Annotated in this window: 45 protein-coding genes and 2 pseudogenes (1 of these 47 running past the window's edge); 32 read left to right on the top strand and 15 right to left on the bottom strand. The window is 53.4% G+C overall.

The window, feature by feature from the left end; genetic code table 11:
• Window positions 1-294: 294 nt before the first annotated feature.
• Window positions 295-1,110 carry a hypothetical protein gene (locus C0039_RS10505; protein WP_101518033.1) on the top strand — a complete coding sequence of 272 codons (816 nt, stop codon included), beginning with the start codon at window positions 295-297 and terminating at the stop codon, window positions 1,108-1,110.
• Between the two features lie 87 nt (window positions 1,111-1,197).
• On the opposite strand, the gene mobA is transcribed toward C0039_RS10505, so the two are convergent.
• Complete coding sequence (gene mobA, locus C0039_RS10510; RefSeq protein ID WP_133125980.1) at window positions 1,198-1,797, bottom strand: molybdenum cofactor guanylyltransferase MobA; 600 nt, start codon at window positions 1,795-1,797, stop codon at window positions 1,198-1,200.
• 76 nt (window positions 1,798-1,873) lie between these two features.
• Between mobA and tsaB the strand changes: the two genes are divergently transcribed.
• The 20 genes and pseudogenes from tsaB (at window position 1,874) to C0039_RS10610 (ending at window position 25,150) form a co-directional block, all read left to right on the top strand.
• Window positions 1,874-2,584 (top strand): tRNA (adenosine(37)-N6)-threonylcarbamoyltransferase complex dimerization subunit type 1 TsaB, encoded by a 711-nt coding sequence (tsaB, locus tag C0039_RS10515; RefSeq protein ID WP_101518035.1) that lies wholly within the window; start codon window positions 1,874-1,876, stop codon window positions 2,582-2,584.
• Window positions 2,584-3,384, top strand: coding sequence for an undecaprenyl-diphosphate phosphatase (locus C0039_RS10520; protein ID WP_423810685.1), 801 nt, complete (start codon window positions 2,584-2,586; stop codon window positions 3,382-3,384). Before tsaB ends, C0039_RS10520 begins: the two co-directional genes overlap by 1 nt.
• 14 nt (window positions 3,385-3,398) lie before the next feature.
• Entirely contained in the window at window positions 3,399-4,280 is an 882-nt protein-coding gene (locus C0039_RS10525) for an NAD(P)-dependent oxidoreductase (protein WP_076001539.1), read from the top strand.
• A 14-nt stretch (window positions 4,281-4,294) separates the two neighbouring features.
• Window positions 4,295-5,605 carry a M18 family aminopeptidase gene (locus C0039_RS10530; RefSeq protein WP_076002434.1) on the top strand — a complete coding sequence of 437 codons (1,311 nt, stop codon included), beginning with the start codon at window positions 4,295-4,297 and terminating at the stop codon, window positions 5,603-5,605.
• Window positions 5,606-5,612: 7 nt separating this feature from the next.
• A complete protein-coding gene (locus C0039_RS10535; protein WP_101518037.1) occupies window positions 5,613-6,728 on the top strand; it encodes a tRNA-queuosine alpha-mannosyltransferase domain-containing protein in 1,116 nt (371 codons plus the stop codon).
• A gap of 37 nt (window positions 6,729-6,765) precedes the next feature.
• A pseudogene (locus tag C0039_RS10540) lies at window positions 6,766-6,915 on the top strand (tryptophan--tRNA ligase); the annotation flags it as partial.
• A 387-nt stretch (window positions 6,916-7,302) separates the two neighbouring features.
• Entirely contained in the window at window positions 7,303-8,109 is an 807-nt protein-coding gene (locus C0039_RS10545; protein ID WP_243391599.1) for an SDR family NAD(P)-dependent oxidoreductase, read from the top strand.
• A gap of 28 nt (window positions 8,110-8,137) precedes the next feature.
• Entirely contained in the window at window positions 8,138-8,308 is a 171-nt protein-coding gene (locus C0039_RS10550; protein ID WP_207796418.1) for an SDR family oxidoreductase, read from the top strand.
• A gap of 216 nt (window positions 8,309-8,524) precedes the next feature.
• Entirely contained in the window at window positions 8,525-10,114 is a 1,590-nt protein-coding gene (locus C0039_RS10555; RefSeq protein WP_076001536.1) for an AMP-binding protein, read from the top strand.
• A gap of 90 nt (window positions 10,115-10,204) precedes the next feature.
• Window positions 10,205-11,443: an acyl-CoA dehydrogenase family protein gene (locus C0039_RS10560; protein ID WP_101518039.1), complete on the top strand. Its 1,239-nt coding sequence runs from the start codon at window positions 10,205-10,207 to the stop codon at window positions 11,441-11,443.
• 148 nt (window positions 11,444-11,591) lie between these two features.
• Window positions 11,592-12,602: an AraC family transcriptional regulator gene (locus C0039_RS10565; RefSeq protein ID WP_084179893.1), complete on the top strand. Its 1,011-nt coding sequence runs from the start codon at window positions 11,592-11,594 to the stop codon at window positions 12,600-12,602.
• A gap of 172 nt (window positions 12,603-12,774) precedes the next feature.
• A complete protein-coding gene (locus C0039_RS10570) occupies window positions 12,775-14,013 on the top strand; it encodes a thiolase family protein (protein ID WP_101518040.1) in 1,239 nt (412 codons plus the stop codon).
• Between the two features lie 10 nt (window positions 14,014-14,023).
• Window positions 14,024-14,824, top strand: coding sequence for an SDR family NAD(P)-dependent oxidoreductase (locus tag C0039_RS10575; RefSeq protein ID WP_076001532.1), 801 nt, complete (start codon window positions 14,024-14,026; stop codon window positions 14,822-14,824).
• Between the two features lie 39 nt (window positions 14,825-14,863).
• Window positions 14,864-15,988 (top strand): saccharopine dehydrogenase family protein, encoded by a 1,125-nt coding sequence (locus C0039_RS10580; protein WP_076001531.1) that lies wholly within the window; start codon window positions 14,864-14,866, stop codon window positions 15,986-15,988.
• 43 nt (window positions 15,989-16,031) lie between these two features.
• A complete protein-coding gene (locus C0039_RS10585) occupies window positions 16,032-16,871 on the top strand; it encodes an enoyl-CoA hydratase/isomerase family protein (protein WP_165787093.1) in 840 nt (279 codons plus the stop codon).
• The gene (locus tag C0039_RS10590; protein WP_101518042.1) at window positions 16,868-18,277 is read left to right on the top strand and encodes a DUF1254 domain-containing protein; all 1,410 of its coding nucleotides are present in this window, start codon (window positions 16,868-16,870) and stop codon (window positions 18,275-18,277) included. Before C0039_RS10585 ends, C0039_RS10590 begins: the two co-directional genes overlap by 4 nt.
• A gap of 341 nt (window positions 18,278-18,618) precedes the next feature.
• Window positions 18,619-19,461 (top strand): transporter, encoded by an 843-nt coding sequence (locus C0039_RS10595; RefSeq protein WP_207796419.1) that lies wholly within the window; start codon window positions 18,619-18,621, stop codon window positions 19,459-19,461.
• Between the two features lie 39 nt (window positions 19,462-19,500).
• Window positions 19,501-20,526, top strand: coding sequence for a DUF1214 domain-containing protein (locus C0039_RS10600; RefSeq protein ID WP_207796420.1), 1,026 nt, complete (start codon window positions 19,501-19,503; stop codon window positions 20,524-20,526).
• A gap of 75 nt (window positions 20,527-20,601) precedes the next feature.
• On the top strand, window positions 20,602-22,416 hold the full coding sequence (locus tag C0039_RS10605; protein WP_165787094.1) for an alkyl sulfatase dimerization domain-containing protein: 1,815 nt from the start codon (window positions 20,602-20,604) through the stop codon (window positions 22,414-22,416).
• Window positions 22,417-22,783: 367 nt separating this feature from the next.
• Window positions 22,784-25,150 carry a TonB-dependent receptor gene (locus C0039_RS10610; protein WP_165787095.1) on the top strand — a complete coding sequence of 789 codons (2,367 nt, stop codon included), beginning with the start codon at window positions 22,784-22,786 and terminating at the stop codon, window positions 25,148-25,150.
• Window positions 25,151-25,262: 112 nt separating this feature from the next.
• Here the strand turns inward: C0039_RS10610 and C0039_RS10615 are convergent, their stop codons facing one another.
• On the bottom strand, window positions 25,263-26,465 hold the full coding sequence (locus C0039_RS10615) for an AraC family transcriptional regulator (protein ID WP_133125981.1): 1,203 nt from the start codon (window positions 26,463-26,465) through the stop codon (window positions 25,263-25,265).
• A gap of 71 nt (window positions 26,466-26,536) precedes the next feature.
• Here C0039_RS10615 and C0039_RS10620 point away from each other — a divergent pair, with 71 nt between their 5' ends.
• From C0039_RS10620 to C0039_RS10645, 6 genes are all read left to right on the top strand, one after another.
• Window positions 26,537-28,924, top strand: a complete 2,388-nt coding sequence (locus C0039_RS10620) for an arylsulfatase (protein WP_243391596.1) — start codon at window positions 26,537-26,539, stop codon at window positions 28,922-28,924.
• A gap of 40 nt (window positions 28,925-28,964) precedes the next feature.
• Window positions 28,965-31,340, top strand: a complete 2,376-nt coding sequence (locus C0039_RS10625) for an arylsulfatase (protein WP_101518047.1) — start codon at window positions 28,965-28,967, stop codon at window positions 31,338-31,340.
• A 313-nt stretch (window positions 31,341-31,653) separates the two neighbouring features.
• Window positions 31,654-33,114, top strand: a complete 1,461-nt coding sequence (locus C0039_RS10630) for a DUF1254 domain-containing protein (RefSeq protein ID WP_207796421.1) — start codon at window positions 31,654-31,656, stop codon at window positions 33,112-33,114.
• 3 nt (window positions 33,115-33,117) lie between these two features.
• Window positions 33,118-33,768: a DUF1254 domain-containing protein gene (locus C0039_RS10635; RefSeq protein ID WP_207796422.1), complete on the top strand. Its 651-nt coding sequence runs from the start codon at window positions 33,118-33,120 to the stop codon at window positions 33,766-33,768.
• A gap of 38 nt (window positions 33,769-33,806) precedes the next feature.
• Window positions 33,807-34,891 (top strand): IS3 family transposase gene (locus C0039_RS10640; RefSeq protein WP_101518048.1). Its coding sequence is split into 2 segments (ribosomal slippage): window positions 33,807-34,068 and window positions 34,068-34,891, totalling 1,086 coding nucleotides; the frame shifts between segments, so codons are not numbered across the junction.
• Between the two features lie 161 nt (window positions 34,892-35,052).
• A complete protein-coding gene (locus tag C0039_RS10645; RefSeq protein WP_207796423.1) occupies window positions 35,053-35,880 on the top strand; it encodes a DUF1214 domain-containing protein in 828 nt (275 codons plus the stop codon).
• A gap of 395 nt (window positions 35,881-36,275) precedes the next feature.
• Here the strand turns inward: C0039_RS10645 and C0039_RS21500 are convergent.
• From C0039_RS21500 to C0039_RS10665, 4 genes and pseudogenes are all read right to left on the bottom strand, one after another.
• Window positions 36,276-36,500: pseudogene (locus C0039_RS21500) on the bottom strand (IS3 family transposase); the annotation flags it as partial.
• A gap of 245 nt (window positions 36,501-36,745) precedes the next feature.
• A complete protein-coding gene (locus C0039_RS10655) occupies window positions 36,746-37,780 on the bottom strand; it encodes a helix-turn-helix transcriptional regulator (protein WP_076001522.1) in 1,035 nt (344 codons plus the stop codon).
• A gap of 162 nt (window positions 37,781-37,942) precedes the next feature.
• Window positions 37,943-39,544: a phospholipase D-like domain-containing protein gene (locus tag C0039_RS10660; RefSeq protein ID WP_076001521.1), complete on the bottom strand. Its 1,602-nt coding sequence runs from the start codon at window positions 39,542-39,544 to the stop codon at window positions 37,943-37,945.
• Between the two features lies 1 nt (window position 39,545).
• Entirely contained in the window at window positions 39,546-41,246 is a 1,701-nt protein-coding gene (locus tag C0039_RS10665) for a mechanosensitive ion channel family protein (RefSeq protein ID WP_207796424.1), read from the bottom strand.
• Between the two features lie 382 nt (window positions 41,247-41,628).
• Between C0039_RS10665 and C0039_RS10670 the strand changes: the two genes are divergently transcribed.
• Complete coding sequence (locus C0039_RS10670; RefSeq protein ID WP_076001519.1) at window positions 41,629-42,201, top strand: YSC84-related protein; 573 nt, start codon at window positions 41,629-41,631, stop codon at window positions 42,199-42,201.
• Window positions 42,202-42,588: 387 nt separating this feature from the next.
• Window positions 42,589-44,394, top strand: a complete 1,806-nt coding sequence (locus tag C0039_RS10675; protein ID WP_076001518.1) for an acyl-CoA dehydrogenase — start codon at window positions 42,589-42,591, stop codon at window positions 44,392-44,394.
• Window positions 44,395-44,493: 99 nt separating this feature from the next.
• Here C0039_RS10675 and C0039_RS10680 read toward each other — a convergent pair whose 3' ends face one another.
• Entirely contained in the window at window positions 44,494-46,119 is a 1,626-nt protein-coding gene (locus C0039_RS10680; RefSeq protein ID WP_101518085.1) for a long-chain-fatty-acid--CoA ligase, read from the bottom strand.
• A gap of 51 nt (window positions 46,120-46,170) precedes the next feature.
• Complete coding sequence (locus C0039_RS10685) at window positions 46,171-47,613, bottom strand: WS/DGAT/MGAT family O-acyltransferase (RefSeq protein ID WP_076001517.1); 1,443 nt, start codon at window positions 47,611-47,613, stop codon at window positions 46,171-46,173.
• Between the two features lie 289 nt (window positions 47,614-47,902).
• On the opposite strand from C0039_RS10685, the gene C0039_RS10690 reads away from it, so the two are divergent.
• Both C0039_RS10690 and C0039_RS10695 read left to right on the top strand, forming a co-directional pair.
• Entirely contained in the window at window positions 47,903-48,346 is a 444-nt protein-coding gene (locus C0039_RS10690) for an NUDIX hydrolase (protein WP_076001516.1), read from the top strand.
• A 349-nt stretch (window positions 48,347-48,695) separates the two neighbouring features.
• A complete protein-coding gene (locus tag C0039_RS10695) occupies window positions 48,696-49,709 on the top strand; it encodes an AraC family transcriptional regulator (RefSeq protein ID WP_076001515.1) in 1,014 nt (337 codons plus the stop codon).
• A 10-nt stretch (window positions 49,710-49,719) separates the two neighbouring features.
• Here C0039_RS10695 and C0039_RS10700 read toward each other — a convergent pair whose 3' ends face one another.
• Genes C0039_RS10700 through C0039_RS10715 form a run of 4 tightly spaced genes read right to left on the bottom strand, consistent with a single transcriptional unit; the run spans window position 49,720 to window position 52,777 of the window.
• On the bottom strand, window positions 49,720-50,454 hold the full coding sequence (locus C0039_RS10700; protein WP_076001514.1) for an SDR family oxidoreductase: 735 nt from the start codon (window positions 50,452-50,454) through the stop codon (window positions 49,720-49,722).
• A gap of 46 nt (window positions 50,455-50,500) precedes the next feature.
• Window positions 50,501-51,511 (bottom strand): zinc-dependent alcohol dehydrogenase, encoded by a 1,011-nt coding sequence (locus C0039_RS10705; RefSeq protein ID WP_076001513.1) that lies wholly within the window; start codon window positions 51,509-51,511, stop codon window positions 50,501-50,503.
• Between the two features lie 48 nt (window positions 51,512-51,559).
• Entirely contained in the window at window positions 51,560-51,766 is a 207-nt protein-coding gene (locus C0039_RS10710; protein WP_101518050.1) for an SRPBCC family protein, read from the bottom strand.
• A 15-nt stretch (window positions 51,767-51,781) separates the two neighbouring features.
• A complete protein-coding gene (locus tag C0039_RS10715) occupies window positions 51,782-52,777 on the bottom strand; it encodes a VOC family protein (RefSeq protein WP_101518051.1) in 996 nt (331 codons plus the stop codon).
• 322 nt (window positions 52,778-53,099) lie between these two features.
• Between C0039_RS10715 and C0039_RS10720 the strand changes: the two genes are divergently transcribed.
• The gene (locus tag C0039_RS10720; RefSeq protein ID WP_165787097.1) at window positions 53,100-54,065 is read left to right on the top strand and encodes an alpha/beta fold hydrolase; all 966 of its coding nucleotides are present in this window, start codon (window positions 53,100-53,102) and stop codon (window positions 54,063-54,065) included.
• A 71-nt stretch (window positions 54,066-54,136) separates the two neighbouring features.
• Here the strand turns inward: C0039_RS10720 and lpdA are convergent, their stop codons facing one another.
• From lpdA to C0039_RS10735, 3 genes are all read right to left on the bottom strand, one after another.
• Window positions 54,137-55,531 carry a dihydrolipoyl dehydrogenase gene (lpdA, locus tag C0039_RS10725; protein WP_076001511.1) on the bottom strand — a complete coding sequence of 465 codons (1,395 nt, stop codon included), beginning with the start codon at window positions 55,529-55,531 and terminating at the stop codon, window positions 54,137-54,139.
• 27 nt (window positions 55,532-55,558) lie between these two features.
• Entirely contained in the window at window positions 55,559-56,575 is a 1,017-nt protein-coding gene (locus tag C0039_RS10730; RefSeq protein WP_101518052.1) for an ATP-NAD kinase family protein, read from the bottom strand.
• 64 nt (window positions 56,576-56,639) lie between these two features.
• A protein-coding gene (locus C0039_RS10735; RefSeq protein WP_207796425.1) for a dihydrolipoamide acetyltransferase family protein crosses the window boundary here: on the bottom strand, window positions 56,640-57,671 show its 3' portion. It continues 231 nt past the right edge of the window; the window shows 1,032 of its 1,263 coding nt (coding positions 232-1,263); its start codon lies off the right edge, out of view — the gene reads right to left on this strand; it ends in the stop codon at window positions 56,640-56,642.

Consider the following 57,671-nt stretch of genomic DNA (forward strand, 5'->3'; position numbering starts at 1 on the left):
AATCATTATAACTACTGAGATTCAGGCTTTTCTATTTCGTCCCTAATTGTGGGACAGCAGTGAGCGATGCTCCCTTTTTTTGTGCCAGTAAAAACACTAAAAGCCTATAAAAGCAGGGTTATTTCGTTCGGGTTGTAAATACGGACTGCTAAAAAACGCACCGGAACAACGTTATCGATAGCCGTAATCCCTTGTTTTTAACTGACTTTTGTCCCTTCGATGTGTTGTAAGCCTTGTTTTTTGTTGTTACTTTTGAACTGCGTTACCTGACTAACTATTCTGGAGATAAGCGTAATGGCAACGGCAAAGAAGAAAGCAACTGCGAAAAAGTCGCCAGCTTCCCGTAAAAAGGCGCCAGCGAAAAAGAAATCAACCGCGAAAAAGGCCCCGGTTTCCCCAGCCGTAGCACGCGCGAATGAAGCGCTGGCCAAACTACAGAAGGGTCTCGAGGCAGAGAAGAAAGCGTTGGAAAATGCGCGTAAGAAGGTGGACGCTGCGCGTAAGCAAGCGAGCAAGAACGCCACGGCTGCCAATAAGCGTGCCGTCAAAGCGGCTCAAAAAGCTTCTGCAAAAACGGCCGAACGTATCAAAGCCATGCGCGGCAAGGTTGCTGATGCCAAAAACCGTGCGGGTGAGGCAGCTGAAGCTGCCAAGTTGAAAGCAATGAAGTTGGCTGCCGAAGAAAAGAAGCTTGCTCACAAGGCCGAGCTCGCTGCCAAGGCGGAAGTAGACAAAGCCAAGGCGGCTGCCAAGCACGCAGAAAATTGGGTTAAAGCGCGCGCCAAAGCAGACGCCAAAAAGCTGACCGCGCTGGAAAAACGCCTGGCCAAGAAAATTGTCGCTGCGGAGAAGAAAGCGTTGGCCAAAGCCAGGGCGGCAGAGAAGAAGGCTGAAGCCAAGGCGCGCGCGGTCGCCAAGAAAATCGAAGCGGCGTTAAAAGGCAAGAAGCCGGCGAAGAAGAAAACGGCGGCCAAGAAAGCGACTCCCAAAAAGAAAGCAACGCGTAAGGCTGCTCCCAAGAACAAGGTAAAGGCAAAGGCTAAGGCAAAGAAAGCGCCTGCCCGTAAGGCCAAATCCAAGGCTAAAGCTAAGTCTAAAGCCAAGAAGTAGGTCGTGACCGCCTGATCGAGCCCGCGACCACAACTGGCCGCGGGCTTTTCTGTTTCAGGCTGCGTCGAATTCCAGCAACGCGTCTGGTCAAGTCGTTAGCGCGCTTATCTCGTTAAGATTAAGAAACGCTGCCTGGTCTGCCGCAAAGTCCACCTCGATCGCGCCGATCTGCCCGTACCACTTGCGCACAGCGCGCTCACCGCTGTCCAGAAAGGGTGATAGCGAATGCAGAGCGCTGACCCGCAGCAAGGCACAGAGATACTGCCCGGCATTACCCGTGTGGGCATAGCTTACCTGCGCATGCAGGTTGGTGTGCAGGATAGAATGCAGGCGCACCGCAAGGTCGGTTGGTAATTGAGGTGTGTCGCAGGGTACCAGCAATACATACTTCCCGGACAGCACCGTACGCGCTGCCTCCAGACCCGCCAGTGGGCCTTGAAACCCTGGCCGCAGATCGGCGGGTGTCAGCGGCGCCAGTGCGCGATAGATTTGGCGATTGCGGTTGCAACTAATCATCAGGTCACACACTTGCGGCGCAATGCGATCGATTACGTGGTCAATGAGCCTTTTTCCTTGCCATAGCAGCAGACCCTTGTCTTCACCGCCCATACGACGGCCTGCGCCACCGGCAAGGATCAAGGCGGATATGTTGCTGGCTGGATGATGCTGAGTTGGTAAATCGCGCACTGAGAGGTTCTTACCTTAGTTCTGCTGTGGGATAATCCAAGCTTAACACCCACCTCTGGAATGAATCACGACCTCCATGAATAACATTCTGGCTATTGAGACCGCAACCGAGGCCTGCTCCGTTGCCTGGTCAAGCGGTGATCGTGTGCAGCAGCGCCACGAGATTACCCCGCGTCAGCATAGTCAGCGACTGTTTGGTATGTTGAATGAATTGCTTCCAGACGGGCGTCTCCGGGAACATGGAATAGAAGCCGTGGCTTATGGGTGCGGCCCGGGTTCTTTTACCGGTTTGCGGATTGCGGCAAGCGCTGTGCAAGGCTTGACCTATGCATCGGGCCTGCCCGCAGTACCTGTTTCCACGCTGGCAGTGCAGGCACAAACCGCGCTGCGCCATGGGCTTGTCGACGACGGGCAGTTGATACTGAGCAGCCTGGACGCGCGTATTAACGAAATCTACTGCGCATGGTTTCGCGCCGAAGCCGGGGGCGTACTGGCACTTACGGGGCCGCAAGCCTGCCATCCCGCGCAGGTTCGGTTGCCGACTGGGGCCGCGAATGCGGTTGGGATAGGCAGTGGTTGTCAGTTCATCGAAGACATGCCGCCGGCAGTGAAGGCGTCTCTTGGCGAGATGGCGGTAGACCTGCTTCCCGAGGCCCGTGACCTGATCCCATTTGCGATTGAGCAGTTGGCCAGGGGAGATGTCCAAACGCCTTTCCAGGTTCAGCCCGTTTATGTGCGCGACGAAATAAATTGGAAGAAGATTCCCCAGCAGGGTAAACGGGCATGATCGACTGGTTACAGGCGTTTATCCTGGCTGTTGTGCAGGGTCTGACTGAGTTTCTGCCCATCTCCAGTTCAGCGCACCTGGTAATACCGTCCCTGGTTCTGGATTGGCCTGACCAGGGCCTGGCTTTTGATGTGGCGGTGCATGTAGGCACTCTGGCCGCAGTAATTATCTACTACCGTCGTGACCTCGTGGCGATCACCCGCAATTGGTTCGCTTCCCTGGCGGGGGCCGCACCAACTGCAGACAGCCGTACCGCCTGGTATCTGTTAGTCGCGACACTACCCGTGGGTTTAATGGGCGTACTGGGAGGCGATGCCATAGAGGCCCATGCGCGCAACCTGCCAGTGATTGCGACCACGACGCTGGCTTTTGGCCTGTTGCTGGGACTGGCTGATCGCCACGCCCAGCGTACACCGGGAAGTCGCCCGTTGGGCCTGCGTGTTGCTCTGTTGATCGGCCTTGCCCAGGCACTCGCGCCCATTCCCGGCGTGTCCCGCTCCGGCATTACCATTACCGCGGCACTGCTCTTGAATATGAGTCGCCAGGAGGCCGCCCGGTTCTCCTTTCTGCTCTCCATCCCCGTGATAACAGGGGCCGGATTGTTAAAGGGCTGGGATTTGGCAAACGGGGCTGTGGCGGTGGACTGGGCGTTGATAGGGTCTGCGGCGCTGCTTTCCGGCGTGACCGCCTATCTGTGTATCGCCTTGTTCCTGCGCTTGCTGGACCGGGTCGGGCTGATGCCTTTTGTTTACTATCGGATTGCACTGGCGGCGCTACTGTATTTTCTGTGGCTGGGCTGACAAGGAGCGAGAGAGTGAAAGTGGCATTTGTGGGCCTGGGCGTAATGGGATTTCCCATGGCCGGTCATCTGCAGCAGGCGGGGCACGAGGTCACGGTGTATAACCGTACCGGGGAAAGAGCACAGGCCTGGAGTCGGGCCTACGATGGGGACTGCAAGACAACGCCGCGCGAGGCTGCTGTCGGTGCGGACCTTGTCATACTGTGCGTCGGTAATGATGAGGACGTGCGCAGTGTGTGCTACGGCGATGATGGCGTGCTTGGCGCAATGCACCGGGGCAGTGTGCTGGTTGATCACACTACCGCGTCAGCAGAGCTGGCAAGGGAGTTGTTTGACCGTGCCGCAGAGGTGGGAGTTGGTTTCCTGGATGCACCGGTTTCCGGTGGTCAGGTCGGCGCCGAAACGGGTGCGCTCACGGTGATGGTGGGGGGCGAACGAAGCGCCTTTGACGCAGCCGAAGCGGCTCTGCAGAGCTATGCCCGTTGCCTGCGCCTGCTGGGCCCGGCTGGTAGTGGTCAACTGGCAAAAATGGCTAACCAGATCTGCATTGCCGGTATTGTGCAGGGATTGTCTGAGGCACTGGCATTCTCTGAACAGGCAGGGCTGGATACAGCCGCTGTTATCGAGGTTATTTCGCGTGGCGCGGCACAGTCATGGCAAATGGAAAATCGTTACCAGACTATGCTGGCCGGCGACTACGAGCACGGCTTCGCCGTTGACTGGATGCGCAAGGACCTGGGTATGGTGCTGGCGCAGGCCTCTCTCATGGGCCTGCAATTACCCGTAACCGAGCTGGTAGACGGATACTACGCAGACGTACAGGCGATGGGTGGCGGCCGCTGGGATACATCAAGCCTCTACGCGCGTATGCGTGCTATCGCTGAAAAGGAGTCGTAAAAATGGAGTCCGTTATGTCTGAGCAAGAGCAGTTTAACCAGGAGCTCTGCGGCTTCCTGTCGCAGGCGGTGACGCCTTTTCACGCCGTGGCCGAGATGGCGGAGCAACTGCGCTCAGCAGGTTATTCGCAGCTGGTGGAGGATGAAAGCTGGACGCTGGAGGCGGGTGGCCGGTACTTTGTGACCCGCAATGGTAGTTCGATTATCGCCTTCGGATTGGGCCGTGAGTCTGGCCCCGCCGAGGGTCTGCGGATGGTCGGTGCGCATACAGACAGCCCGTGTCTGATGGTCAAGCCCGCCCCCGAAATCGTGAGGCAAGGCTATTTGCAACTCGGCGTCGAGGTTTATGGCGGCGCGCTGCTGAACCCCTGGTTTGACCGTGACCTGTCTATTGCAGGCAGGGTCAGCTACCAGTGCTCCCAGGGTCAGTTGCGGACAGCGCTGATTGATTTTCGCGAGCCTGTAGCCGTTATTCCAAGCCTGGCAATACACCTGGATCGCGAGGCTAACAGCAGCCGCAGCGTTAACCCGCAAAAAGACATTCCGCCGCTTCTGTGCCAATTGCCAGAAAACGAAAAGGCTGACTTTCGTGCCCTGTTGCGTGAGCGCCTGCTGGAAGAGCATGCCGATTGTGGCGTAGACAAAGTTCTGGACTATGAACTGTGCTGTTACGATACCCAGGCGCCAGCCGTGGTCGGATTACGTAGGGAGTTTATCGCATCAGCCCGGCTCGATAATCTGTTGAGCTGCTATAGCGCATTACGCGGCCTGCAAGACTGGGACGGCGCTGCCAGCGTACTGCTGGTCTGCAATGATCACGAGGAAGTTGGCTCACGGTCTGCAGCGGGCGCAAATGGTCCCTTCCTTGCGTCGGTGCTCAAGCGAATCGCGGTAGAGCGTGAAACCTACGCCGCCCTGACCGAGCGGTCAATGATGATTTCAGCTGACAATGCGCATGGTATTCACCCCAACTTTGCAGACCGTCACGATGAAAACCATGGCCCCAGGCTGAACGGCGGGCCGGTGTTAAAGGTCAATGCCAACCAACGCTATGCATCCAATAGCGAGACCACTGGACTGTTGCGCATGCTAGCGGAAAAAGCAGGCGTTCCGTTACAGTCTTTTGTGGCGCGTACTGATATGGGTTGCGGTAGCACCATTGGGCCGATAACCGCCGGTGAAGTGGGGGTCAAGACACTGGATATCGGTGTGCCCACCTTTGCCATGCACTCGATTCGGGAACTCGCGGGCAGTGCCGACGCGACTAACCTGGCGCGGCTGTTAACGCATTTCTACAATCTTCGGGGCAGCCTGGGGGCCAGTTGAGGCGATCGTGCGTGCGCTGTTGCTTTCCGCCTATGCGGCCCAGAGCCATCGCTACTGGCAGGCAGGTTTGCGGCAGATGTTTCCGCAGTGGTCATGGACGGAACTGGAACTGCCACCCCGACACTTTAGCTGGCGGATAAGGGGCAACCCGCTTTACTGGAGCATCGCCGAGCGGGAAGCCCTGCTGGCGCCACATGATGTGCTGATCGCGACTTCCATGGTAGATCTTGCCACCCTGCGTGGCCTGGTGCCCTCGTTGGCTGACATTCCTACATTGCTCTATTTCCATGAGAACCAGTTTGAGTATCCGCAGAACGACCAGCAGCACAGCCTGCTTGAGGCGCAGATGGTCAGTTTGTATGCAGCGCTAGCAGCGGACGGACTTGCGTTCAATTCTCGCTACAATCTGGAGTCCTTTCTCGCCGGGTGTGAGCGGCTCCTGGGGCGACTGCCAGATCGTGTCCCTCCGGGCATTGTTTCTCGTTTGCAATCAAAGGCTGTCGTATTACCTGTGCCTTTACTGCCGGCGCAACAGCATCCGCCTGAGGGCGGTAACTTTGCACAGTGGGAACCGGGGGCCTTGCGTTTGCTGTGGAGCGCCCGCTTTGAGCACGATAAGGGTGGCGAGGGATTGTACCGCCTGCTGCAGGCGCTGGAGCAGATGGGCACGCATTATCAGTTGGCTGTCACCGGGCAACAGTTTCGCAATTCCCCACCCGTTTTCGCGCAGATTCAGCAGCGATTCTCCGGGCGCCTGGTGCAGTTCGGTTTTGTAGCGCGCAGCGAGGACTATTCCACCCTGCAACACGAGGCCGATGTCGTGATATCCACGGCGCTGCATGAGTTTCAGGGGCTGGCAGTGATGCAGGCGGTCGCCGCGGGCTGTGTGCCGGTCGTGCCGGATCGGCTCGCTTACCGGGAAACCTATGCGCATGAATTTCGCTACCCATCCTGCCCTGATGACCCGGCTCTGGAAGCTACCGGTGCGGCGCAGCTGCTGTCGAATATAGCCACACAGTTGCCCGAGTCTCCCGACCTTTCAGCTTATACCCTCAGTCCGTTGCGGGTGCGCTACCAGCGTATTCTATGCAACCTGCAGGATAGCCAGCCTCAGCCAGGCTAGGTATCGTTGTCGGCTTTTTGCGGACACACCGATTGTCATGGCCAAACAACGCGTTCTAACCGGCATGACGATCAGCGCTACGCCCCACCTGGGCAACTGTGTCGGGGCCATCGGGCCCTCTATAGAAGCCTCCTGCGATGACTCGCTTCAATCGTTCTTCTTCCTTGCTGATTATCATGCCCTGATCTGACGGCCCCGGCCGATGTATACAAGGGAAGACGAAACGACATTCTGGATCAGCGAGCCCCGGTGAAAGTCAGAACCATGATTCAGAGGAAAGTACACCACCTTCGGGTAGCGGTCTAACCTGGAGTAGCAACTGGCAGAAAAGTCTCTCTTGGAGAACGACCAGATTGGTCCCATATCCTTTGCCGACGTACCCTACGGAGCGCCGACTGACCGAAATTAATTCAAAACTGTCTGGATAAGCTATCCAAACACGATATTCGTGAGACTACAGTCTGTACCAGAAATTTATGGTACAGGTGTCACTTATGTTGCCGACGTCAGGGCTGTCCACCCCGTCAACAGAAGCGCATTTTGATCTGTACTCGATCAGGAGAATGAACACGTGATGAATTTGCAAGATCGGGTAATCGTGATCACTGGGGCAGGCTCCGGGATTGGGCGACAGCTGGCTGTACAATTCGCTACGGAAAAGTGCCGCCTGGCACTGTCCGACATAAACCAGAAGGGTCTTGATGAGACCGTTGCGTTATTGAACATTGACCCCCACAAGGTAGCCTCATTCATAGTCGACGTGTCTGATCGTGAAGCTACTGTTGCGTTCGCACGCCTCGTGATGGAGAAGTTTGGTCAGGTCGATGTACTGATCAACAATGCGGGTCTGACCTCTGTCGGCTCGATTCACGCAGTGTCCTATGAGGCATTTGAACGCGTTATCAGCGTGAACATGTGGGGCGTGGTCTATGGCTGTCGAGCATTCCTGCCGTACCTGAAGGAGCGGCCGGAGTCCGTCCTGGCGAACGTATCCAGTATTAATGGCATGGTTCCATTCGCAGATAACGGCCCTTACAATATGTCTAAATATGCTGTTTACGGACTCAATGAAACGCTGATGATGGAATTACGGGATACATCAGTTCGGGTGCTCAGCATTCATCCCGGAGGAATCAGTACAAACATTGTCAATAATTCTATTGGTGCTGATACGAGAACCCGGGAGGGTTTTGCCAAACTCGCTAAAACCACACCAGAACAGGCAGCTGTCGCGATAGTGAACGCAGTGAAGAACAAGAAGCGCTACTTGTTTATTGGTCGGGATGCGAAATTTATGCAGTTAATGAAACGTTTTTCACCCCGCCTGGCCCTGGGCTTTTCCCTTTGGATGACTGCGCGTGTCCTGGCGAGTGAAAATTGATGATGGATAGAAAGTACGGGAGAAGGTCATGAGCAGTGACCAGGAAGCCCTTGAAGAGCAGTTGCAATCGACCCCCATGAAACGCTGGGGTGAAGCAACGGATATCGCCGGGGTTGCGATCATGTTGGCTTCTCAGGCAGGCGAATTTATCACCGGACAAATTATCCCTGTAGATGGCGGCACCACCTTAGTCAACTAAGCGATGATTCCAGAGACGCCAAGGCCCCGATGACCTCTCTCGTGAGCTGAAGTCAAAATTCCGCCTACTTCAGTGTCCTCAGAGTTGAAATTATAGAATTCGGAGGGCGCGGGTTACCGGCAAAATGGCTGATATTAATTCGCTGTTGTCCGATTCGAATATTCCTAAGAGTTAGTTCAAAAACTACCCTGAAAGCTGTACTAGAAGGACGCTTTTATGGAAGTTACAGCCAACCTTGGTATTCTCGCTCAGTTGATCGCGCAACGCAGCGCCGAGCTGCCTGATGTGGATATCACGACATTTGTCGACGAACGTAGTGGTGTCGTTGAGACGCGAAGCTACCGGCAGCTGAAAGAAAATTCTCACCGGCTGGCAGCTTACATGATAGAAAAGGGTATGCAGAAGGGTGACCGTTTCGCGGCGATCCTGTGCAACCACCCGGAGATGGTAGAGGCGCTAATTGCCGCGTCTGTTGCCGGTTGTGTGCTCGTTCCTATCGACCCAAGAACGAAAGGTGACAAGCTGGTTTTTATCCTGAAGGACTCCGGCTGTAAGGGTCTTATTTGCGCCGACTACAATGCCGAGGCGGTCGATCAAGTTCTTGAACGTACTGCTGTAAGCTGGGTGCTGCACAAGGGAGATGCGACCTTCTCTGACGGTGTTAGCGCCGAGCGCTATGACCTCGCCATCGCCGGACAACCATCGGATATTGAAATTCGTGCCACCTCCGAGCAGGATCCTATTCAGATTCTATACACCTCCGGAACAACGGGTGATCCAAAGGGCATCCTCAAGTCGAATCAGGAATTTGTCCAGGTCGGCCAGGTTTTTCCCATGATCTCCCCGATAGCCGAGGATGATATTTTTTATACAGGCTTATCTTTGACCCACGGTAACGCTCAGGGGCTTACGCTGGCCATTTCCCTGTTTACTGGCAGGCCTGGGGTCTATTCAGTGCGATTTACCAAGTCTCGATTGTGGGAAACTATTCGCAAGTACGGTTGCACCCGTTTCAATCTTCTTGGCGGTATGACCGCCGCAATTTATTCTGAGCCGGTTAAAGCTGATGATGCTGATAACCCGGTGCGGCAGGTGCTTTCCGCGGGCATGCCGGCGGCTATCTGGAGTGATTTTGAGAAACGCTTCGACCTGACACTGTTTGAGGCCTTCGGCGCTGCAGAGGGCGGGCTATTCTGGAATGATGGCAGCGGCCCTGTCGGCAGTCTGGGTAACATGCTCAATAATCCGTTGTATGAGGCTAGACTGGTGGATGATGAAGACCAGGATGTAGGCATCGGTGAACGGGGTGAACTTATCTGGCGCAATCGAAACGAAAACCCGGTTAGTGTCACCTACGTTAACAAACCAGAGGCATCGGCAGAAAAAGTGCGTGACGGCTGGTTCCGCACCGGCGATATCATGCATGCGGATGAGAACGGCTGGATGTTCTTTGACAGCCGCAAGGGTGGCGGAATACGCCGCAACGGTGATTTCATCAACACTGGGTTCGTCGAGAAGGTTCTCGCTGAGCACTCACAGGTTGACGATGTATTTGTATACGGCGTGCCCGCTGCTAATGGCACACCGGGAGAGAAAGACGTGGTGGCTGCCATCGTGCCGCATGACCGCGATGCCTTTGATCCCACCGACGTATTCGCCAAATGTAGGGCGGAACTAGAGGCAAACTTCGTTCCGACATACCTGCACCTGGTTTCCGCTATACCCAAGACGGCATCGGAGAAACCGCAAGAGCGTTTCCTGCTGGAGATGTTTTCCAAGGATAGCGAAGACGTGATTACCGAATAACACAGTCTTGTGCTCGGCAAGAGCGTGGAGTGCAAGCAATCAATTATTGATCGATACCCCCAGTATTAGCTAATAACACAGAGGCAAACAATGAGCGCTACTCAAAATCTTATAGAGGAACTCGGTTCCCGTACCGGCATTGAGGCCGGGCTGGGCGAAGAGGCGACAATGATCGCTGACATGGTACACAGATTCTCTGCTGATGTGCTGCGACCCATTGGCAAAAAATTGGATCGTATGTCGCCGGAAGAGGTTATCGCCAGTGACTCCCCTTTGTGGGACGTTCATCGACGTTTTGCCGAGTTGGGTATGAGCAGTGCCGCGTTGGCGGAGATGGATCCGGCCGAAGCAGCCATTTTGACCTCCCTGGTTTTTGAAGAGTTGGCCTGGGGCGACCCCGGGCTGGCTGTATCCCTGGGTGCCAGTATGGTTCCTTTGCGAATGGCATACGCCTTCAACAACAAGTTTCTGATTGAAAACATCCCCCCTGAGGCGATTGGTTGCTGGGCGATTTGCGAGCCGGACCACGGTAGTGACATGGCCGATTACGACGGTCAGGCATCGCTTCCCGGTGCACAATATAGCCGGCCCAATTGTATTGCCACCATCAGTGGCGATACGGTGACTATCAATGGTCAGAAAGCGGCGTGGGTATCCAATGGCACCATAGCTGAATATGCGGCACTGTTTTGTGCCTGTGATCGGGGTAACGGTTTGGAGAAAGTCGCTCTGGTTGTGCCGCTGGATCTGGAAGGCGTGAGCCGTGGCAAGCCACTGGACAAACTGGGACAGCGGGCATTACCCCAGGGGGAAATCTTCTTTGACAATGTCACCCTGTCCACTGACTGGCTGTTGGCACCCCCTGAAATGTACAACACCGTAGCGCGCGTCCAACTGACAGACGCTAATGCGGGTATGGGAATGATGTTCGCAGGGCTTGCGCGGGCAGCTTTCGAGCTGGCATTGGACTATGCCCACGAAAGGAAGCAGGGCGGTGGATACCTTGTACAGCACCCGGGTGTTCGCGCACGCTTGCTGGATATGTTCCGACAGGTTGAAGCATCGCGGGCCCTCGCACGCAGGGCGGGACTGTTCAATACCACAGAGAAACCCAAGGCGCTGGTGGGCGCGATCTCCGCCAAGATTACCTCTACGCAGGCGGCATTTGATGTGGCCAACGATGCCCTGCAGATGTTTGGTGGTAATGGCCTCACCAAGGAATATCCGGTTGAGAAACTGTTACGCGACGCGCGAGCCGCCCTGATCGAAGATGGCAGTAACGACGTGCTGGCCATCAAGGGTGGATCGATGCTCGTACAGGAGGAATGACATGCCCCGTCGATGTATCCGCAGTAAAGTTCCAGAAACGGACTGGTATTGACAGGCGAGATATATAGGAGGTAGTTTCGAGCACTCGAGATAACAGCATTAACTGCAAAGAGGGTAGTGCAGCCGGGCCGCGCCGGCAGGAATATTTATGGTCCAATCTTCCTCTCGCATATTCGCAATTACACTGAGAAAAGCCCATTCCTATATGAAGGGGCTGGGCGTCGAGCCTGAGGTTTTGCTAGCCAATACCGGCCTTAGCGCTGCCGATCTGGCGGATCCCTACAAGTTAATCAGCGAAGAACAGGCTCGCAACTACTACCTTAATCTGATCAACGCGACAAATTGCGAATCCGTGGGCCTTGAAATTGGCTGGAGAACATCCCTCTCCGACCTCGGTCCCCACGGTATGGCAATGTTGACTGAACGTACCGGAGGTGAGGCGCTACGCAAAACCTGGGAATTGCGCGATAACTATAACCTGCTCATCAACTGGCGATATTCAATTACCGATAACCTTGTCCTTCACACAATTCAGTCGGCTGAGGAGGATCCCAGATTGCGCTTGTTCCTCGTGGAGCGGGCGTTGGCGACGATCCAGGCCAATACCGAAGAAATGTTTGGGGAGGCCATGCAGCCTCTGCGGCTGACACTGGATTACCCGAGGCCTGAACATGTAGCGTCCTATCGCGAAAAATTTAACTGCCCGATACAGTTTTCTCAGGAATTGACACAACTGTATTATCCACAGGAGTGGGAGCATCGGCTTCTGGAGACATATGACCCGGAAGCCGTAGAAATACTCGGTACATTGCGAGCCAGTCTCCACAACAAGCTGTCTTCGGAAGTGGATGTTGTCGAGGAGGTAAGGCTGGCGCTGCGTCGTAAATCCGGTGAATTCCCCAGCCTGGAACGTATTGCGGAAGGCCTGGCTATGTCCTCCCGTACGCTGCACAGGAAACTGGGGCAACGGGATGTCCGGTACCAGGATCTGCTGGACGATGAGCGACGACGAATTGCCGAGGATCTTCTACTGAATACCGGCATGAATATCCAGCAGATTGCGGTGCAGTGCGGTTTTTCCGACGCACAGAACTTCTCACAAGCCTTCCGACGCTGGCGTGGCAAATCCCCAAGCGAGTTTCGCTCCTCTCAAGATTAGTCCGTTCAAGTTGGCTCTGCCGTAGCGTTATCGGCGCTTTCTCGTACTGTCTGAAATTAATACGATATTGACGGCATAGGCTATCCCTATTGTGCACGGCAACTTCTAGTATCTACTACCAATGAGGCTGTAGTCGGAACTGTAGTCGCGTAGCTTTTAACGGGGATTGAACATGAGTGATGTGTATATCGCAGGAATAGCGATGACCGTTTTTGGACGGCATCATGAGCGCACGCTTGCCGATCTTGCCGGAGAAGCGCTCAACGGAGCGGTATCGGATGCAAGCTGCCAGAAGTCTGATATAGGTTCAGCTTTTTACGCAGGTATGACCAATGGCCCCCTGCAAGGGCAGGTGGCTATCCCGGGTCAGGTAGTGTTCAGTAAGATCGGTTTGCTAGGCATTCCCATGTTCAATGTGGAAAATGCCTGCGCATCTGGCAGCTCGGCATTCAACCTGGCAGTGCAGAGCCTCAGGGCGGGCAGCACTGATGTCGCACTGGCAATCGGGGCCGAGAAAATGAATATCCCCGACAAGATGAAAGCCTTCGCCGTGTTTGATGGGGGCTGGGACATTACCCGGGCGGAAGAGAACTACGAGACCCTGATAACCATGGGCGAGGGCGTTGAGGTCCCAGACGGTAGTGAATCGGACAGGCCTTACAGCAAGTTTATGGCTATCTATGCGGCTATGTGTCGCTACCATATGAAAAACTATGGGACGACCCAGCGGCAAATCGCCGCAGTGTCGGCGAAAAACCACACGCATTCTGTGCACAATCCTTTCTCACAATTCCGTAAACCCTTTAGTGTCGATGAGGTGATGGGTGCACCCCCCATAACCTATCCTCTCACTCTGCCGATGTGTGCGCCCCTGTCCGACGGCGCAGCTGCCGCCATTCTCTGTACCGAGGATGGCCTTGTACGAATAGGCGCTGACAAGCGCAGGGCTATCAAGGTTGGCGCCAGTGTTATCCGGTCTTTTACAGACCGTCCAATGAACAAGCCGGAGCTTGGGGTAAGCCACCTGGCGGCAAAGGAGGCCTATGAGATCGCAGGGCTGGGCCCAGAAGATATGGATGTAGCCGAAGTGCACGATGCTACTGCCATGGGTGAAATTGTCCAGGCCGAGAATCTGGGTTTTGTGAAATTCGGTGAGGGCGGCCCTGCAGCTGAGCGAGGCGATTTTACCCTTGGCGGTCAAATTCCGATTAATACATCCGGCGGTCTGGAGTCCAAGGGCCATCCCCTGGGCGCTACCGGAATCGGCCAGCTCTATGAACTGGTAACCCAACTTCGCGAAGAGGCAGGTGCGCGTCAGGTAGCCGGTGCACGGCACGCGATACAGGAAAACGGTGGAGGCATGCAGGGCGTGGAAGAGGCCGTGGTGGCCATCCACATCCTGTCACGATAGATAGGTGGAGATGGAACCGTACAGGGGTAAGGGCGTTGTCATTACCGGGGCAGCTTCCGGCATTGGAAGAGCGCTTGCAATTGACCTGGCGGCGTCGGGTGCCAGGCTCGCACTTACCGATGTAAATATTGATGGGCTGGAAGAAACGAAGCGCCTCTGTGGGGATGTAGTCTGTAACATCTACAGAGTGGACGTTGCCAACCGGTCTGAAATGTTCGGAGTAGCCGATGCCGTCAAACATGACTTAGGCGAAGTCGACTATTTATTCAATAACGCCGGTGTTGCGCTGGCTGCGTCTATAAATAATTCCACCATTGAAGAGATCGAATGGATTGTCAATATCAATCTCTGGGGCGTGGTGTATGGAACCAAGGCCTTTCTTCCTGTTTTTCTCTCACAAGGGGGCGGCCACATCGTTAATATTTCCAGTGTAATGGGGTTTGTCGGCTACCCGGGTCTGGGTGCTTATTGTCTGACCAAGTTTGGCGTTCGCGGGTTTACAGAAACACTGTGGCGTGAGTTAGAGGGCACAGGTGTTTGCGCTACCAGCGTACATCCCGCAGGCACCGCGACCGGAATCACTCATGGCTTCCGCATGGGCCAGTATGCCGATGAAGAAGATCGCAAGAACGTGGAGCGCCAGGCGCGTGGGCATTCAACGACGCCTGAGCAGGCGGCCAGGAAGATTCTGGCGGGTGTCGCCAGGCGCAAGAGAAGAATTATTGTCAGTAATGGCAGTTGGATCATCCAGTTTCTCTCACGGATGTTTCCGTCATCATACCCGACGCTGATGCGGCGACTGGGTGCTTAATCGAGGCAAGCCATTGCCATATAAAATTGGAGAAAACATATGAATACAAACACCTACCCAGTCGTTGTCTATGGGGCCAGTGGTTACACCGGGCGCCTGGTCATTGAGTATCTTCGCGAGTACGGTATCCGTTTTGTCGCCGTGGGCCGTAATCGTGCTCGTGTCGAGGAGGCGCTACAGCTTATTCCCGGCATTGAAAACGCGGAATACCAGGTGGAAGAGGTGGAGCACTCTGTAGAAGCGCTGACAGAACTGCTGCGCGACAAGAAAGTGATATGCAACACCGTGGGGCCATTTTCCCGATTTGGCGAGACGGTTGTCGAGGCGGCGCTGGCCGCCGGCTGTCACTACCTGGATACCACTGGCGAACAGTCCTGGATGATTGAAATGCAGGACAAGTACCATGAAAAGTACCAGGCAGCCGGGCTGGTGTGTTCACCAGCTACGGCCTATATGTACACCGTGAGTGATATCGCTGCGAGAATCTGCCTGGAAACATCGGGTGTGGATAGTCTCGATGTACGTTTCTCCACAGCGGGCCTGCCCACCATTGCCTCAACCCAATCGGTGGTGGATATGTGCCGAGTGCCGTCCTATTACCTGGAGAACAACGAGTTGGTGCCCTATCAGGAAGCGTTCCAACTCGCCCCCATCTCCATTCCGGGATCGGGCGATATTCTGAACTCCGCCCAGTGGGCCGGGGGCTCACACGTTGCCTTTTTTCGGTCAGACAGCCGCGTTCGCAACTGCAATATGCGCTTTGCGCCAAAGAACCAGGTGATGCTGGATAGTCTGAAAGAACTGGAGCTCGCCTATAAGGTGCAACTGCAGTGGTTACCCGAGGAGATGCAGTATCAGGTTCTCGATCAGATGGCTGGACAGGTTCAGGGAGATTGGCCGCCGCGAGAAAATCGCCAGGTGAATCGCTTTGTAGACTGGTGCTACGGTCGCGGTAATAACGTCTCTGCGAAATGTGTGATTCACGGAACTTGCAGCTATCAGATCACTGGCCTGCTGCAGGCTTATAGCGCCATGCGTCTCCTTGATGAGGCCCCTTCTGTCACTGGATTCAAGTCAATCAATGAGGTGTTAGGTCATCGCGATGTACTGGCTGCATTGCAGGGCTATGGCTATGTGTCGGCTGTGGAAGAAACCACGGTCTGAAGCCTCTCGTGGACGATTGATCAACAAACAGGAAATACTGAAAATGACTTATACAACTTTGAGTACTGAAATCAACGGCGCAGTGATGCGTGTAAAATTGAACAACGGTGACGTTAACATGATGTCTGCCGGTATGGCCGGTGAGCTGTTCGCGCTGGTAGGCGGACTTGCGGTAAATCCCGACATCAAGGTGGTGGTGTTTGAGAGCGACAATCCTGATTTCTTCATCGCCCATTTTGAATTGAATGACATTCTAAAATCCATTGCCGGCGATCCGGCAATGCCCGCCAGCAAGTATGCCGACATCAATATTTTGCAGTCGCTGGGCCTTTCGATCAATGCATTGCCGCAGGTGACAATCGCCAAAGTTGACGGCATCTGTAGGGGGGGCGGTATGGAACTTATTCTCGCAATGGACATGGTGTTTGCTTCCGAGCAGGCCCGTTTCGCTCTGCCTGAGGCCAGTGTCGGCTTCTTACCCTCCGGTGGCGGTGCGACCCTGCTTCCCGCCAGGGTCGGCCGTGGTCGAGCCCTGGAGATTATGCTCACAGGGCGTGACTTCTCAGGAGCCGAGGCGGAGTCTTACGGACTGGTTAATTGCACTTTGGAAGACAGTAAAGCACTGGATGCGTATGTGGATGGCGCGGTGGAGCGCATCCAGAATGTGCGCATTGAAGCCATTAGTGCGGTGAAAGCCACAGTCAAAAAACCGTTTGAGGGCCTGCGTGGCGGCCTGCTCGCCGGGTTTGCCCAGGAGAATGCGTCCATGGTTGAGTGTATCTCCGACCCCCAGGTATTCGCAGCGCTTCAGGCGCTGGCGGCGAACTCGGGGACACGAGAGACTGAACTGGAACTGGCGGACACGATTGCGGGCATTTTATGAGAATCACAATCATCTCGGCTATTGCAGGCCTGTTGCTGCTGATAAACCCTATTGCCGGACTGACGGAAGAAAGGGCACAACCTCAGGACGATTGGCGGGAAAGTTACGCCTACAACCTGGGCGTGGCGGCCATGCACTACAGCTATCCCTATCTGCGTATGGCACAGGTACGCTGGAACTGGACCATGGCAGAATCCCCGCATCCGGAGGTGCAGCCAAATGATGCCCTGAACCAGTTCTGGCATGCCTCCAGGCTGACCGACGCTGATTGGGTAGAAGGCGGCGCCCCCAACAACGACACACTGTACTCGATCGCCATGCTCAAGGTGGTCGATGAGCCGTTCATTCTCTCAGTGCCAGAGATGGATCGATATTATACTTTCCAACTGGCCGGTATGGACTCAGACAACTTCGGCTATGTCAGTGAACTCACGCACGGCCGTAAAGGTGGCCACTATGCGCTGTTGCCACCGGGTTGGAAAGGCGAACTGCCCGATGGCGTGGAGCCCGTGGCTGAGGTCCCGTCTCCCTGGATACTGATCGCCGGGCGCACTTATACCGCAGGGCCGCAAGACCTTGCCGCTGTGCGCTCCCTGCAACGCCAGTACCGCGTGGCCCCATTGAGCCAGTGGGGAAACGCCGAAGTGCGTTCGCCAGAGGCCGAAGTATTCGAACCTTTCGATCCGGCTGTGGATAAACTGGCCGTGTGGAAAACCATTAACCGCATGCTGAGCGAAAATCCTCCACTGGGGGACGAAAAAGCCCTGATGCAGTTCTTCAAGGAAATTAATATTGGACCCGGGCTGGATGTAGAGGCCCTTGATGAGGCATCTCAGCGAGGCCTGGCCCGGGCCGCGAAAGAAGGACTGGCCCAGATCAAACAGCTGCACATGGCCGGCGCAGGTGAACTTGTGAAGCGCAACGGATGGGTTTACAGCACAGCTCTGGGCAGCGCTGGTGCGCAGGGTGATTTCATGACGCGTACCCTGCACCAGTCCTATGCCGGAATCGTCGCCAATGATCCCGAGGAGGCGATATACTATGGTGGTTACCATGGCAGTGACGGTAAGCCGCTGAACGGCAGCAAGCGTTACCGCATGCGATTCCCTGCCGGCAGTGAACCGGATGTGGATGCCTTCTGGTCGATAACCTTATACGACGACAAGGCTAACATGGTCCAGAATGAGATCGGGCGCTACTCCATTGGTGACCGCTCGAGGGGGTTGGTTCGGGACGCCCAAGGTGGCCTGACTATAGCCATCCAGGCCGATGCACCGGTCGATGAGCAGGTGAACTGGTTGCCGGCCCCCAAGGGTCCGTTCTGGCTTGTCCTGCGGACTTACCAGCCGGGGCCCAGCGTGCTGAATGAAGAGTGGTCGCCGCCAGCGGTTACACCTGGTAAGTAATGGCGGGATCGGTACCGCTAAATCCAATTTGCTGGATTTCAGTTGACCCACGTCAAAAGCGCGCAACTAGTAGGCGCAGAGTAGGCGAAGGCGGCACATAATGATAACTTAAGTTGGTCTCGGTTTAGTCGTGCCCCTACACTGTTTAAGACGCTCGCGACGACAGTGGCAAGCCTTCGGGCGAGAGTGGAGTTTTCGAGTCTTCTTCGTACCCGTTGTGCCTAACCCGTTTAAGCGTTAAAGCCCGACTCCAGGGTAACTGAATTAATGCTGGGAATGATGTTTCTCGGCTCGACTCTTTTCAATGTTGTAATGCAGCACCCCTGAGGATGAATGAAGCGATGTCTTTTACTACCAAAGGAACCCTCTTAGTTTCACTGCTACTGATTAGTCCCTTGAGCCTTTCCGCGCCGGCGGATGGTCATGCCGATCCGGGGAAGGGCAGTTTAGAGTCAATAGCAAAGGCAGCGCAAAACCCCGTAGCTGCGATGATTAGCGTGCCCTTCCAGAACAATACCAATTTTAATGTTGGGCCTGAGGAAGAAACGCAGAACATACTGAATATTCAGCCCGTCATACCGTTTAGCCTCAATGAAAACTGGAACCTGATTACTCGCACGATTATTCCTGTCATCTCCCAACCCAGGTTCGCGCCTGGCCAGGATCGCGAGAACGGAATTGGCGATGTACAGTTCTCGGCATTTTTATCGCCAGTACAACCCACTTCTGGCGGCTGGATATGGGGCGCAGGACCTATTGCCCAACTTGATACTTCCAGCGATGATCGTCTGGGGGCGCAGAGGTGGGGGCTGGGGCCATCAGTCGTTTTTCTGAGGCCAACTGGGGCCTGGGTTTATGGTGCACTCATTAACAATGTTTTTGATGTTGGGGGTGATGACGACCGCGATGACATCAACCAGATGCTGATACAACCCTTTGTCAATTATAACTTTCCCGACAAACCAGGACGCTATCTGACCTTTGCGCCAATTGTCACGGTAAACTGGGAAGCAGATAGTGGCGATAAGTGGACCGTGCCACTGGGTGGAGGTATCGGGCAAATTATTAAATGGGGCAAAACGCCTGTCAATTTGCAGGCCTCAGCCTACTACAATGTTGAATCACCGGAAAACGGTGCGGATTGGCAGATGCGACTACAGTTGCAGTTTATGTTTCCAAAATAGGCCTTAAAACATAAAGAATGAAACCGAGGATTTGTGGTAATGAAAAAAGTTAGAAGTTGCCTTCTTGGCACTATGATAGTCGGCACGGTTAGTCTGTTTAAGCTGCCGGCACTCGCCGCCGACCCCATTGTTGTAAACGTCGACAATTTTGTGCGTGCCGAAACAGCCGTAAATTTCAATAAAACACTAAAACTTACTAATGGCGAGGTTAATAAACTCTTTCACTTTAGAGAGCCTATGCCGTTGGACGATCCAACCGTTATACGAAGCAATCGAGATACACTTTACAGTGGTGCCATAGTCGATATCAGTAAGGGTGCCACCCTGACCATTCCAGAAACGAACGGCCGTTATGTATCGGTGATGGTCGTAAACGAGGATCACTACCTCAACAAGATGTATCACGGGCAAGGCACCTATAAACTGACCATGGATGAGTTTGATACTCCTTATGTCAACGTAACGATACGCACGCTTGTAGATGCATCCGATCCTGAGGATGTCAAACAGGTGAGGGCCATTCAGGATGGGATGGTACTACAGGCAAACTCAGCCAAGCCGTACACGCACCCACAATATGATCAAGCCAGTTATGAGGCAGCCTATAAGGCGGTGATTGAGTTAAGTCGTTTCCTTCCCGATACCAAGCGGACATTCGGCAAGAAAGAGGACGTCAGCGAAGTTCGTCACATGCTGGGAACAGCCATGGGCTGGGGGGGCTTGCCTGAACATGAGGCCTACTATCTCACCATTGAACCCAATCTCCCCGTGGGAGCTTATGAGCTCACCGTCAAGGATGTTCCGGTAGACGCTTTCTGGTCAATCAGTCTCTACAACAAAGACGGCTATTTCCAGGAGAATGAATACAACGCTTACAGCGTCAATAGTATTACCGGTACCCCCAACGAAGACGGTTCTTTTACCGTTCATTTTGGCGGCGATCCCGAAAGCGTGAACTACCTTTACATTATGGAAGGGTGGAATTATTCGGTTCGCTTGTATCAGCCCCGCAAGGAAATCCTCGAAGGGGAGTGGACCTTCCCTGATGTTAAGCCCGTTCAGTAAAGCCTTGGGGCTGGCTAACAGGACAGTAGCGGTTCCCCACATTTTTATCCACCTTGGTTTAATGGGATGGGAAATATGAAATCAAAAATCCAGAAAATAATTCTTACGCTGCCGGTCATGGCCGTGACGGCAATCGCTCAGGCAACATCTCCTTATATGGGCAGTGATGTAACGCTTACTACAGCGCCGAATGGTGCCATCGCCAGAGAAGAGGTTGTAACGATAACTCCTCAAATCACTTATGCGGAACCCACCATCGATAAAGTTGCCGAAGGTATCTGGTCTATTGGAGGGTACTCTCTTGCTAATACATCCGTCATTGAGGGGGATGACGGCCTAATAGTGTATGACACGGGGGACACCCGGGAAGAATCAGAGCACATACGCAAAGCTATTGAGTCAATCAGCGACAAGCCGATCAAGGTGATTATCTATAGTCACTCTCACTATGCCATGGGTGCCGGAGCCCTGGTCGATAACCCGGAGGACGTAGTTGTTATTGGCCATCCAAAGCTCAATGAAACAGTTGATAGCAGCCTTAAAGGTGGAGGTGCACCTTCTGCCATCCCGGAGGTCGGCCCTATCCTGACTGCCCGCACAATGTCGCATTTTGGCTTGCTCTTGCCAGAAACGGGTCCGGATGCAGGTGTTGCTGCCAAACTGGACATGGGGAAGCCTATCGCCTTTTTACCTGCCACCAGGACTGTCAAAGATGGTGAAGAACTGGAACTGCTCGGCGTTAAGCTACAGTTTTTCACAGAATATATGTCTGATGATTACAATCTGACCGTATGGGTGCCAGAAAAAGAAGCTGTTTTGAATAATTTTCTCTGGCCTGGCACCCCAAATCTTTACTCACTTCGTGGAGCTGTTTACCGATCACCTTTGGATTGGCGTGATGGCCTGAAAGTTATTCGCGATTTACAGCCTGAGATTCTGCTCAATACGCACACACGCGCTGTTGTGGGCCAAGAAAAAGTAATGAAAACATTAACGCTCTATATGGATATGATGAGTTTTACCTACGATCAAACCTTGCGTGGAATTATGCGAGGAATGGGGCCTGATGATCTACGCCACTTTGTAACTATTCCCCCACACTTCAATGAAATACCAGAGAATTTCCAGGGATACGGAGAGACAGTCCACTTTCCTGAAGCAATTTATCAGTATGTTATTGGTTGGTTCGACTGGGACAGTACCAAGCTGTTTAAGATTGCCCCTGAAGAAGCTGCTTTACGTACCGTTGACCTGATGGGCGGTAAAAAGAAAGTCCTTAAAGCGACCAGGGCGGCATTTGATAAAAAGGAATTCGCCTGGGCGGCTGAGCTCGTTCAACATCTTTACTTGCTGGATAGGAATGATAAAGAAATACGCCAACTCAAGGCTGATATCTTACGGCAACTGGCATACAGAACTACCGGCTCTATTTCAAGGGGCTTTCTCTTGAGCGAAGCTCTGGCCCTTGAAGGGAAAATCAAAGCGCCCTTAGTCATTCTTCCTTCTCCTGAAATTATTGCAGGGTCTCCAGCGACCTTCGTGGATTATTACCGCATTTATATAGATCCTGGTAAAAGTAGAAACACCGACAAGGTCATTGAGTTTGTATTTACGGACCAGGAAGAGCAGAGAGTTGCCCTGCACATCAGAAGAGGCATCGTTGAATTTGTTCCAGAGCCCTCAAATTATCTGAAACAAGCTGATTTTGTGTTGGAATTGGACGGCAAAACATGGGCGGAACTTTATTTGAATTCAACCACTTTAGGCGAGGCTGTTGCGAGCGGGAAGGTGAAAGTCGAGGGCAATCAAAAAGACCTGACAGTGATTTTTGACATGTTCGACAAGTTTGAGCCAGCGAAAAATTTTCTGGTGCCGCCACTGGAGGGGTGATTGTTGAAAGGAAAGTACTGTTGTCGAAAACAGGAGCGAAAAATCGAACGCCACTAACGTCCTAATGCGACTTTATGGCCCACTCGAACCGTGGTTCGAAAAAACCTGGCAGCCGGGTGATTTCGGGCTTGTTGAGTAGCCGTCTACCATTGCGACGGCCGTGCCGCTGGTGTTGCTAACGCCAGCTACACTCAATAATACAACCGCCTGACATTGAGCGTCAGGTATTGGCACACGATACCAATCATATAGACAGAGACCGAAGTTCATACGAACCTGTCCACATTTCATCCGACGAATTTTGTATAGACACCTTAGAATTCCGTTCCTGGGTATCAGTGTAATGTCTAACTCCATAGGAACCGTCATGACTATAAAAACCAATTGTTCGACAACGATTCGCCGCCTGCCTGCCGCCATAGCGCTGGCCGTTGCAGCTATCCCGGGTACTGCCTACAGTCAGGCACTGGAGGAGGTTATCGTTACCGCGCAAAAGCGTGCGGAATCATTAATGGATGTACCGCTGTCTGTCAGTGCGGTATCCGGTGACAAGATGATGGAAGCCGGGATCAGAAATCTCGGTGATCTGACGGCCTACGTACCCAACTTTCAAAAGTCTGAAACCTCGATTGGTAACTATCTGTCTATCCGCGGCATCAGTTCGGGCATTAACCAGGGCTTTGAGCAGTCCGTAGTACAGTACCTGGACGATGTGGCTCTGGGGCGTTCTCCCCTGGCCCGTGCACCGTTTATGGATCTGGCGCGTGTGGAAGTGCTGCGTGGGCCCCAGAATGTACTCTTTGGCAAAAATAGTATCGGTGGTGCCCTTTCACTGGTAACCAACAAGCCCACTGATGAGTTCGAGGGCAGCTTCATGGTGGAGTACGAGCCTGAGTACAATACGGTTGAAACGCAAATGGTGCTTTCCGGGGGGATTACCAATAACCTGCGCGGCCGCCTGGCATTGCGTTACCTGGAAGATGACGGTTATTTCGAGAATAACCTGACCGGTGACGATGAAGTGGGGCGGGAAGAAACCACCATGAGGGGAATTCTGGCCTGGGATATAACCGATAGTCTTGAAGCAGTTTTGAAAGTGGAGGTCTCTGAGTTCGATTTCAACGGCCGTAACGACGAACTGACCTTCTCTTATCCCAATAGCGACCCAACCAGCCCATTCTTCGGCTTGACCTACGCCGAGGCGGGTGGCTTGTTGGGGGCAGCTTCCGGGCAGGATATCGGCAGTGATGACGGCAAACAGAACTACAAGCGTAATACAAACAACGCTGAGAACAGTAACACTGACACCAACAATATCACGCTGGCGGTAAACTGGGATGCTGAGGACTTTACACTGACCAGCGTCACGGCTTATATGGATTATGACCTGGAAGAATCCGTCGATTCAGATGCGTCAGGCTTTGCTGTGTGGACCAATAACGCGGAGGAAGAGTACACTCAGTTCAGTCAGGAAATACGCCTGGTATCTTCAGGGGAAGGCTCCTTCGAGTGGATCGCGGGTCTGTACTATCAGGATTGGGACCTGGATTTCAATGTCCGCACGCCGCTTCCGACCACTGGATTCTTTAGCGCCCTGGGGCTGCTTAACCCGGCCGTGGCTGTCCTGGCCGATGGCACCAATTGGCGTGAATTTAATGGCGACAGTGAACTCTACGCGGGGTTCGCCCAGGGTACCTGGAGCTTCACCGATGCTCTACGCCTGACCGTGGGTGCACGCTACACCTACGAGGATAAGAACGGCTATCGGGAGATGAATTTCACTCGCACCAGTACGGGCGAATTGGACATCACGCAGGCCGCTACCGCCAGAGCGGTATTCGGTATCGATTACGCCAACCTGGGTGAGGCCACCGGCGGTGTTTTCCCCATTCACCGATTGGAAGATAGCCGGAGCGAGGACTTCATTACGCCGACTGCCATCCTGGAGTGGGACATATCCGATGGCACCATGCTATACGGATCGGTTTCATCCGGCGCCAAGGCGGGAGGCTTTGATGCTCGCGGTGACTCGGCAGCGGCAGATGAGTTTGAATTCGAGGACGAAAGTGTGCTGGCCTGGGAGCTCGGCAGCAAGAGTCGTCTGGCGGACGGTCGAGTGGAATTCAACACGGCAATCTTTTACAGCGACTACGAGGACCTGCAGGTCAGCCAGTTCAATGGCGTGGTCGGGTTCCTGGTAGGTAACGCCGCCGAAGCGACATCCCAGGGCATCGAGATTGACGGACGCTGGTTGATCACCGAGGGGCTGACCATGACCTTCGCGGGCGCCTACCTCGATTTCCAGTTTGACGAGTACGATGGCGCCTGTAGTGCAGGAACGGGCCTGCCCGCTGGCTCCGTCTGTGATTACAGTGGCAAAGCGAATATCTTTTCTCCGGAGTGGACAGCCAACGCATCCCTTGAGTACGTGACAGGACTTACCAGTAATATTGATTTTCGCGGCAATCTCGACCTGCTCTATACCGATGAGCAGTACGTGAACGTCACCCTGGACGACAACATCATCCAGGACAGTGTCACCCGGGTGAACGCACGAGTGGCTCTGGAAACGGAAAACTGGACCCTGGCCCTGATTGGCAAGAACCTGACGGATGAGGACATAGCCTCTTTCTCTACCGACACCCCCTTGTCAGGCGTGTTGGGTACGCCTTCCTACACCACCTACATGGAGCGTCCTCGCACTATAGCTGTCCAGGCGATGTATCGTTTTTGAAACCTCTGGTTTGATCGCTCGAAACTAGTCGAGCGATTAGACACTTTGGCCGGCAGCGAGAGCTCCCGGTCTTTTTTTATGTCTGCACAAGGATGCTGATGGATCTTAACCCCTACCGCGATCGATGTATGCTGTCCCGATAAGTCCTGGGCGACAGACCGGTAACACGGCGAAATGCACGGCTGAAGTTTGCCTGGTTTGTATAGCCCAGGGCACTCGCAGTATCAGCTAGCGAATGCTCTCCATCCCGAATCCAGCGTATGGCTATATCGATGCGCGTGTTTGCTACCAGCGCAGAATAGTTGGTGCCAGAGTCGGCCAGTCTGCGCTGCAAAGTGCGGAGGCTCAAACCTGCCGTGCTTGCCGCCGAATGGATATCGGGGTTTCCCGCAATAATCAGCGTCTCGATAAGTTGCTTGATAGATGTGACAAAGTCGTTTGGCAGCGGAAGCGTCGGGGAAAAATGCCCTCCGTTCGGCGCCCGTTCGTCCTTTGCAGGCATGGGGTACGCCAGTACGTTGTGCGGAATCTGGAATGAAGCGTAAGGGCCTTCCCGAATCACTGTCGTGCCGGGCAGCAGTGCCGCTAACCCGGCCGCGGTGCCCGGTCTCATACCGGGGATTGTAATTTCCGGAGGGCACCATGTTGCCTTGCTCGCCTGGCGAATGGTGTTGATGGTGACCAGCGAGGTATACAAATAATTTTGTATTGCATCCTGCTCGTTCAACCCTGAGATTAACTGGCAGAAGTGAATTTCTTCATCGCCTTCGGCTAACCAATAGTCATCGCCCGACGATACGGCGTTGATTAGGCGACAGCCCAGTTTCAAGTAGCCCCCTATGCTCTTCGTTGCGAGCAGTCTGTCGCCGAACTCATCCATCATTTGCAGCGATGTCGCCTGACCGGCGAGTAGCCCGATATCGTCGATACCTTCAGCCTCGCATGTTGCGTTGATGAACTCGAAGGCAAGACTTGTGGGAATTGGAGTGTACGGATCATCAAGCATGGCCGGGGTCAGGCCAACCTGTAACAGGTATTTTTCCGTAGGCACGCCAATGCTTTCAAAGTAAGCCAAAAAGGGTTGCATCACAGCCACCCTGGCAAAACGAATGACCTGCTTAGCGGGTTGAAACATCACACCTTCCCTTGCTGGATACCAGTTGATTTGGATCAAAAGGACACACTTGCCCAGCGCAGTGTAGATGAGCGTGGCACATAATGACAAGTATTGGTGGTTCGGGTTGCGCCAGGGATTTACACTGATTGAAGAGCTGACGGTTACATTTGATCTGTTCGACAAGTTCGATTCAGCCAAAAATATTCTGGTGTTGCCGATAGAAAGCTGATCGTTGAAGAGAACAATGTCGTCAAGGCAGGAGAAAGAAATTGAATACCACTGAAAGAACTTCGCCCTTTTATACCAGACTTTGCCTGGTAGTTTGCTCGATTGGTTTACTCTTGGGAGTAACGCAACTTCAGGCTCAGGACGTCTTACCGTTTCCGGAACCACCGTCAGCAAGTACGGCGGGCAAAACCCTTGCCGATTCAAGACATCAATGGCGAGTCGAAGAGAGCCGGCTTCCCAAAGACGCGCCTAACATCGTCATTTTCATGACCGATGATGCGGGATTTTCCAACCCCGAGACATTTGGAGGGCCGGTTCATACGCCAACCATGAGCCGCCTGGCTAAATCAGGTATCAGTTACAACGCATTTCATACCACTGCCATGTGTTCTCCTACTAGAGCGTCATTATTAACGGGGCGTAACCATCATAGAGTTGGTGCAGGTCAGATTGCAGAATATGCTTCAGACTGGGACGGCTATGTGGGGAAAATACCCAAGTCTACAGCCACCGTTGCACAGGTGCTTTCCTATTATGGCTACAACACGGCGGCCTTTGGGAAATGGCACAACACACCCGTGACTGACATCACAAAACTCGGGCCCTTCGACCGTTATCCAACAGGACTCGGGTTTGACTACTTTTATGGTTTTCTAGCCGGGGAAACATCGCAGTATGAACCTGTACTGTTTGAAAATACAAACCCTGTAGAGGCACCGCATGATGCCAAATATCATCTGACTGAAGATTTGGCTGAAAAGACCATTCAGTGGATTAGAACCAGTACAACACTCAACCCTGGCACACCGTTCTTTGTCTATTTTGCTCCAGGTGCTGTTCATGGGCCGCACCATATTTTCAAAGAGTGGGCTGACAAATATGATGGAAAGTTTGACGAAGGTTGGGAAGCATTGCGAACCATGACTTTTGAAAAACAAAAGGAACTGGGGTGGATTCCTCAGGACGCCGTGCTGAACCCCTTGGCAAAAAGCATGCAAAAGTGGAGTGATGTTCCTAAGTCTCAACGCGAGTTTCAAACACGCTTGATGGAGATCTACTCAGGATTCCTGGAGCATACTGATGTGCAGTACGGAAAGGTTGTAGATGAACTTGAACGTCAGGGAGAGCTAGAAAACACGTTAATTATTTACATTAACTCCGATAATGGTCCCTCCGCTGAGGGTCTAAATGGAACGATATCTGAACTGTTGGCACAGAATTCAATGCCATCAACTCAAGAACAACAAATGGAGGTTCTTAATAGAGATTATGGCGGAATGGATGCCTTAGGGGGCCCCAAACTTGACATCATGTATCACCATGGCTGGGCTTATTCAGGATCTGCACCTTTTCAGAGTACTAAGTTAGTTGCGGCTCATCTGGGTGGAACACGAACACCCTTGGTGATTTCCTGGCCGGAAAAAATTAAGCATGACGGAAAAGTGCGCTCTCAATTCCATCACGTCAACGATATCGCTGCGACGATCTATGACATTCTTGAGATAACAGCGCCTAAGGTTGTCGATGGAGTAGAACAGCAACAACTTGACGGAACATCCATGGCCTACACCTTCGATGATCCCGAAGCCAAGCCCACCAAGAAAACCCAGTACTTTGAGATTATGGGCAGCCGTGGTGTTTATCACGATGGTTGGTTTGCAGGGACTCCTGGTCCTCGAACACCATGGTCTACCGACATTTCAGGTGTCACAAACTGGCAGCCAGAAAATGATGTGTGGGAACTTTACAACCTGGAAAAGGACTACTCACAGTCGCAAGACCTGGCAAAAGAAAATCCGGAAAAGCTGGCTGAGTTGAAAGCCGTATTTGACAAAGAGGCCACAGACAACCTCGTTTATCCGATTGGAGCAGGACTGTATACAGCGCTCTACAACTCCAGTGAAATGCCTTCATCTCCTTTGACGGAATGGTCATTTTTTGAAGGTCAAGGTCGAATTCCTGAAGCCATTGCACCCAAGTTTGTAAGCGGACGCTCCACGTTGGCCGTGATCCATGCAGAAATACCAAAAGATGCAGAAGGGGTTCTTTTTGCTCTCGGTGGTATCTCGTCAGGATTCACCGTTTATATGGACAAAGGTCTACTGAAGACCGAATACAACGCCATGACATTGGACCGCTACAAGATCGCCTCGAAAGAGCCGCTCCCCACCGGCAAGGTAACGATCGAAGTAGAAACAACGTATGACAACCAGGAGCGTATGGCTCCAGCGACGATTACCTTGAAGGTAAACAGAAAACAGGTGGGTGAGGGACGTGTAGAACGGTCAGTACCCGGTGGACACACCGCTTCCGAGACCTTTGACGTGGGGCTCGACTATGGTTCGCCTGTGGCACTGGATTATTTTGATAGAGCGCCCTTCAGATTCAACGGCAAGATTAACGAGATTCATATTAAATATATCCCGTAATTTTAAAGCTGATCACGCAAGAATCTAAAAGAGTCATCAAATGAATACACTATGCAAAATAAGCACGGTCACCGCGCTGGCATTCATCTGTTCAGCTTCAGCGCAGGCTGCCCCTAAAAGTGACGGGTCTGTCTTACCCTTTCCAGAACCTGGTCAGGCCAGTGTGACGGGTAAGACATTGAAAGATTCAAAACACCAGTGGCGCAAAACCGAGGACCATCTAGCCAAAGACGCGCCGAATATTGTCATTTTTATGACCGATGATGCGGGATTCTCCAATCCTGAGGTATTTGGAGGTCCCGTTCATATGCCAACGATGGCGCGCTTGGCTGATGCTGGTATCAGCTACAACGCGTTTCACACAACTGCCATGTGTTCTCCTACCAGAGCATCATTACTGACTGGGCGTAACCACCATCGAGTGGGTGCGGGTCAGATTGCCGAGTTTGCTTCTGACTGGGATGGCTATATAGGAAAAATACCCAAGTCTGCAGCGACCGTTGCAACAGTACTTAGTGACTACGGCTATAACACATCGGCGTTCGGAAAATGGCATAACACACCCGTAACGGACATCACCAGGCTTGGACCCTTCGATCGCTATCCAACAGGGCTGGGATTTGACTACTTTTATGGCTTTTTGGCAGGAGAGACATCACAGTATGAACCCGTGTTGTTTGAAAACACCAACCCTGTCGAAGCGCCACACGACCCCAAGTATCACCTGACAGAAGACCTGGCTGAAAAAGCTGTTCAGTGGATACGTACCAGTAAAGCGCTCAATCCTGATAAGCCTTTCTTTGTGTATTTCACCCCTGGTGCTGTTCATGGACCTCACCATGTTTTCAAGGAATGGTCGGACAAGTATGAAGGGAAATTTGATGAGGGCTGGGAAGTGCTCAGAACCATGACCATGGCAAAACAAAAAGAGTTGGGGTGGATTCCTCAGGATGCCGTTCTTAATCCGCTGGCAGAAAGCATGCAGAAATGGGACGACATTCCGAAGTCGCAACGCGAGTTTCACACACGCTTGATGGAAATCTATTCAGGCTTTCTGGAGCATACCGATGTGCAGTACGGCAAGATTGTTGATGAAATTGAGCGTCAGGGAGATCTAGACAATACCCTGATCATCTACATTCACTCCGATAACGGCCCTGATGCTCAAGGTAGGGAGGGAAGTATTTCTGAATTATTAGCTCACAACTCTATGCCATCCACCATTGACCAGCACCTCGACGTGCTCAATAAAGACTATGGCGGTATGGATGCATTGGGCGGACCTAAGCTCGATAGCATGTATCACCATGGCTGGGCTTATGCCGGTGCATCGCCCTTTCAGGGAACAAAACTGCTTGCTGCTTACCTGGGAGGAACCCGTACACCCTTGGTTATATCATGGCCTGCAAAGATCAAGCATGACGGAAAAATCCGTTCGCAGTTTCACCATGTCAACGACATTGCCGCGACGATCTATGACGTTCTTGATATTACAGCGCCCAAGTTTGTAAATGGAGTAGAACAGCAGCCGCTAGACGGTATTTCTATGGCCTACACCTTTGATAGTGCCGAAGCAAAAAGTGCTAAAACAACGCAATATTTTGAAATTATGGGTAGTCGTGGTGTTTATCACCAAGGTTGGTTTGCTGGAACCTTTGGCCCCAAAGCGCCTTGGTCAGCTGATCCATCTGGTATGATCAACTGGAAACCAGAGACAGATAAATGGGAACTCTATAACCTCAACAATGACTATTCCCAGTCAAAGGATCTTGCTCAAGAGAATCCTCAAAAACTAGCCGAGTTAAAGGCTATCTTTGATAACGTGGCGACGGATAACCTCGTCTATCCCATTGGTGCAGGATTGTATACGTCGTTTTACAGTTCCAGCGAAATGCCATCATCACCGCTTACGGAATGGAATTTTTATGAAGGGCAGACGCGGATCCCGGAAGGTTTGGCTCCTAAATTTGCAAGCGGACGTTCTACTGTGGCTGTGATTGATGCCGACATACCAAAAGATGCAGAAGGCGTGCTTTTTGCTATGGGTGGTATCTCTGCCGGATTCACCGTATATATGGACAAGGGGTTATTGAAAGTCGAATATAATGCCCTGACCCTGAACCGTTATAAGATTACTTCTAAATCTCCAATTCAAACGGGTAAGGTGAAAATCGAGGTGACCACAAAGTATGACGCCCAAGAGCGCATGGCTCCGGCGACTATCACTTTGAAGGTCAACGGAAAGCAGGTTGGTCAGGGGCGTGTAGAGCGCTCGGTCCCCGCCATCTTCACCGCTTCTGAAACTTTTGATATCGGCATGGATCTCAATGCCCCCGTATCACTGGATTACTATGATAGAGCTCCATTTAAATTCAATGGCAGAATCGAAAAGATCAATATCAAATATATCGATTAGAAAATATTCATGAACTCTGGCGTAGGGTGATTTTTACCGAGGTATGACATAAATCGGTTTAGTTGCGGCCCAAAAAAGCGCTGCCACTAAACTGGAACAATGACGGAGAAGATTGAGAGTGCACCAGTCGGTGTGAAGGGTATTTCCTTTTCCAACTATCAGAAATTTATTGGTAAATTATGATGGTACCCTGGGAGAGCGCAAAGACGTGGCACTGGCGGGCCTACTGCATATAGTTGGTTACAGAGAGTCTTGACCCACTATACGTATTGCCAAAAGTCACTATATCGAAATGAATGTGAAAGGATCCGAAATGATGAAGACATATGTAATAGCATTGGCTAGCTTGGTGATAATGTTATCGGGCTGTTCGTCAGACTCTAAAGATTCCCCAACAGAAGCAACGCTTATCCCAAAAGAAGAAACGCTTACGCTGGAAGAGATAACCCAAATTGCCAAAGATGCTTATGTTTACGGCTTTCCTTTAGTGCTCAACTACAAAACGATGTACGACTATGCCCTCGATAAAAAATCACCTGAGTATAAAGGAGATTTTAATTCGTTAGCATGTGTGGCCAGAGTATATACACCTGAAGATAAAGCGATTATTACACCAAACTCAGATACGCCTTATTGCATGACATGGGTAGACCTGAGAGCTGAACCGGCTGTATTCACTATTCCAAAGATAGAAAAAGAACGATTTTATCAAGTACAACTCATTGACCTCTATACACACAATTTCGCTTATATCAGTACAGTAGCAACGGGGAATGTTCCTGGTAAATACCTCCTGACCGGACCTGATTGGAAGGGAGAGGTACCCAAGGATATTACAAAGGTTATTCCTTCTGAAACGCAGTTCATTTTTAGCATTCACCGTACGCAACTCTTTAACCCCGGTGATATAGATGATCTCAAAGAAATTCAGGAGGCATACCATGTTGAGCCGTTAAGTGCTTTTCTTGGCACAAAAGCTCCCCCTGCAGCAGTGGCTATTGATTTTCCAAAGTGGGAAGCAGGAGCTGAGTTTAACGCTCAGTCTTTTGCCTATTTGGACTTTATGCTAACTCTCGTAAAAACACCGGAGGAAGAACAAGCCCTTTTGAAAAGATTCGCAAGAATTGGATTGGACGGTAATGGTGAATTCGATATCAAGAAATTATCTCCAGAGATTCAACAAGCTCTAGAAAAAGGCGCTAAAGAGGGTCTTGCAGCTATAAAAGCATTTGGAGCGGAAGCTTCTAAAGATCGATTGTCAAGTGCGAAAGTATTTGGCACACGAGAATTCTTAAATAAAAGCGCAAAAGAAAATTATAAATTGGATGACCTGTTTATAATTCGCGCAACTGCAGCGCAGATGGGTATATACGGAAATTCAGGTGCTGAAGCTATCTACCCTACCTATTTGGTAGATGCAGAGGATGCTCCATTAGACGCCTCAAAAAACAACTACAGAATGACGTTCAAAAAAGGTGAACTCCCACCAGTATCAGCATTCTGGTCTCTGACAATGTATGACGGTAGAACACAGCTTCTTATTGATAACCCTCTAAACAGGTATCTTCTTAATTCTCCTATGATGGAGCAGTTTGTTATTAGTGAGGATGGTTCTTTAACCCTTTATGTGCAAAAAGAATCTCCAGGTAAAGAGCTGGAATCAAACTGGTTACCTGCTCCAGATGGTCCTTTTTATGCTGTTTTGAGACTTTATGGTCCTAAGTCAGAGGCTCTTGAAGGTAAATGGGTTGCTCCGGGGCTTGTTAGAGAATAATTCATGAACTCAGACGGCGGAAAGCGGCACTCGTACCTTGCCAATCTTTCTGCTGTTGGTGATGTGGTGTATAAAATATTTAATGTAGCGAGAGAAAAAAAGATAGTTCAAAGGATTAAGGCGTTAACAATAGGCAGTTTGTTGGCTGCCACTTGTCTCATGGGTCAGGTTCATGCCCAGTCGTTGCCAAAAGATCCCATTGGTGGAAAGCCACCCGCAGGGTCAAAAGCTTCAGTTGCTGATTTAGACTATCAAGTGAAGTACCAGAGAGCTTTCGAAACTGTACTCTGGTCGATGCCTGCTGTAGCTATCTATAGCTTTACCCATGCGACGAAGGGCGTTGGAGGTGCTGACAACACAATTCTGGCCTACTCAAAGCCAGCTGAAGCGAATCTGGAGACGCTGACCGCTAATAATGTCACTCCATACATAACAGCACTCACAGACCTGAGCAAGGGCCCCGTGGTTCTAGAAATCCCTGCTGAAACAGACAAAGCTAGTCTATACGGTCAAATTGTCGACCACTGGCAATTGTCGATCGCCGACGTCGGCCCATCGGGTGTCGATGAGGGTAAAGGAGGCAAGTTACTGCTGACTCCTCCCGGTTATGAGAAGGAGATCTGTAATCCCCCCAAAAATCCGCAGAGGTTATAAGTAGAAAATTCCACTAAAATGAATGGAAGGAGTTTTCTATGCGACAGTCACGATTTAGCGATAGCCAGATACTGGCGATCATAAAACAGAATGAGGAAGGCGTATCAGTCACCGATTTGTGCCGTGAGCATGGCATGAGCCAGGGCCTGTTCTATAAATGGCGCGCCAAATTCGGTGGCATGGACGCGTCAATGATGAAGCGTCTCAAAGAGCTTGAAGAAGAGAACAAGCGGCTCAAGAAGATGTACGCTGAAGAGCGCCTCAAGGCCGAGATCCGGCAGGAGGCCCTCGAGGGAAAGCTCTAAAGCCATCTCTGCGCAAAGAGATGGCGAGGACTGCAATACAGCGCCACGGCATCAGCATCCGGTTTGGTTGCCAATGCTTGGGCGTCAGTGAATCTTGCTACTACTATGACCCCAAGTTCTCATCGGAGAACGCTGAGATCGCCGACTGGCTGCTCAGACTGACTGCAACGCATAAGCGCTGGGGCTTTGGTTTGTGCTTTTTGTATCTGCGCAACGTCAAGCACTATGGATGGAACCACAAGAGGGTTTACAGGATCTATCGAGAGTTGGAGCTGAATTTAAGAATCAAGCCCAGGCGGCGAATCAAGCGTGACAGACCTGATGCACTGAGCGTTCCGACCGCAGTGAACCAGGTTTGGTCGATGGATTTTATGAGCGACTCGCTCGCAGACGGACGACTGCTGCGGACATTCAATGTGCTCGATGATTACAACCGTGAGGGTCTTGGCATTGAAGTCGATTTGTCACTCCCAAGTGCGCGAGTCATCCGCAGCCTTGAGCAAATCATTGAATGGCGCGGCAAGCCCTGCGCTATTCGGCTCGACAACGGGCCAGAATATATCGCGCAATCACTCGTCGACTGGGCGAGCAAGAACCGGATTACCTTGATGTATATTCAGCCGGGAAAGCCAACGCAGAATGCGTATATCGAAAGATACAACCGGACTGTGCGCCATGAGTGGTTGGACATGCACGCCTTCGAATCAGTTGATCATGCGCAGCATCTCGCGACAGAATGGTTATGGCTTTACAATAACGAACGCCCCAACACGGCGATTGGCGGAGTGCCGCCAAGACGCCTGTTAGAAGCAGCATGATTTTCTACAAATAGCTGCTGCGCAAAATGGGGGGATTACAGATCCCATCTGGTTATCTCGAAGTCAAAAGCCCCAGTTACCGGGTGTATTTTGCCTTTCGTTCGATCAAGAGTGAGACCGCAACAACTGCTGATGCTTATTCATATGCTAAGACACTCAAGATGTATTATTTGGATGACCCCAAAGAAACGCAGTTCATCGATCCCGCAGATATGCAGTTTTCATCACTACCCTCATACGATGAGCGTTGGTTTGAGGATGTACATGCTATCTTCACTCTAGAGAATGTTAAAGAGCAGGACAAAGTGATGATGGGCATGTTGGCATCTCTCGGCATCGAGAAAGGCAAACCTTACAACCCAGATGAAAAAACCAAGAAAGCAATGCGACAGGCAGTAATAGATGCATACTATTACATGCAGAAACGGATATTGCATTCTGCCGATACATCACGAACTTGGTGGGAGGGAAAGCACTGGGGTAACGGCATGTTTGCAGATAAGAACAGTGGCTTTAGCTTTATTTATGAAAACTTGATAGATATCGACACTCGCGCAGAGCGCTATTTTATAGGCACATACTATCCACAAAAATTAGGGCCACAACCGGCTACCCAATATCTATTTGCGTTGGCCGATGAAGATGGAAATGAGTTAGAAGCAGGAAAAACCTACTCATTTACAATGCCTGCCAACGCGCCGATAAAACAGTTCTGGTCCCTGATTATTTACGATGTGGAAACATGGGCCTTTATCTATACCCCAGAGAAACTTCCTGGACTATCTTCCGCCATCGATGGTGAAACAATGCAGAAAAACAGGGACGGCAGCACGACACTCTATTTCGGCCCGAAAGCGCCCAAAGGGAAGAAATCCAACTGGATTCCGACTGGTGGCAAGAAGCCGTTACCAGTGCTTCGTGTGTATGGTGGCACCGAGAAGTTTTGGGACAAATCCTGGACGATGCCGGATGTTAAGTTGGTGAAGTAATTTTAGATTGACAGACAAATAAAGGAAAACCGTAAATACAAAAGGAAAAATGAAAATGAAATCAAATCAAATATGATACAAAAGAGCGTTTGGCTCCTTGCAAGTACCCCGCTTAATAGTCTCGCGCAAATCTAGAGTTCTCAGCCATATGAGGGTAGCCCCTTCCTAGGTCCAGGAAGCAGGAGAATTCACGGCCGTTATGCAACACATTGAGCCTTAAATTCCAGTGGTGAAAAGTTGTTGAGAGCCTTGTGAGGCCGGCTCTCGTTATACTCGTTCTGCCTCGCCTTTAAGTGCCTGGCCAACGTGCGCTGCCAAGCATTCCCGAGTGAAAACATCCACTAACGTCAAGACTCTAAACTTCTGCCCACCACGCAGTTGGTTCGCGAAAAAATTCATGCTCCAGGCCTCGTTAGGGAGACTGGCTTTTCATGCCGGCACCGGTTTTCGGTGAGAGGCGCTAACGTGCCTACGGGGGCGTTTTTGCTTAATTGTAGGCCTTCCTCGCAATGTAGCCGGTAAACTCGCTTATGATTGACATGAATTCCTTCTCGCCTCAGTACAATCTGAATACGCTTGTGACCGTGCCGGACCCTGGCATGTGCAATGTCTCTGATTCGTTGCCTTAGTTCAGTCTGAGGCGGCCTACGGTGTTTGTATCGGAATACGCTGCGGTCAGTCTAGCCGAAAATTCTCATTCTCTCTGGACCTGTTTATTGGGAGCCCCTCAGTCCTTCACGCGCACGAAGAACCTGATGCGATTGGGCCTGATTGAAAAGCGAGCCTGGAACACGGTCGTGGGAATTGGTGGAATGTTGGCTCCCAGCACCTGAATCAGGCTCTGCCGGTTAAACTGCGTGAGGAGTCAACGATCCTGACTTGTGTTCTTGCGAAATTCGCTTGGTGAGCGTCCGGTCCATCGGCGAAAGGCCTGGGAGAAGTTCTGTGGATCATTGAAGCCACAGCGCTCGGCGACTTGCTGTATGGAAAGGGTGCTGTTTCGCAGGTAGTCGCTGGCAACAGCACTGCGCTCTTCATCCAGGATTTTCTGGAAACTCTCCTGTTCCTGCTGCAACCTCCTGCGCAGGGTCCGGGGTGCACAGCCAAGGCGCTCCGCCACCTGGTCAATATTCGGGAAACTGCCGGATTTTAGGTGGATTGCCCGGCGAACCTCCGAAACAAAGTCCTGACGGCCATGTAACTTCTCCAACAGGTTCTGGCACAGGCTTTTCATGACATCGAGAACCTGCTGGTCGTGGCTTGTGACCCGGTGGCCCAGCGCTTCACTGGGATACTGGAGCTCGGTTGCCTCCTGGGAGAACTTTACCGGGCATTGGAACAAGTCATCGTAGCGAGCAGCGTAAGAGGGTCTGGGGCCGTCCAGTGTGAGCAGGGTAGGTTTTAACTTACCAGCGGTAAAATACTCTGCGCCAACCTGCACGATAACCAGGGCCCTATCCATGCAAAACTGCCTGGCACCACCCAGGGGGTAGCCTTCTGTAAAGCGGTGATAGAACAAATTCCCCTGCTGGCGAGCGGCCCAGTCAACGTGCAGGTATACAAGGTCGTAGAACTCCTGTGCCAGTTGGATTGCACTTTGAATGGTATCCACGGCGAGCAACAGGTGCCCGTGCGAGCCTCTCTCATTGAGTGTGGTGGCAAGGCCTACGTCAAGGCCTATGCCAGGAGGTCCCGCGGCCGCCAGATTCTGATAATAGGCGAGTGCCTGGTGTCGGCCAATGATGGTGTAGGGATCTTTCAGAACAGATTCGTCCAGACCGGTACCGCGAAACAATTCACCGCTGGGAATGCCATGTTCGAGGGCAATTCGATGGGCAGCCTGAAGTAACAGTGCAAAACAGGGCTGGTCTCCCGGCCCCCGTCGCCATTCCTTGCTCATGATTCGGGTCCAATTGTACTATCAGGACGAGTCAGCTCATGCAGCTTGACTCGAATAAAACCACTTCCGACAAACCCGGGCCGATTCAGGGTGCCAGTTTTCTGTAAAATGGCGAACTTGAAGTATTCATGATCCCGTCGATAACCCTGTAGTCGGCACAGCTTAATAGTACTCTTTTGGAAACGCTCTGAAAAAGAATTCCTGGATACGCTGCCAGAAGTTTCGAGCAGGTTGTATCCTGGTAGATTCAGAGTCGTGCGTCCATTGCAGTTTTCCGTCCTGATTCCGGGAAACCTTCCAGCTATTTTCTGCAAGCATATCTCGCTCTATCAGGTCTGACAGTGCTTTACCCAGGTTCTGGCTTTTGATGATCACACCCATTTCGGTATTGAGGACTGCTGAGCGAGGGTCCAGGTTCATCGATCCAATGTAAGATATTTCCCGGTCGACTACCAAAGCTTTGGAATGCAGGCCAACAAATTGCCCTTCTGTAGGGTAGGTATCCACAAACTCCGCCTGAATGGCGGCGTCGGAACGCAGTTCGTAAAGTTCTGCGCCGGAATCGACGATGTGTTTTCGCCAGGGCCTGTAGTGACTGTTAACAGCGGGCACATCATGGGATGCGAGGGAGTTGGTCAGTATCCTGACTTCGCGTCCTTCGGCGTTCAATTGTTGCAGTGTGGCAATGCCCCTCTCGGTCGGGATGATGTAGGCATTGATAATAGACAGCTCCCGCTGTGGGCTGCTGATCAATGAGAGGATTTCTTCCAGCATGACGTGTTCTATGCTGTCTTCACCGGGCAGGTCGGCGATTACCCGACTGGTCCCGGGGTGCATCTGGTCTCTCAATTCAGCGATCGCTGAACCCCAGAACTGGGGTTCAATCGTGAAGTTGGTCAGTGCTTTTGTTTCTGAGAGGTGCCTGGACAATTCGGTTCGCGCCCGGCCCTGTTCTTCCGGCGCGATCCGCATATTCAACACGGATGCAGGCATTACCCATGGGCTGTTCCAGTAGGCGTCAAACACTGCCGATGTCTGACGGGCCACCGGTCCTACGCCGAGCACATCCAGATCGTGAAAGTTGAAACTGCTGTTCATGCCCATGTATTCGTCGCCGATATTGCGCCCGCCGATGATGACTGCGCGGTTGTCGACAATCAAAGCCTTGTTATGCATGCGTTGATTGGCTTTATTGAAATCCCCGAGACCCTCTTGAATACGCCCCCCCCATTCCCTGTTTGTCCATGGATTGAAAAGCCGCAGTTCGACATTGGGGTGGAGGTCCAGCCAGGCGACAGCTTTGTCCCGCAGTGCCACGGACGCAGCGTCCCGAAGCAGGGTGTTGAGGTCGTCTACCAGCACTCTGATTTTGACGCCACGATCAGCCGCATCCAGAAGCCGGGCAGCCACTAACTGGCCCGTGGTATCTCCATACCAGAGGTAGTACTGGAAATCGATGGAATACCGTGCCGAGTCTAGCAGCGCCAGTCGCCAACGCAGTGCACCTTCATTGCAATCCAGTAACTTGAAGCCGGACATGTCAGTGCCATGCTCGGTGCGGTAGTAGTCCTCAATTTCGGAAAAGGCTCCATCCGCTGCTGGAGGAATGGCGTATTTCGGGGGAGGTGCTTCATAGGGAGGCACGACAACGCCAGTCGAACAGGCGGAAAGAACCAGACACAGCACGCCGTACTGCAACAGGAAGAACCCTCCGAACCGGGAGGCAGAGGATTCGCGGCCGTGTTTGGTGTCTGAGAGGCGCAATCTAGGCATCTTGCTGGTGAACGTGCACATCCCGCTGTGGAAATGGAATAGAGATGCCGTCGCGATCGAAACGCATTTTCACCTCGCGGGTGATATCCCAGTAGACCTCCCAATAGTCCGGCGTTTTGGTCCAGGGCCGCACGATATAGTTGACGGAGGAGTCGCCTAGATTGTGCAGGCGGATATTGGGTGCAGGGGAGGTCAGGACCTTTTCATGCGACTCTACTATCTCTCGCAATATTCGTTCAGTTTTCTCGATGTCATCGCTATAACTTATGCCGAACTCGAGATCCACGCGCCTTGTCTTTTGGGCGGTTACATTCTTGATCACGTCGCCCCAGATTTTGCTGTTGGGTATGATCACTGTCTGGTTGTCGAACGTGTTAATAGTTGTCGATACCAGGGTCATTTTCTTTACCAGGCCAATTGCGCCGGCAACTTCCACGAAGTCATCCACGTCATAAGGCCGGTAAAAGAGGATCATGCCGCCCGCAGCGAAGTTTCCTAGCGTGTCCTGCAATGCGAATCCCACGATAAACCCGGCAACACCCAGGCCCGCCAACGCGGGGCCCAGGGAGACACCGATTTGTGACAGTGCCACCAGAATACCCACAAGCATCACGATGGCACCAGAAGTGGATGTCAGGACGTCTTTCAGTAGTGAGGAAAAATTTGAGGTCGACTTGTTAAGTGCCGAGCTGACGAGTCGCTTGGCGATGTGAGAAAGTGCACGGAATACAAACAGAATCAGCAGAAATGCCAGAAACTTCAAAAGCAGGTCAGGCAGGTTCCTGGATACTGCCTCGCTTACGTTTTCCCAGCTATCCTCCATTGTTTGCTTGACCGCCTCACTATCAAACAGGCGGATTGAAATGCCGCTGCTTTCTCGCAGTAACACCGAGCGATATAAAACGGTGTCAATATCAAGTCTTGTCATGAGCTTCAACAGTGACTCCAGCCGGCTGACGTCCAGAGCGTGGGCCATTTTTATCTCATTTGCCGCACCTTGCATACCAGTATTGCTCGCATCCAGAGTGAGCCTCTTGTTCATCTCCTGCAATGTACTCCTGAAAAGCTCGATTCGAGCGGAGATTATTTCTGCATGCTGGTAGAACAAGGATTCTGCTTCTTTGCGCAATACTTGCGCCGAAAGTCCCAGTGTTTCCCTGGTTTCGACCAGGTCAACGAGTGATGTATAAAAACCCAGGCGCAGCGCCTCCAGGCCGTTTACATGGGCTTGCAGCGTATATTTTTCGGCTTCAGTGACAGCTCGGGCTTTTTCGTTGTACACACTGATTCGTTCGTCGAGTTCCTGAATATGCAGAGACAGTAGCTGGCTGGTACTTGAGAGATCTTTGCGCAGGCGCTCTTGCAGCATCAAGCGATCAGGGTTTTCTTCTGGCAGTAACGCGGTGTGGCGGGCTAGTTTGGCGATATCGGCGATGAGCCTGATAATGCGCTGGTCAAGACGAAAAACCAGAGCCTCGGCATCGCCATCGGCATCGGCATCGGTAGCCTTCCCGGCGTTTTCTACCAGAGGTTGTAACCTGCTAATGCTTCTCTCAATATCGACTATAGATTTGGCAATTATTTCGGAGGGAATAGCATCTTGCGCTGCGATTCCGTTAGCAGGAGTCGCAAATAGTAGACATAGCAAGAGAATGGGCAGTATTGGGGTGTTATTACGGAATTGATAGCGCATGGTTTTCCACCCTTCATTATTATTGTGCAGCATTATAACCCAGCAATTCGAACCCGGAAAAAATCGGTACTGGCGGACTAGTAGGGGCGGGGTGTCAGCTCCTGGGCAACACTACTGGCAGACCATAGCGCCATTTCCAGTAAAATCACTGCATATTCGTTTTTCGTTTTTCGTTTTTCATCGCGATTTTATAGATCTAGCGCAAAGTAAATATCCAGCCAATAGTTACTTTATCATCGCTGTGGTTGTGTTCACTTGTTTCAAATCAAAAATGGGCCTCGGTGGTCCGATCGATATGCTATGTGAATGTAAGCCCATGCAAGATAAACGCTTGTAGGCATCTGCGCCACTAACAGTAAATTTACCGCGAGGAAACACCAAAATGATGATCAGAATTCAGACTCTTTTATTTGCATGCTTGCTGGCCCTGGTGGGACAGCTGGCGTGTGCCGACGAGTACGATGATGCCCGCAAGGTTTTCACTGGTGCGGGCGAGAGCGGCGCTTTCTTCGGTAAGGCTTATGGCTACGCCCTCTTTCCTACCATTGGCAAGGGCGGTATGGGCATCGGTGGCGCCTACGGCAAGGGCCGAGTATATGCGGGTGGCAAGCACATCGGTAATACCAGCATGACCCAGGTTACCTACGGGCTACAATTGGGCGGCGTGGCCTATAGCCAGATAATTTTCCTCCAGGACAAACGCGCACTGGAGCAGTTTACGGAGGGTAATTTCGAGTTTGGAGCACAGGCAACTGCAACTGCCATTACTGCTTCCGCGGGCGCTCAGGCGAATACCGGTGGGGGTACCAGTGCCGGCGCATCCGGGGGTAAAAACGATGCTACCACCGCCTCCGGAGGCTATCGCAAGGGCATGGCAATCTTTACCGTGGCCAAGGGTGGCCTGATGTATGAGGCGACTCTGGGTGGTCAGAAGTTCAAATACGAACCTCTATGAATCAGTAGCTCAAGACATACGAGCCTCCGCCCAGGCCATCTAGACGATGGCGAGGGCGCCCCTGTTCGCTTGACATCGATTTCACATCAGATGAATCAGTTGGCGCACGGCCAAGGGAGAGTTGAAAGAAGAATTTCGTGCTTATCCTCGCGAATATCCATGCGTCTAGCTAGTTGGCAAAAGCACATTCCGTGGCCAGCATGGAATAGGTCAATTGCGGTTTATAACGGCCCCATCGGCATCTAAAAAGACAAGCGTAGACAGTTGTTAAGACGAGTCCTTGGCCTCAATTCATACGATAACGTCCGGTGTCCATGCGTTGCTGGAAAGTGCTGCCTGATAGACTGTGCATTCGAGATTTATACGTAGCATTTACCGAGGAATAGCATGACTCAATCACTTCTTAATGACCGCGACCTTGAATTCCTGCTGTATGAGTTTCTCGATACCCAGGCCCTGTTACAGCGTCCGCGTTATGAGGAGCATTCCCGTGAGGTGTTCGATGCCACAATCGACACTGCCAGGACAGTAGCCGAAAAGTACTTCGCCAACCACAATGCCAAGGGTGATGCCAACGAACCCAGCTTCGATGGTGAATCCGTAGAGCAGATTCCCGAAACCAAAGAGGCCTGGGACGCCTTCGCCAAGGCGGGTTTTCTCGCCGCACATTACGATTTCGAGGACGATGGCATGCAGATGCCGGAAATCATCTTGCGTGCCAGTATGGCGATTATGACTGCTGCCAATATTGCCACCACCGGCTATCCCTTCCTGAGTATCGGCGCCGCCAACCTGATCCAGTCATTTGGCTCCGACGAGCAGCGTGCCCGGTTTATTCCACCGATGCAGCAAGGTCGCTTCGCCGGCACTATGGCTCTGACCGAGCCCGGACAGGGGTCTGCGCTTGGGGATATTACGACCACGGCCAGGATTACCGAGGATGGAAGCTATCGATTGTCTGGCCAGAAGATGTTTATTTCCGGGGGCGACCAGTCAATCACCGAAAATATCGTGCATATGGTGCTGGCGAAAATTGAGGGAGCGCCGGTGGGAGTCAAGGGCATCTCCCTGTTTATCTGTCCCAAGTTCCTGGTTAAAGAGGACGGCACGCTGGGTGAGCGCAATGACGTTGCCCTCGCGGGTCTGCTGCATAAAATGGGCTACCGCAATACGACCTCCACGGTGTTGAACTTCGGCGAAAATGACGGGGCTGTAGGCTACCTGGTGGGCGAGCCCCACAAGGGCTTGCACTACATGTTCCAGATGATGAATGAGGCTCGTATCGGAGTAGCGCTGGGAGCGGCTGTTCTCGGCTACCAGGGTTATCTTTTTTCCCTGGAGTACGCCCGTGAGCGGCCCCAGGGGCGCCTTCCTTCCAATCGTGACCCGGCATCCAAACAGGTCAGCATCATTCAGCATGCAGATGTGCGCCGTATGCTGCTGGCCCAGAAAGCCTACTCAGAAGGTGCGCTTGCCATGTGTTTGTACGCCAGCGCCCTGTTTGAAGATTCCCACACCGCAGACACGGAAGAAGAACGGCGTGATGCCACTTTGCTGCTGGACCTGATTACACCCATGGTCAAGTCCTGGCCCTCAAAGTACTGCCTGAAGGCCAATGAGTTAGCGATACAGGTGCTCGGTGGTTCCGGCTATATCCGGGAATACCCGGTGGAACAATACTACCGTGATAATCGCCTCAACCCGATCCACGAAGGCACGGAGGCTATCCACGGCCTGGATGTGCTGGGGCGCAAGGTGGCGATGAATGGCGGGGCCGGATTGAAGTTGTTCAACGAGGCGGTCAAGGCTAGCCTTGGCGAGGCGGAGCATTTGCCAGCCGTCACTGAATTCACCCAGCCGATGTTACACGGTCTGGATACACTCAACGGCGTGACTGAGGCGCTGCTTGGGAACCTGGCCCATGATCCGGATACAACACTGGCCAACGCCACAGTCTACCTGGATCTTTTTGGGCGCGTTCTGGCGGGCTGGATTTGGCTCAAGCAGGCAGTGGTTGCTGCCAGGGCCCTTGATAACGATGGCCTGTCCGCTGCAGATTTGAACTTTTACCGGGGGAAGCTTCAGGCTACGCGGTATTACTTCCAGTGGGAGTTGCCTGAAATCGACGCCCAGGCGAGCCTCCTGAAACGCCTGGATTCGGTGCCGCTGGATATGCGGGATGAGTGGTTCTAGGGAGACCCTCTGTAATGCAGTAATGACCTTCGACTGCATCTGGCAGAACAGGGCGCAGGGCAGGGCGCTGGTGCCCTCGGCTGAAGGCGCCAGTAGATATCACTCGGCCTGGTAGTCGGAAAACTGCGCTCGAAGATCTTTCTTGCTGATTTTTCCGGTCGCAGTGTGTGGGATTTCCTCTACAAATACAGCGTCTTCGGGAATCCACCACCTGGCAACCTTACCTTCGAGGTAGGCGAGAATCTCCTCCTTTTCCAGGTCCGTGCCGGGCTCCCTGATAATGATCAGCAGTGGGCGTTCCGTCCACTTGGGGTGGGGCACGCCGATAACGGCCGCCTCTGCCACAGCGGGGTGGCCCACCGCCGCATTTTCCAGGTCGATAGAGCTGATCCATTCCCCGCCAGACTTGATTACATCCTTGGTGCGGTCGGTGATGCGCATGTAGCCCCTTTCATCCATGCAGGCGACGTCACCGGTGCCGAAGTAGCCGTTGGCGTCCAGCGCGTCGACCTCATCCCGGCGGAAATAACCGCTGGCGACCCAATTGCCACGGACGCGCACTTCACCGGTGGATGCCCCATCCCAGGGCTGCACCTGACCCTCGTCATCGACGATACGCAGGTCGATACCGAAAATCGGTCGTCCCTGCTTTAGTTTGATCGCGTCCAGTTGTTCTTTGGGCAGATCGGCCATGCCGGGTTTGAGAGCGTTGAATACCCCCAGCGGCCCGGTTTCGGTCATGCCCCAGGCGTGATGCGTGTATACACCATGCTTGTCGCTGAACTCCTCCATGATCGACAGTGGGCAGGCTGCGCCGCCGACCACGACGCGCTTCAGGCTATCTATGCTCTTGCCCGACTCTCGCAGATAACCCAGCAGGGCCAGCCAGACAGTGGGCACCCCGGCGGACATATTGACTTGCTCCTCCTCAATCAGCCGTTGCAGGGTTGCACCATCACCCATCTTGCTGCCGGGAAAAACCAGCTTTGCACCCATCATCGGCGCGCTATAGGGCAGACCCCAGGCGTTGACATGGAACATGGGTACGATAGGTAGAATCTTGGATTCGGCGGAGATAGACATTGCGTCGGGTAGGGCTACGCCATAGGAGTGCAGCACCGTGGAGCGGTGACTGTATAGCACGCCCTTGGGGTTGCCCGTGGTGCCAGAGGTGTAGCACAGCGAACTGGCGGTATTCTCGTCGAGGTCGGGCCAGGAATACGTGTCGGCGTGTCCGGCTATAAACCGCTCGTAGTCGACGACATTGGGCAGCGAGCAATCGGGCATGTTTGACGCGTCCGTCAGGACAACATAAGCCTCCACTGTCGGCAACTTTTCTATCAGACTCTCCAGCAGTGGAACGAAATCTGGATCAACGAAAACCAGCTTGTCCTCTGCATGGTTGACTATGTATTCAACCTGTTCCGGGAACAGGCGCGGGTTGATAGTGTGGCAAACTGCACCCGAACAAGAGATAGCGTAGTACAGCTCAAAGTGTCGATAGTCGTTCCACGCCAGGGTAGCGATACGATCACCTTCCTGTACCCCCTTTTCAGCGAGGGCGTTGGCCAGTTGCCGGGCGCGGCGGAAGGCCTCGGTGTAGGTGTAACGATGGGAGGGGTTGTCTGCGGTGATCGAGACGATCTCCGAGTCCCCGTGCGCTTGCTCGGCAAAGCTCATGATGCTGGTGATTGTCAGCGGTAGGTTCATCATCTGGCCGCGTATCATGCTTTCTCTCCTGTGTTCACATATTGAGGGGCGTCCAATGGTCCAGGGCTAGTCGCTGCTGGCTCCGTTGTCGAAGGCGGGGCTGTGCACCGGTTTGATGCCGGCAGCTTGTAGCAATTCATTAAAGCTGTCCCGGATACACTGGGCGTAAAAATCAGGGTCGGGCAACATATCCCGGCACGCTACAATCCCCACCCACATATGACCCGCGTAACTAACGGCAGTATGATTTATACCTATGGCGTCCGAGGGAATAGAGATGGGATAAAGCCGTTGCAGTTCTGCGCCCGCCAGGTATTGAGCCTGGGCAGGTCCGCGTACATTGGAGACGACGGTATTCATGCTGGGTGCCATTCTATTTACCAGCCAGCCGGTCAGCACCCCTGGTAAGTTTTCGGTGAGCACAGGCATCTCGTTATTCAGTACACTGTCCTCGCCCTTTTGCGCCGTGGCGCTGTCATGGCAGGCCTGTAGCCGCTCTAAAGGGTCCTCTATATCCGTATGCAGGGAGGTTCTGGCAACGCCAACACCATTGCCTCCGGCACTGGCATTTTCACGCAAACTGACCGGCATCATGGCGACGAGTGAATCGTCGGGTAACTCATGGTGAACAAGTAAATAGCGACGCATGGCGCCGCTTACCACAGCGAGAAAAATATCGTTGATGGTGATTCCCTTAACCTTGCCACGTAATGCCTTGAAGGCAGCCAGAGGTAAACCCACACCCTCGGCGACGCGATGCGGCGAAATCTTGCCGCTGAAATGTGTTTTCGGTGCGGGCGCGAGATTGTTAATCAGATCGCCTATGTGCCGCTCCCCAAATGCGATATCACCCGCGCTCTTCGCCAGTTTGAATGCGCTGCCTGCAGCCAGGCGGGAGAGAGCGGCGGTTCGCCGCCCCTGATTGAAGATCGCCCTGGAACCCATCTCCATCAGGCTGGGTTCACGGTCGGTAATAATGGCTTCTGGTTTTTCACGGTGTGTGACGGGATTCGGGTTTTCCGCGTGCATCTGGCTAATGACATGCAGACTGGCCATACCGTCAACCGCCGCATGATGCATTTTGTAGAACAGCGCGAAGCAGCCGGGCGGAAGACCGGGGATATGGTCCAGGCCACCGATAACATAGATTTCCCAGAGAGGACGGCCTCTATCGAGGGGGCGAGCGTGCAGTCGGGCCACCTGGATCATCAACTGGCGCCAGTCTCCCGGTTGCGGAAGCGCGATATGGCGCACGTGAAACTCCACATCAAAATCGGCGGTATCAATCCAATAGGGCCTGTCAATACCCAGGGGAGGTTCAACCAGGCGACGCCGAAAAAACGGGTTGGAGTGCATTCGCACGTCAAAATGGCCGAGTATGTCCTTAAATCTCACCTTGCCGCCAGGCGCTGTAGCAGGATCATACAGGCCCAACGCGCCCACGTGGCTGTAGTTATTACCCTGTTCCACTGTCAGGAAGGTGGTATCTGTGCCACTGAGCTGTTGCATGCCTATTCCTCGATCTAGTGTTATGTGTGTATTGATTCTAGGGAAATCATCTCAAAGCGGGAATAACTGAGCTGGCCAGGTTGCAATGGAATCCGGCCAAGTCACGGGTGGTTCGCCACCGACCTCATGACTGGCCGCATTCCACATCAGGACGACCGATACACCAGTGGCACAGGGGGCGCCGGCAGCTTATCCTTGTCAGGGTTAATCTTGCTACAGAGGAATAAGCTGTGCTGAATATCGTCGAACTGGGATCTGCGTGTCTCAGTATGCTCGCAGCTCGCCCATAATGTCATCTGAACTCGATTCTCGTAGGAATCCCGACCGACCCATTGTCGCTGTCGGGGTTGTTGTATGGCGCGGGGAGGATTTTTTGCTCGTACGGCGCGGCAAGGAACCCAACAAAGGGCACTGGAGTATCCCGGGTGGTGCCCAGAAATTGGGGGAAACCGTTTTCGCCGCTGCGGTCCGCGAGGTACAGGAGGAGACCGGGTTGGATATCGAGTTCTGTGCTCTGGTCGATGTCGTCGACGGCATCATGCGGGATGATCAGGGAGAGTTGCTATACCACTACACCCTGGTGGATGTAGTGGCAGAGTCCCCTGAGGGGGAACCCGTTGCGGCCGACGACGCTGCGGCCGTCGGCTGGTTCAAGCCCGAAGACCTACCGGCATTGGGTCTTTGGACCGAGACAGAGCGAATCATCCGGGAGTCAGCTCTGAAGCGCCATTGAGAGCCACCGCCGGCCAAGGCCTGTTGTTGCAGAAATGGTGCTCGATGCGAATAGTATGTGGATACAGAGAATTGGCTGCATCGAACGGCAAGTTGACAAATCCAATTCGGTTATGTTGCGAACGATCAAGCAATAGTGTCGAAGTCATTCATATACCGTAATTTCGTGGAGTCTATTGACGGCATTGTCCATTATTCTTGTTGGCAGTAACTGACTCAGGCGAACAGCCTGCTCCAGTTCGGTTGACAACACGTTGAACTGGGGATCTAATCATTGATGGGCGGGGGAATACCTTGAAAAGGAGATATCCTGCGCGATAACTACTATAAAGGACGTAAACGGCAACACCATGAATATGCCGTCAATCAAGTTATATGCGCTCTCACTCAAGAAAGTTCGTACTTTCATGCACAGGCGTGGTTTCGACGACGCCGTATTGCTGGCCAATACCGAATTACATTCAAGTGATCTTGATGACCCCTACCGGCTAATTAGCCAGGAACAGGCGCGGATGTTCTACCGCAACGTGGTCGATCTGTCCGACGACCCGGGACTTGGTCTGGAAATTGGTTGGATGACCAGCATCACCGAAAAGGGCCCGCTTGGCTTGATGCAAATTGTTGCCCGCACCGTGCTCGAAGCGGTGGAAGAGGGTTGGGCTTCCCGGGATACCTATAATGGACTGATCGACTGGAACTATGAAGTCAATGCAGACGCCGTGGTTCACCACGTCGCTTGTCAAGAAGAATACGAGCCGCTGCGGATTTTCCTGCTGGAGCGTGGGTTAGGCATGCTCCAGGCCCATGCCGAGGAACTGGCTGGATCAGAGGCGAAACCTACCAAGGTACTGGTCGACTACAAGGCCCAAAAGAATTTTAAGCGTTATCAGGAAATATTCCGCTGCCCGGTGTACTTTGAAGAGAAAGTTGTTGAGATACATTATCCGGCTAGTTATCTCAACCAGAAATTAGACGGCCATGACCAGCCGGCCCACGATACGCTTGAAGTGCTGCAGCACAGTTTGCTGAAGAAACTGTCTGCTGAAAAAGATATTGTCGATGAAGTCAAAATGGCCCTGCGCAGAAAGCCCGGCCAGTTCCCCAACCTCAATCAGGTAGCGAGCAAACTGGCCATGTCGCCGAGGACGCTCAGGCGTAAGCTGGGCGCGGAGGGCGTGCGATTTCAGGATTTGCTGGACAATAAGCGACGTAAGGTCGCAGAGGACTATTTGTCCAACTCCGACTTGACGATCCAGCAGATTGCCGAGCAATGTGATTTCAGCGACGGGCAGAATTTTTCCCAGGCCTACAAGCGCTGGACGGGAATGTCACCCACCGAGTACCGCAATTCCCACCGGAAATAGGCTGGGTCAGTTACATTTTTCTCAGCATGCTGATGGGCAATAGCTTTATCAACTTCGCCACCAGAGTCCAGGGCCAGGGCGGCACATAGCGGAAGCTCACTCTTCGTTCGATCAAGTCAGCCATGATTCGTGTCCCCTTCTCTGCGCTCACTACAAATGGTCTGCTGCTCAAGGCGCGGTTGAGGTCTGTGTCGATATAGCCCGGCGCCAGTTCGGTTACCGTGATTGGCTCGCTGTAGGTCTCGCAACGCAGCGCCTCCAGGTACTTGCTGAAGCCAGCCTTGCTGGCGCTGTATGCTCCTTGCCCTCGCATACCGCGTAGTGCAGCGACGGAAGTGATGCCGACCAGTTGTCCCTGTCCCTGTTCGCGAAACAGTTCAACAGCAGCCTCTGATGTGGCCATGGCGGCGGCCAGGTTGACCTGAATCGTTTTTCGCATCTGTTCGAAATTGCCCTCTCCAATTCTGGCAGAAAAAGCTACCCCAGCGTTGACGATGACAATATCCAGCCCGCCCAATTCCTCCGCGCACTGGCGCAGTGCAACCGGTACGGCATCGAATTCTTCCACATCCAGCGCTCTGATACAGATTTGGGAAGCCTGTCCCTGCAATTCAGCCTGGAGTCGCTCGAGATCTTCCAGCGAACGAGCGGTAAGGGCAAGTTTGTAGCCGCGGGCTGCGAACTGCCTGGCCAGACCTTCACCCAGGCCGCGCGAAGCCCCGGTAATAAAAACAGATTTGCTCATTCGTGCTCCGCTAGAGTGTCGTAGTGGGGCGCACCAGCGGCGTGCCTCAAGGTTCGATCATGATTTTGCAATGGCCGTTGGGCTGCATCAAATCCGCAAACGCCTCTGGCACTTCGTCCAGCGACACGCTGCGGGTAATCAACCCGTCGGTCCGTATTCTGCCAGACTCGAGAATTCGAACAATGAACTTGAAGTCTTCCAGAGAGTAGCCGAAGGAGAAGGTGATACGGATCTTTTTCTGGGCAGCGGTCAGTGAAGTGATGGGCTCCGGCTCCATGGAGGCGCCTACAGAGACAATATGGGTGCCGGTTGCAGCTGCGTCGATCAATTGCTGCAACATGGGTCGACCAACACACTCGACGATGACGGTGGGTACCACGCCGGTGATGTCTTTGAACGCCTGAACGGGATTAGGGTTTTTTCCTGCGTAGATAGTGTCGGTGGCGCCCGCCAGTTTGGCGCGAGCCAGCCTTGCCTCATCCAGGTCGGATATCACCACGTTCTCGGCGCCGAAAAAGCGGGCCCACTTGAGAACAGCGATGCCGATAATGCCAGCGCCGATGATCAGCACATTGGACCCCATGGGCAGTTGGCAATCCCGGAACGCGGCGAGCCCTACGGCCAGGGGCTCCACCAGCGCAGCTTGCTGGTTATTGACAGCGTCAGGCAGTGGTGTGCTGACGGCAGCCTGAACAATGACGTATTCCGCATAAGCACCGTGAGTGGTAAAGCCGATCAAGTCGGGGTTTTCGCACTCTTCGTACAGACCCTCAAGGCAGGGTGGACACTGACCGCAGAACATGAAGGCCAGGGAAGTAGCTCGATCGCCAACGTTCCAGCCCGTGACACCCTCTCCCAAGGCAGCCACCTCACCGGAAAATTCGTGTCCGAATGCGATACCCTCGGAAGCGACAGATGCCTGGTAGGCGTGAAGATCCGAGCCGCAGATGCCGCAGGCCGCGACTTTCAGTAACAATTGACCGGGTCCCGGTTGTGGCATTTGTATATCGCTTACCGCCAGTGCTTTGTCGGCTCCTTCGAATGTGACTGCTTTCATCGTCTATCTCCTGATTGCCGGGCGATAATCACCCGTTCATTTTTTTTGCTAAATGTTATCGGTGCCAGAAACGGAAGACCTGGCACCCTCCCGCAGTACCTCGAAGCGCACTGGTGCGTCTAGCTGCAGTTCGGTCTGCACGTTGCCTAGCATCGGATTCCAGTCTTCATACGAACTGAAATCAGTCAGTACCTGCCAGATCGCGGCGGGTTCCCACGCAATGCCGATGCTTTTGTTTATATCGTAAGAAAACACTATGAATTTACTCTGTCACGCTTTGTCGCGAGCGATGTGCTTCTTGTACGTGCGTTGGGCCTTCCAATTCAGCAACTTATTGATCATCTTATCCTTCAGGCTTGGAGGTGCGAAGCCGTAGAGGCCCCAGAGCTTCTTGACCATGAAAATCATCTCTACCGAGAACCCCTGTCGGTCGTTGTTGTAGGTGATGGCTCCTGTGTCCTTGATGACTATCGGCTCGATATTACTCTGCATTCCCATTTTCTGGGTTGTCTCGAAACAGGCATCGAAGTCCTCGACGTCCGGAAAGCAGATGGCAAAGTTCATCACCCCGATGTCCCCCAGGCGGTAGTCCGGCGATCGGGGCCGGCTGTCTCGATACTGAGAGACCACCAGGTACATATCATCCAGGCGCAGTGTCTGGAGACGTTCGAGTTTGCCACCTTCCTGCCAGAAGGTTTTGTGTTGGAATCTGTCCTCACAGGGAGTGAAGCCAAAACCGTCACACATGTCCTCGACGGTGGTTGGCAGGTTCAGACTGGATATTCCCAGTCCAACAATTTTCGCCGGCCGGTCGCCGGGCACCAGGTCGGGGTCCTCCACCAGTTCCAGCAGAATGCCGTCCGGGTCCTTGAGCAGAGCGTGGGTGAGATGTTCAGGATCTTCATTGTACAATAACGCAACTACGCTACCCCCGGCGCTCATAGCGATATCGCTGACCTGCTCCAGTGATTTAACGGCGATTATTATCCTGTTGTAGCCCTCGTCGGTCAGCTTGTGATCCTCGCGCAAAGGCCGCGATTCCGGGTTCTCGAACTGGAAAAGCTCCAGCTGAAATAACTCTCGATCATCTATCAGCCACTGAGTGGAGGAGGCGACGTTCTCCATCCCTTGTACCTGGTCAGCCTGCGCTCCGCGAAACTCGGCGGTACCAAAGATATGATCCATGCCAAATACATTGGTGTAGAAATCTGTACCGCGCTTTTGATCACTGACTACTACTGCAATCTGCCCAATGCGTCTGTTCATTTTGGCGGTCTCTGTCGTTTGCACCGCCCGCGATGACGGGGGCGGTAATGCTAGAGGGTGATAGTAATAGGCAGTGATCGAAAAGGCTGTCGGAAAAGCGGCCAGTAAGCATTGAATTTGGGACAATATGCTTCCGCATCGCTTATGTGGCGGCTGTATTTTCTTTTTGTAAACTCACACTTTATATATGGCCGCAAACCACATGCCGCCGTCCTTATTTCCTGTTGCCCGAAGTGGGGGGCATGCATATTGTTTGGTTTCTACTGACGCACGCCGATTTTTATTGGGGGCGTTGATCGATGTTTAACAAGGAATAATGACTATGGCCCAACTCCCTTATGCTCTGGATAAATATGCAATGACGTCGAGACGTATTCCGACCAACGGCATTGAACTAAACGTATTTGAGGCCGGTTCTGGCCCCCTTGTTCTGCTGTTACATGGCTTCCCGGAGTGCTGGGCCAGTTGGGGGCCACAGATTACCTACTTGCTGGACCGGGGATATCATGTGGTTGTGCCCGAGATGCGTGGTTACGGTGAAAGCGACGCACCTGCGGCAGTGGCGGCTTACGATACTGTGGAACTTGCTGCCGATGTGGCGGGTTTGATCGAGGCCTATGGCGAGGAGCCAGCCGTGGTCATTGGGCATGACTGGGGTTGTACTGTGGCCTGGCATGTTGCCTGGCTACACCCGGAAAAGCTGGCGGGTATAGGCGGCTTATCGGTACCCTGGTTCGGTCGCGGTGAAGTGCCGATCCTGGATATAATCACCGCACTGTACCCGGATGACTATTTCTATATCACAGACTTCCAGCGGCCAGAGACTACCGAACTGTTTGACCGGGATCATCAAGAGACGCTGACCCGGGTGATGCGGGGTCATATGGATATGCTCGGTCAGCCCGCCGATGAGCGCAGTTTCCTGGAGCGCATCACCATGCCGGATACGCCGGTAGATTTCATGCATCAGGACTTTATCGAGTATTTGGTAAGTCGTTATCGCTTCCATGGATTCGAGCCGCCCCACAACTGGTACCGCAATTTCACGCGCACCTTCGAGCGTACCGCCGCGCATGCGGCTGACGTCATTACTGTGCCGGCCATGTATCTCACTGGAACCGGCGAGTGGACTGTTGAACTGGCACAGTCCCTGGGCATTGACGAACTGGCGCTGTTTTCGGATCTGCGTGTCACCGGCCTTGCTGAAGCGGGGCACTGGTTGGGCCAGGAGAAGCCGGAATGGGTGAACGGGAAGGTCAGCGAGTTTTTGCAGACTATCGATTACTGATGAAAAGTATGGGGAACCGCGGTGACCGGCGCGGTTTCTCAGCAGGTCGCCAGCGCCGCAAGGCACGCTTGCTACATATGGATGGGTGAGCCATCCAGCCCCAGCGCTGCTTCCATTACTCCTTCCGACAAAGTCGGGTGGGCGTGAATCATGCGGGTAATATCTTCCGGTAACAATTCCGCGGTCTTGGCCAGGAGAATCTCGTGCAAGATCTCAGTGGCGTTCAGACCGACCACATGGCCGCCCAATATTTCGCCGGTTTCTGGGTCCGCAATCAACTTGACCAGACCCTCGGGCTTACCCACGGCCACGGCCTTGCCGATCCCGCGGTAGGGGAACACCGACTTCTTGATCAGGATACCCTTACTCTTTGCCTGGTCCTCGCGCAGCCCGAAGCCTGCCACCTGAGGTTCACAGTAAATGGCCGAGGGTACGCTGTCGGGGTCAACTCGCTGTATGTCGCCTGCATGCCCGGCAATGTATTCAACAGCGATTTCCCCTTCCCGGGAGGCGACGTGGGCCAGCAGGGGCGTGCTGGTTACGTCACCGATGGCAAATACACCCTTGGCCGAAGTCTGGTTGTAATCACCCACCGGGATAAAGCCACGCTCATCGGCTTTAATGCCCACGGTATCCAGCCCAAGGTCCTCGGTGTTGGGCCGGCGCCCGAACACTACCAGAGCCTTCTCCGCAGTGACGCTGATGTCACCTTCGGGCGTAGTGAGGGCAACCTTAACCGTTTTAGCTGTGCGCTTGAGGCCGGTGGCGCGGGTGCCGGTGTGCACTGTAATGCCAGCCTTGTTGAAACTGTGTTCCAGTATCGCTGCGCATTCGAAGTCCTCGGTGGGCAGCAGGTGATCGACCATCTCTACTACAGTCACTTCCACACCGAAGGCGTTCATTACGAAGGCGAACTCACAGCCTATGGCACCGCCGCCCAGGATCACCAGCGATCTGGGTAGCGTTTTCATGTCGAGGATGCCGGTGGAGGAGAGCACCTGCTTTTCGTCAAACTCGAAGCCCTTGATGTCCATTGGACGTGAGCCGGTGGCGATGAGAATGTTCTTTGCTATCAGTGTTTCACCGCCCTCTACTGCCACTTTGCCGGCACCTGCAAGGCGGGCGCGCCCCTTGACTACTTTTACCCTGTTCTTGCGCAGCAGGCCTGTCACGCCTCCGGCCAGGGCACTGGCGGCGCCCCGTGAGTTGGCGTGAACCACGCCGTAGTCCAGGCCTTTGCGGTCTACTTTTACGCCCAGTTTTTCCATTGCGGCCAATACGTGAAAGTCCTCGGCCTGCTGGATCAGGTTTTTTGATGGAATGCAGCCCCAGTTGAGGCAGACGCCCCCCAGGGTATCCATCTCCACCACGGCCACTGACAGACCCAGTTGGGCTGCGCGTATTGCGGCGACGTAGCCGCCGGGCCCAGCGCCGATGATGACAATATCCAGTTTCGAATCGGCCATGTTGTGCTCCCGAATAAATTGTTTTCGTTAAGGTATAGGTGGCTGAAAATCATCGCGGAACAGGCCGCGTTCTATGCCCAGGCTGAGGGCGCGCTGTACATCCACCACGCGCGGTCCATGGGGGTCGAACAGGACTTCCCACTTGCGTTCGCTATCGACTGCCAGTTCGCGCTCGCCATCGAAGGCGAATACGCCCTTACTGGTGTGAACCGGTGTACGTCCGGCAAAGCGTGCATGCTCGCTTATTGCCACCCTGATCACCAGACCGGGGGCCATAGGGGCTGTGACGTGGACAGCGGCAGGGTGGTCAAGGGCGCCGAACTGAAGGTGCAGGCCCTCACCGCAGCCCTGTTCCAGCGGTTCCAGGCAGCCTCCAATGGCTGATAAGCCGATGCTGTCGGGTCGGGCCTGGGCGAGAAACAGCTCGCTGACCGAGTGACCCTCCCAGACCGCTACTGCGCCGGTGTCCAGGATGTCTATCACGGCGATGTCTACCAGAGCATGGGAGACTTCCTCTCCATCTGCCAGCAGACGCAGTATGGGGGCTCGCTGTAATGCTTCCTCGCCTGCAGCGGCGCGGATTAGGCATGCCGCGGCCATGCCTGCCAGAGTGCCTTCCAGCATGCGTGGAAAGGCATTGTTGGTGCCGGTGGAAATCGGGATCAGGGGTACTTCACCACAGTGGCTTGCCACCGCACGGCTGGTGCCGTCGCCACCCAGTACCAGGATACAGCCAAAACCCTGTTCACACATGAGGGTGGCGGCGCGTTCGGTGTCAGTGCGACTCCCCAGTAACCAGGGCATTTCCAGTATGCCGGCATCGATGCTCTGTAAGCCGTCCGCCGCGGTTTCTATGGCCCGTTCACCCAGTTTGCTGGGGTCCGGGGCAATACGTACCCGCTCTACGCCAAGGGCATCCAGGGCGCGCAGCATGCGCACCACGGCGTTGATTTTTTCACTGTGAGTGGAGTTTGCGCCGTGCGCGACCAGACGGCGCAAGTCCTTGCCCGCGGCTGGGTTGACGATGATGCCTACGCTCTTCATAGCTTTACTGTGCTGGGTTCAGAGAATGCAGCGGACCCTCGCGATGGCGTGAGTCCGCAACTGTTCAGGCGAGCATCAGTTCGGGAGATGTTATGCAGCGACGCAGCGTTACAACGAAGGCCGCAAAGGGGTCGCCGTCCATGACGCGGTGATCGAAGGTGAGACTGAGTGGCATCATCTTCCGCTTCCTGATCTTGCCTTTATGTATGACCGCGCGGTCCATGATCATACCCGGTTGCACTATCACCGCCTGGGGCAGGTTGAGTACCGGGGTCGACCAGCAATAGACCCCTTCACCACCAATAGCTGAAGTGGGAGACAGGGTTATGGTGCCGCCCTCGGTCTCGCCGGGGGCCAGGCGGCCTTCCCGTGCCCGTGTGGCCAGGTCGCGCAGTTCGCTGTCAATCTGCACCAGGCCCTTGCGCTCGGCGTTGCGCAGTACTGGCACAACAAGGCCGCTGTCGAATTCACCCTGGCCAGGCAGGGAAACTGCGATGCCGACGTTGACCTCGTTGTACAACACAACCTCGTCACCGACGATGGCGGCATTGGCGATAGGAACGGCCTGACAGGCCACTGCAATCGCTTTCACCATGAAGGCGTTCAGGGAGACACGGGTGCCGTAGCTGTCGGCATGGTTTACGAAATGGCTTCGGGCCTTGAGCAACCTGGTAGCGTCTACCTCGGAGAACTGTGAAAGCTGTGCAGAGGTTTGCAGGCTTTGCATCATGTTGCGGGCAATGGCACCGCGCATACTCTTCAGCGGTACAGTCCCCTTGACGGTGAGAGTGCCCGGTGCCGACATGGCCGTTGCAGGTGCCGCGGCGCCTACCTTGGCAGCTAGCACATCGCGCTTCACAATGCGCCCGCCGGGACCTGTGCCCTGGATGGCAGACAAATCGATGCCTTTATTCCTGGCCAACTTGCGCGCCAGGGGTGAGGCTTTGATACGCCCACCAGCTGCAGCGGCCGGTGCTGCAACAGGGGCGGCTGGCATCACCGCGCCGGTAGAGGTCAGGTTCTCGTCGAACACTACTTCCGGAGCTGCTGCCTCGGCTACGACTCCACCACTGATTTCTGCGTACTCTTCTGCACT

This window comes from Pseudohalioglobus lutimaris (genome assembly GCF_002866825.1).
GTDB classification, from domain to species: Bacteria; Pseudomonadota; Gammaproteobacteria; order Pseudomonadales; family Halieaceae; genus Halioglobus; species Halioglobus lutimaris.

Excerpts from the sequence above, each read along its gene's own strand:
- C0039_RS10505 (WP_101518033.1), top strand. The coding sequence starts at position 295 with ATGGCAACGGCAAAGAAGAAAGCAACTGCGAAAAAGTCGCCAGCTTCC.
- tsaB (WP_101518035.1), top strand. The coding sequence starts at position 1,874 with ATGAATAACATTCTGGCTATTGAGACCGCAACCGAGGCCTGCTCCGTT.
- C0039_RS10530 (WP_076002434.1), top strand. The coding sequence starts at position 4,295 with ATGTCTGAGCAAGAGCAGTTTAACCAGGAGCTCTGCGGCTTCCTGTCG.
- C0039_RS10545 (WP_243391599.1), top strand. The coding sequence starts at position 7,303 with ATGAATTTGCAAGATCGGGTAATCGTGATCACTGGGGCAGGCTCCGGG.
- C0039_RS10550 (WP_207796418.1), top strand. The coding sequence starts at position 8,138 with ATGAGCAGTGACCAGGAAGCCCTTGAAGAGCAGTTGCAATCGACCCCC.
- C0039_RS10555 (WP_076001536.1), top strand. The coding sequence starts at position 8,525 with ATGGAAGTTACAGCCAACCTTGGTATTCTCGCTCAGTTGATCGCGCAA.
- C0039_RS10560 (WP_101518039.1), top strand. The coding sequence starts at position 10,205 with ATGAGCGCTACTCAAAATCTTATAGAGGAACTCGGTTCCCGTACCGGC.
- C0039_RS10565 (WP_084179893.1), top strand. The coding sequence starts at position 11,592 with ATGGTCCAATCTTCCTCTCGCATATTCGCAATTACACTGAGAAAAGCC.
- C0039_RS10570 (WP_101518040.1), top strand. The coding sequence starts at position 12,775 with ATGAGTGATGTGTATATCGCAGGAATAGCGATGACCGTTTTTGGACGG.
- C0039_RS10575 (WP_076001532.1), top strand. The coding sequence starts at position 14,024 with ATGGAACCGTACAGGGGTAAGGGCGTTGTCATTACCGGGGCAGCTTCC.
- C0039_RS10580 (WP_076001531.1), top strand. The coding sequence starts at position 14,864 with ATGAATACAAACACCTACCCAGTCGTTGTCTATGGGGCCAGTGGTTAC.
- C0039_RS10585 (WP_165787093.1), top strand. The coding sequence starts at position 16,032 with ATGACTTATACAACTTTGAGTACTGAAATCAACGGCGCAGTGATGCGT.
- C0039_RS10590 (WP_101518042.1), top strand. The coding sequence starts at position 16,868 with ATGAGAATCACAATCATCTCGGCTATTGCAGGCCTGTTGCTGCTGATA.
- C0039_RS10595 (WP_207796419.1), top strand. The coding sequence starts at position 18,619 with ATGTCTTTTACTACCAAAGGAACCCTCTTAGTTTCACTGCTACTGATT.
- C0039_RS10600 (WP_207796420.1), top strand. The coding sequence starts at position 19,501 with ATGAAAAAAGTTAGAAGTTGCCTTCTTGGCACTATGATAGTCGGCACG.
- C0039_RS10605 (WP_165787094.1), top strand. The coding sequence starts at position 20,602 with ATGAAATCAAAAATCCAGAAAATAATTCTTACGCTGCCGGTCATGGCC.
- C0039_RS10610 (WP_165787095.1), top strand. The coding sequence starts at position 22,784 with ATGACTATAAAAACCAATTGTTCGACAACGATTCGCCGCCTGCCTGCC.
- C0039_RS10625 (WP_101518047.1), top strand. The coding sequence starts at position 28,965 with ATGAATACACTATGCAAAATAAGCACGGTCACCGCGCTGGCATTCATC.
- C0039_RS10630 (WP_207796421.1), top strand. The coding sequence starts at position 31,654 with ATGATGAAGACATATGTAATAGCATTGGCTAGCTTGGTGATAATGTTA.
- C0039_RS10635 (WP_207796422.1), top strand. The coding sequence starts at position 33,118 with ATGAACTCAGACGGCGGAAAGCGGCACTCGTACCTTGCCAATCTTTCT.
- C0039_RS10645 (WP_207796423.1), top strand. The coding sequence starts at position 35,053 with ATGTATTATTTGGATGACCCCAAAGAAACGCAGTTCATCGATCCCGCA.
- C0039_RS10655 (WP_076001522.1), bottom strand. The coding sequence starts at position 37,780 with ATGAGCAAGGAATGGCGACGGGGGCCGGGAGACCAGCCCTGTTTTGCA.
- C0039_RS10665 (WP_207796424.1), bottom strand. The coding sequence starts at position 41,246 with ATGCGCTATCAATTCCGTAATAACACCCCAATACTGCCCATTCTCTTG.
- C0039_RS10670 (WP_076001519.1), top strand. The coding sequence starts at position 41,629 with ATGATGATCAGAATTCAGACTCTTTTATTTGCATGCTTGCTGGCCCTG.
- C0039_RS10675 (WP_076001518.1), top strand. The coding sequence starts at position 42,589 with ATGACTCAATCACTTCTTAATGACCGCGACCTTGAATTCCTGCTGTAT.
- C0039_RS10685 (WP_076001517.1), bottom strand. The coding sequence starts at position 47,613 with ATGCAACAGCTCAGTGGCACAGATACCACCTTCCTGACAGTGGAACAG.
- C0039_RS10690 (WP_076001516.1), top strand. The coding sequence starts at position 47,903 with ATGTCATCTGAACTCGATTCTCGTAGGAATCCCGACCGACCCATTGTC.
- C0039_RS10695 (WP_076001515.1), top strand. The coding sequence starts at position 48,696 with ATGAATATGCCGTCAATCAAGTTATATGCGCTCTCACTCAAGAAAGTT.
- C0039_RS10700 (WP_076001514.1), bottom strand. The coding sequence starts at position 50,454 with ATGAGCAAATCTGTTTTTATTACCGGGGCTTCGCGCGGCCTGGGTGAA.
- C0039_RS10705 (WP_076001513.1), bottom strand. The coding sequence starts at position 51,511 with ATGAAAGCAGTCACATTCGAAGGAGCCGACAAAGCACTGGCGGTAAGC.
- C0039_RS10715 (WP_101518051.1), bottom strand. The coding sequence starts at position 52,777 with ATGAACAGACGCATTGGGCAGATTGCAGTAGTAGTCAGTGATCAAAAG.
- C0039_RS10720 (WP_165787097.1), top strand. The coding sequence starts at position 53,100 with ATGGCCCAACTCCCTTATGCTCTGGATAAATATGCAATGACGTCGAGA.
- lpdA (WP_076001511.1), bottom strand. The coding sequence starts at position 55,531 with ATGGCCGATTCGAAACTGGATATTGTCATCATCGGCGCTGGGCCCGGC.
- C0039_RS10730 (WP_101518052.1), bottom strand. The coding sequence starts at position 56,575 with ATGAAGAGCGTAGGCATCATCGTCAACCCAGCCGCGGGCAAGGACTTG.